This is a genomic window from Streptomyces sp. NPDC005878 (genome assembly GCF_040629815.1).
Classification (GTDB): Bacteria; Actinomycetota; Actinomycetes; order Streptomycetales; family Streptomycetaceae; genus Streptomyces.
This window is the reverse complement of the sequence record NZ_JBEXWK010000017.1, coordinates 112,201-169,137: the sequence shown is the minus strand read 5'-3', so window position 1 is coordinate 169,137 and position 56,937 is coordinate 112,201. Positions and strand designations below refer to the sequence as shown.

General features: G+C 73.4%; 49 protein-coding genes (2 of these 49 cut by a window edge). 14 read left to right on the top strand and 35 right to left on the bottom strand.

The features are described from left to right. Positions 1–428, top strand: partial view of a hypothetical protein gene (locus ABZ404_RS24285; protein ID WP_358834540.1) — the 3' portion only. The gene continues 61 nt to the left of window position 1, outside the view; only the last 428 of its 489 coding nucleotides appear in the window; the start codon falls outside the window, past its left edge; its stop codon occupies positions 426–428. A gap of 34 nt (positions 429–462) precedes the next feature. Here ABZ404_RS24285 and ABZ404_RS24280 read toward each other — a convergent pair whose 3' ends face one another. Continuing rightward, on the bottom strand, positions 463–684 hold the full coding sequence (locus ABZ404_RS24280) for a dodecin (RefSeq protein WP_358834541.1): 222 nt from the start codon (positions 682–684) through the stop codon (positions 463–465). 192 nt (positions 685–876) lie between these two features. Between ABZ404_RS24280 and ABZ404_RS24275 the strand changes: the two genes are divergently transcribed. Next, positions 877–2,178 (top strand): extracellular solute-binding protein, encoded by a 1,302-nt coding sequence (locus tag ABZ404_RS24275; RefSeq protein WP_358834542.1) that lies wholly within the window; start codon positions 877–879, stop codon positions 2,176–2,178. Here the strand turns inward: ABZ404_RS24275 and egtD are convergent. The 4 genes from egtD to egtA are packed head-to-tail and all read right to left on the bottom strand — an operon-like array spanning position 2,156 to position 6,487. Continuing rightward, on the bottom strand, positions 2,156–3,154 hold the full coding sequence (egtD, locus tag ABZ404_RS24270) for an L-histidine N(alpha)-methyltransferase (protein WP_358834543.1): 999 nt from the start codon (positions 3,152–3,154) through the stop codon (positions 2,156–2,158). The two genes, ABZ404_RS24275 and egtD, sit on opposite strands and share 23 nt — an antisense overlap. Next, positions 3,127–3,906 carry an ergothioneine biosynthesis protein EgtC gene (gene egtC / locus ABZ404_RS24265; RefSeq protein ID WP_358834544.1) on the bottom strand — a complete coding sequence of 260 codons (780 nt, stop codon included), beginning with the start codon at positions 3,904–3,906 and terminating at the stop codon, positions 3,127–3,129. Before egtC ends, egtD begins: the two co-directional genes overlap by 28 nt. Then, positions 3,906–5,237, bottom strand: a complete 1,332-nt coding sequence (gene egtB, locus ABZ404_RS24260; protein WP_358834545.1) for an ergothioneine biosynthesis protein EgtB — start codon at positions 5,235–5,237, stop codon at positions 3,906–3,908. The genes egtC and egtB overlap by 1 nt, the downstream gene beginning before the upstream one ends. Further along, positions 5,234–6,487 carry an ergothioneine biosynthesis glutamate--cysteine ligase EgtA gene (egtA, locus tag ABZ404_RS24255; protein WP_358834546.1) on the bottom strand — a complete coding sequence of 418 codons (1,254 nt, stop codon included), beginning with the start codon at positions 6,485–6,487 and terminating at the stop codon, positions 5,234–5,236. The genes egtB and egtA overlap by 4 nt, the downstream gene beginning before the upstream one ends. Before the next feature lie 134 nt (positions 6,488–6,621). On the opposite strand from egtA, the gene ABZ404_RS24250 reads away from it, so the two are divergent. Together ABZ404_RS24250 and ABZ404_RS24245 are read left to right on the top strand one after the other, a co-directional pair. Continuing rightward, positions 6,622–7,446, top strand: a complete 825-nt coding sequence (locus ABZ404_RS24250) for a TIGR02452 family protein (RefSeq protein WP_358834547.1) — start codon at positions 6,622–6,624, stop codon at positions 7,444–7,446. Between the two features lie 102 nt (positions 7,447–7,548). Further along, the gene (locus ABZ404_RS24245; protein WP_358990855.1) at positions 7,549–8,589 is read left to right on the top strand and encodes a glycosyl hydrolase family 18 protein; all 1,041 of its coding nucleotides are present in this window, start codon (positions 7,549–7,551) and stop codon (positions 8,587–8,589) included. Between the two features lie 43 nt (positions 8,590–8,632). Here the strand turns inward: ABZ404_RS24245 and ABZ404_RS24240 are convergent, their stop codons facing one another. Further along, complete coding sequence (locus ABZ404_RS24240; RefSeq protein WP_358831310.1) at positions 8,633–11,320, bottom strand: sugar-binding domain-containing protein; 2,688 nt, start codon at positions 11,318–11,320, stop codon at positions 8,633–8,635. An 87-nt stretch (positions 11,321–11,407) separates the two neighbouring features. After that, a complete protein-coding gene (locus ABZ404_RS24235) occupies positions 11,408–12,595 on the bottom strand; it encodes an ROK family protein (RefSeq protein ID WP_358831309.1) in 1,188 nt (395 codons plus the stop codon). 185 nt (positions 12,596–12,780) lie between these two features. Here ABZ404_RS24235 and ABZ404_RS24230 point away from each other — a divergent pair, with 185 nt between their 5' ends. The 5 genes from ABZ404_RS24230 to ABZ404_RS24210 all read left to right on the top strand — a co-directional run bounded on the left by ABZ404_RS24230 (position 12,781) and on the right by ABZ404_RS24210 (position 18,707). Then, positions 12,781–14,229, top strand: a complete 1,449-nt coding sequence (locus tag ABZ404_RS24230) for an APC family permease (protein ID WP_358831308.1) — start codon at positions 12,781–12,783, stop codon at positions 14,227–14,229. Between the two features lie 182 nt (positions 14,230–14,411). After that, positions 14,412–14,666 carry a hypothetical protein gene (locus ABZ404_RS24225; protein WP_358831307.1) on the top strand — a complete coding sequence of 85 codons (255 nt, stop codon included), beginning with the start codon at positions 14,412–14,414 and terminating at the stop codon, positions 14,664–14,666. Positions 14,667–14,854: 188 nt separating this feature from the next. Then, positions 14,855–16,039 (top strand): thiolase family protein, encoded by a 1,185-nt coding sequence (locus ABZ404_RS24220; protein ID WP_358831306.1) that lies wholly within the window; start codon positions 14,855–14,857, stop codon positions 16,037–16,039. 192 nt (positions 16,040–16,231) lie between these two features. Next, complete coding sequence (locus ABZ404_RS24215; RefSeq protein WP_358831305.1) at positions 16,232–17,668, top strand: benzaldehyde dehydrogenase; 1,437 nt, start codon at positions 16,232–16,234, stop codon at positions 17,666–17,668. Positions 17,669–17,783: 115 nt separating this feature from the next. Continuing rightward, positions 17,784–18,707, top strand: a complete 924-nt coding sequence (locus ABZ404_RS24210) for an AEC family transporter (RefSeq protein ID WP_358831304.1) — start codon at positions 17,784–17,786, stop codon at positions 18,705–18,707. 22 nt (positions 18,708–18,729) lie between these two features. On the opposite strand, the gene trxA is transcribed toward ABZ404_RS24210, so the two are convergent. Next, positions 18,730–19,098 (bottom strand): thioredoxin, encoded by a 369-nt coding sequence (trxA, locus tag ABZ404_RS24205; protein ID WP_358831303.1) that lies wholly within the window; start codon positions 19,096–19,098, stop codon positions 18,730–18,732. Positions 19,099–19,236: 138 nt separating this feature from the next. On the opposite strand from trxA, the gene ABZ404_RS24200 reads away from it, so the two are divergent. Further along, positions 19,237–20,670 (top strand): NAD(P)/FAD-dependent oxidoreductase, encoded by a 1,434-nt coding sequence (locus tag ABZ404_RS24200; RefSeq protein WP_358831302.1) that lies wholly within the window; start codon positions 19,237–19,239, stop codon positions 20,668–20,670. Positions 20,671–20,691: 21 nt separating this feature from the next. Here ABZ404_RS24200 and ABZ404_RS24195 read toward each other — a convergent pair whose 3' ends face one another. Continuing rightward, a complete protein-coding gene (locus tag ABZ404_RS24195) occupies positions 20,692–21,552 on the bottom strand; it encodes a nuclease (protein ID WP_358831315.1) in 861 nt (286 codons plus the stop codon). 193 nt (positions 21,553–21,745) lie between these two features. On the opposite strand from ABZ404_RS24195, the gene ABZ404_RS24190 reads away from it, so the two are divergent. Then, positions 21,746–22,228, top strand: a complete 483-nt coding sequence (locus tag ABZ404_RS24190) for a GNAT family N-acetyltransferase (RefSeq protein WP_358831301.1) — start codon at positions 21,746–21,748, stop codon at positions 22,226–22,228. A 122-nt stretch (positions 22,229–22,350) separates the two neighbouring features. Here the strand turns inward: ABZ404_RS24190 and ABZ404_RS24185 are convergent, their stop codons facing one another. The 3 genes from ABZ404_RS24185 to ABZ404_RS24175 form a co-directional block, all read right to left on the bottom strand. After that, positions 22,351–23,400, bottom strand: a complete 1,050-nt coding sequence (locus ABZ404_RS24185) for a M4 family metallopeptidase (RefSeq protein WP_358831300.1) — start codon at positions 23,398–23,400, stop codon at positions 22,351–22,353. A gap of 126 nt (positions 23,401–23,526) precedes the next feature. Further along, the gene (corA, locus tag ABZ404_RS24180) at positions 23,527–24,609 is read right to left on the bottom strand and encodes a magnesium/cobalt transporter CorA (RefSeq protein ID WP_358831314.1); all 1,083 of its coding nucleotides are present in this window, start codon (positions 24,607–24,609) and stop codon (positions 23,527–23,529) included. Positions 24,610–24,695: 86 nt separating this feature from the next. Beyond that, positions 24,696–25,046 carry a tetratricopeptide repeat protein gene (locus ABZ404_RS24175; protein ID WP_358831299.1) on the bottom strand — a complete coding sequence of 117 codons (351 nt, stop codon included), beginning with the start codon at positions 25,044–25,046 and terminating at the stop codon, positions 24,696–24,698. A 150-nt stretch (positions 25,047–25,196) separates the two neighbouring features. Here ABZ404_RS24175 and ABZ404_RS24170 point away from each other — a divergent pair, with 150 nt between their 5' ends. Both ABZ404_RS24170 and ABZ404_RS24165 read left to right on the top strand, forming a co-directional pair. Continuing rightward, positions 25,197–26,162: a pirin family protein gene (locus tag ABZ404_RS24170; protein WP_358831298.1), complete on the top strand. Its 966-nt coding sequence runs from the start codon at positions 25,197–25,199 to the stop codon at positions 26,160–26,162. Between the two features lie 149 nt (positions 26,163–26,311). Then, positions 26,312–27,028: a phosphatase PAP2 family protein gene (locus tag ABZ404_RS24165; protein WP_358831297.1), complete on the top strand. Its 717-nt coding sequence runs from the start codon at positions 26,312–26,314 to the stop codon at positions 27,026–27,028. Positions 27,029–27,035: 7 nt separating this feature from the next. Here ABZ404_RS24165 and ABZ404_RS24160 read toward each other — a convergent pair whose 3' ends face one another. The 22 genes from ABZ404_RS24160 to ABZ404_RS24055 all read right to left on the bottom strand — a co-directional run bounded on the left by ABZ404_RS24160 (position 27,036) and on the right by ABZ404_RS24055 (position 55,993). Next, positions 27,036–28,379 (bottom strand): glutamate-1-semialdehyde 2,1-aminomutase, encoded by a 1,344-nt coding sequence (locus ABZ404_RS24160; RefSeq protein ID WP_358831296.1) that lies wholly within the window; start codon positions 28,377–28,379, stop codon positions 27,036–27,038. A gap of 6 nt (positions 28,380–28,385) precedes the next feature. Beyond that, a complete protein-coding gene (gene rfbC, locus ABZ404_RS24155; RefSeq protein WP_358831295.1) occupies positions 28,386–28,937 on the bottom strand; it encodes a dTDP-4-dehydrorhamnose 3,5-epimerase in 552 nt (183 codons plus the stop codon). Next, complete coding sequence (locus ABZ404_RS24150) at positions 28,934–30,157, bottom strand: polysaccharide pyruvyl transferase family protein (protein WP_358831294.1); 1,224 nt, start codon at positions 30,155–30,157, stop codon at positions 28,934–28,936. The genes rfbC and ABZ404_RS24150 overlap by 4 nt, the downstream gene beginning before the upstream one ends. Beyond that, positions 30,154–31,101: a glycosyltransferase family 2 protein gene (locus ABZ404_RS24145; RefSeq protein WP_358831293.1), complete on the bottom strand. Its 948-nt coding sequence runs from the start codon at positions 31,099–31,101 to the stop codon at positions 30,154–30,156. Before ABZ404_RS24145 ends, ABZ404_RS24150 begins: the two co-directional genes overlap by 4 nt. After that, entirely contained in the window at positions 31,098–32,396 is a 1,299-nt protein-coding gene (locus ABZ404_RS24140) for a hypothetical protein (RefSeq protein WP_358831292.1), read from the bottom strand. Before ABZ404_RS24140 ends, ABZ404_RS24145 begins: the two co-directional genes overlap by 4 nt. Next, positions 32,393–33,649 carry a DUF4910 domain-containing protein gene (locus ABZ404_RS24135; RefSeq protein WP_358831313.1) on the bottom strand — a complete coding sequence of 419 codons (1,257 nt, stop codon included), beginning with the start codon at positions 33,647–33,649 and terminating at the stop codon, positions 32,393–32,395. Before ABZ404_RS24135 ends, ABZ404_RS24140 begins: the two co-directional genes overlap by 4 nt. A 17-nt stretch (positions 33,650–33,666) precedes the next feature. Then, positions 33,667–34,692, bottom strand: coding sequence for an SDR family oxidoreductase (locus ABZ404_RS24130; protein ID WP_358831291.1), 1,026 nt, complete (start codon positions 34,690–34,692; stop codon positions 33,667–33,669). A 3-nt stretch (positions 34,693–34,695) separates the two neighbouring features. Continuing rightward, a complete protein-coding gene (locus tag ABZ404_RS24125) occupies positions 34,696–35,343 on the bottom strand; it encodes a PIG-L family deacetylase (protein WP_358831290.1) in 648 nt (215 codons plus the stop codon). Continuing rightward, positions 35,340–36,134 (bottom strand): glucose-1-phosphate cytidylyltransferase, encoded by a 795-nt coding sequence (locus tag ABZ404_RS24120; RefSeq protein ID WP_358831289.1) that lies wholly within the window; start codon positions 36,132–36,134, stop codon positions 35,340–35,342. The genes ABZ404_RS24125 and ABZ404_RS24120 overlap by 4 nt, the downstream gene beginning before the upstream one ends. Further along, positions 36,131–37,366: a class I SAM-dependent methyltransferase gene (locus ABZ404_RS24115; protein ID WP_358831288.1), complete on the bottom strand. Its 1,236-nt coding sequence runs from the start codon at positions 37,364–37,366 to the stop codon at positions 36,131–36,133. Before ABZ404_RS24115 ends, ABZ404_RS24120 begins: the two co-directional genes overlap by 4 nt. Then, the gene (locus tag ABZ404_RS24110) at positions 37,363–38,604 is read right to left on the bottom strand and encodes a glycosyltransferase (protein WP_358831287.1); all 1,242 of its coding nucleotides are present in this window, start codon (positions 38,602–38,604) and stop codon (positions 37,363–37,365) included. The genes ABZ404_RS24115 and ABZ404_RS24110 overlap by 4 nt, the downstream gene beginning before the upstream one ends. Positions 38,605–38,612: 8 nt before the next feature. Continuing rightward, the gene (locus ABZ404_RS24105; protein WP_358831286.1) at positions 38,613–39,839 is read right to left on the bottom strand and encodes an O-antigen ligase domain-containing protein; all 1,227 of its coding nucleotides are present in this window, start codon (positions 39,837–39,839) and stop codon (positions 38,613–38,615) included. Position 39,840: 1 nt separating this feature from the next. Continuing rightward, positions 39,841–41,370, bottom strand: a complete 1,530-nt coding sequence (locus ABZ404_RS24100) for a right-handed parallel beta-helix repeat-containing protein (protein WP_358831285.1) — start codon at positions 41,368–41,370, stop codon at positions 39,841–39,843. 8 nt (positions 41,371–41,378) lie between these two features. Then, positions 41,379–43,349, bottom strand: coding sequence for an alginate lyase family protein (locus tag ABZ404_RS24095; RefSeq protein WP_358831284.1), 1,971 nt, complete (start codon positions 43,347–43,349; stop codon positions 41,379–41,381). Continuing rightward, complete coding sequence (locus ABZ404_RS24090; protein ID WP_358831283.1) at positions 43,346–45,547, bottom strand: bi-domain-containing oxidoreductase; 2,202 nt, start codon at positions 45,545–45,547, stop codon at positions 43,346–43,348. The genes ABZ404_RS24095 and ABZ404_RS24090 overlap by 4 nt, the downstream gene beginning before the upstream one ends. A gap of 16 nt (positions 45,548–45,563) precedes the next feature. Next, positions 45,564–47,498, bottom strand: coding sequence for an asparagine synthase (glutamine-hydrolyzing) (gene asnB, locus ABZ404_RS24085; protein ID WP_358831282.1), 1,935 nt, complete (start codon positions 47,496–47,498; stop codon positions 45,564–45,566). A 3-nt stretch (positions 47,499–47,501) separates the two neighbouring features. Next, a complete protein-coding gene (locus ABZ404_RS24080; protein ID WP_358831281.1) occupies positions 47,502–49,061 on the bottom strand; it encodes a Wzz/FepE/Etk N-terminal domain-containing protein in 1,560 nt (519 codons plus the stop codon). Beyond that, positions 49,058–50,422 (bottom strand): Wzz/FepE/Etk N-terminal domain-containing protein, encoded by a 1,365-nt coding sequence (locus ABZ404_RS24075; protein ID WP_358831280.1) that lies wholly within the window; start codon positions 50,420–50,422, stop codon positions 49,058–49,060. The genes ABZ404_RS24080 and ABZ404_RS24075 overlap by 4 nt, the downstream gene beginning before the upstream one ends. Further along, positions 50,419–51,699, bottom strand: a complete 1,281-nt coding sequence (locus tag ABZ404_RS24070) for a glycosyltransferase family 4 protein (RefSeq protein WP_358831279.1) — start codon at positions 51,697–51,699, stop codon at positions 50,419–50,421. Before ABZ404_RS24070 ends, ABZ404_RS24075 begins: the two co-directional genes overlap by 4 nt. Further along, positions 51,689–53,014 carry a nucleotide sugar dehydrogenase gene (locus ABZ404_RS24065; protein WP_358831278.1) on the bottom strand — a complete coding sequence of 442 codons (1,326 nt, stop codon included), beginning with the start codon at positions 53,012–53,014 and terminating at the stop codon, positions 51,689–51,691. The genes ABZ404_RS24070 and ABZ404_RS24065 overlap by 11 nt, the downstream gene beginning before the upstream one ends. Before the next feature lie 73 nt (positions 53,015–53,087). Then, positions 53,088–54,566 carry a sugar transferase gene (locus ABZ404_RS24060; RefSeq protein ID WP_358831277.1) on the bottom strand — a complete coding sequence of 493 codons (1,479 nt, stop codon included), beginning with the start codon at positions 54,564–54,566 and terminating at the stop codon, positions 53,088–53,090. An 851-nt stretch (positions 54,567–55,417) separates the two neighbouring features. Beyond that, positions 55,418–55,993 carry a TetR/AcrR family transcriptional regulator gene (locus ABZ404_RS24055; RefSeq protein ID WP_358831276.1) on the bottom strand — a complete coding sequence of 192 codons (576 nt, stop codon included), beginning with the start codon at positions 55,991–55,993 and terminating at the stop codon, positions 55,418–55,420. 98 nt (positions 55,994–56,091) lie between these two features. Here ABZ404_RS24055 and ABZ404_RS24050 point away from each other — a divergent pair, with 98 nt between their 5' ends. Continuing rightward, complete coding sequence (locus ABZ404_RS24050; RefSeq protein ID WP_358831275.1) at positions 56,092–56,487, top strand: nuclear transport factor 2 family protein; 396 nt, start codon at positions 56,092–56,094, stop codon at positions 56,485–56,487. An 80-nt stretch (positions 56,488–56,567) separates the two neighbouring features. On the opposite strand, the gene ABZ404_RS24045 is transcribed toward ABZ404_RS24050, so the two are convergent. Further along, positions 56,568–56,937 carry the 3' portion of an STAS domain-containing protein gene (locus ABZ404_RS24045; RefSeq protein WP_358831274.1) on the bottom strand. 8 nt of this gene lie beyond the right edge of the window, so 370 of the gene's 378 nt are visible here — the last part of the coding sequence; its start codon lies off the right edge, out of view — the gene reads right to left on this strand; its stop codon occupies positions 56,568–56,570.

The window sequence follows — 56,937 nt, the reverse complement described above, 5'->3', positions numbered from 1 at the left end:
GCCACCGCCAGCACTTCCTGGAGGGCGCCCGGCGCGACTGGAACGCCTTCTTCGCCGCCGCCCCGGCCGATCCGCCGCTGGCCCGGGGCATCGCGCTGTGCCTGGCGGCGGCCGAGGAGTGCGAGGTCGTCTACCTCACCGGCCGGCCCGAGCGCTGCCGCCGGGACACCCGGGCGTGGCTGGCCGCCCAGGGGCTGCCGGACGGGACGCTCCACATGCGGCCCGACGCCGACCGCAGGCCCGCCCGGACCACCAAGCTGGAGCTGCTGCGCCGGCTGGGGGCGGGACGCGAGGTGCGGATGCTGGTGGACGACGACGAGCTGGTGTGCGACGCCGCCGAACGGGCGGGCTTCCCCGTCGTCCGGGCGCGCTGGGCGGTGCCCACCGAGACGCTGAAGGACGCGCAGGAGCGGGAGGGGCGGACCTGAGCGGCCGGGACCGCGCGGCCCGCCCCGGGGCCGGTCAGACCTCCTGGTCGTCGTCCAGCCGGAAGCCGACCTTCAGACCCACCTGGTAGTGCTCGACCCGCCCGTCGGCGATCTGGCCGCGCACCTGGGTGACCTCGAACCAGTCCAGGTTGCGCAAGGTCTGCGCCGCGCGGGCGACGCCGTTGCGGATGGCCTGGTCGACGCCCTCCGGGGAGGTGCCGACGATCTCGGTGACGCGGTACGTGTGGTTGGACATGGAGGTGCACTCCTCTTCGTCGCGTCCCTCCACCGTGCCCCACCTCGCGCCGGTTCGCGAGACGTCGGTTCCGGAGCCGGTTGCGGCACGGGGCTTGACCGGCTCATTGGTACAGACCAAAATCGGCCGCACCCGAACTGGCCAACCGCCCCTTCCCCGGAAGAGCCGTCTGCGCTTCCCCCACGTCGGGTCATGACTGCCCGTGCCGTGACGCAGAAGGTGACCTCCGTGAAGAACCGCTTCCTCCCTGCCCTCCTCCATGCCCCCGTCGTGTTCCTCACGGCCCTCGCCCTCGGCGGCTGCGGCGCGCTGCCGGGCGTCGGCGGGGACTCCACCACCACCGTCACCGTCTGGCTGATGAAGGACAGCGCCTCCGACGAGTTCATCGAGCGGTTCACCGACGCGTACCAGAAGGAGCACCGCTCGGTCCGGCTCGACGTACGGATCCAGGAGTGGACGGGTGTCGGGCAGAAGGTGAGCGCCGCCCTCAAGGCCGGTGAGGCACCCGACGTCATCGAGGTCGGCAACACCCAGGTCTCCCAGTACGCGGCCAGCGGCGGACTGCTCGACCTCACCCTGGAGTCGCTGCGCGACTGGGGCAGCGCCGACTGGCTCCCGGGCCTGGCGGAGCCCGGCCGGGTCGACGGGGCGCAGTACGGCATCCCCTGGTACGCGGCGAACCGCGTCGTGATCTACCACAAGGACCTGTTCCGGGCGGCCGGCATCACCCGGGCCCCCAGGACCCGCGCCGAGTGGCTGAGCGACACCGAGAAGCTCAATACCGGCGCCACCCAGGGCATCTACCTCGCCGGACAGGACTGGTACACCCTCGCCGGGTTCGTCTGGGACGAGGGCGGCGAGCTCGCCCAGGAGAGCGCGGGGGAGTGGACCGGCACCCTCGCCACACCCGCCGCCCTGCGCGGCATGGACTTCTACCGCAGGCTCCAGGCGCTGGGCAACGGCCCCAAGAACGCCGACGAGGCCACGCCCCCGCAGGCCGAGGTCTTCGCCAGGGGCGGTGTCGCCCAGATCATCGCCGTCCCCGGCACCGCCAAGGCCATCCAGAAGGCCAACCCCGCCCTCGTCGGCAAGCTCGGCTACTTCCCCGTCCCCGGCAAGACGGCCGCAGTGCCCGGCGCGGTCTTCACCGGCGGCTCGGACCTGATCGTGCCCAAGCGGTCCGCGCACCGCACCGAGGCCGTGGAGGTCGTCAAGGCGCTCGCCGGGGAGAAGTGGCAGCGGGACCTCGCGGCCACCATGAGCTACGTACCGAACAAGCCCGCGCTCGCGGCCGCCGTGGAGAACCAGGCGGGCGCGGCCGCGATGGCGCGGAGCGCGGCCCGGGGCCGGGCCACGCCCAACTCGCCCCAGTGGGCCGCCGTGGAGGCCGACAACCCCATCAAGCCGTACATGACCGCCGTGCTCACGGGAGCCGACCCCAGGACGGCGGCCAGGACGGCCTCCGCGCGGATCAGCTCGCTGCTGTTCCCGTGACGGCGCCGCCGAGGACGGCGAGCGACAGCGCGAAGCGGCCGTCGGCGTCGGTCCACCAGTGGGTGGCCGTCAGCCCCGCGGCCGCGAGCTCCGCCCGTACCCCCTCGGGGCGGAACTTCGCCGAGATCTCGGTGCGCAGCTCCTCGCCCTCCTCGAAACGGACCACGAGGTCCAGTTCGGGGATCTTCACGGTGAGGTCGGCGCGGGCCCGCAGCCGCATCTCGATCCACTCGCGGTCCGCGTCCCAGCGGGCCACGTGCGCGAAGTCGTCGAGGTCGAAGTCGGCGCCGAGTTCGCGGTCGATGACGGCCAGGACGTTCTTGTTGAACGCGGCCGTCACCCCCTCCCGGTCGTCGTAGGCCCGTACCAGGACCGACTCCTCCTTCACCAGGTCGGTGCCGAGCAGGAAGCTGTCGCCCGGCTCCATCGCCGCGGCGACCGAGGCCAGGAACCGCGCGCGCTCGTCCGGCAGGAGATTGCCGATCGTGCCGCCGAGGAAGACCACCAGCCGCGGCCCGGGCGTCGCGGGCAGGTCGAGCGGCCGGGTGAAGTCGGCGATGAGCGCGTGCACGGCGAGCGCCGGCCGCTCCGCGATCAGCGCCGCGGCGGCGCCGGTCAGCGCGCTCTCGCTGACGTCCACCGGGATGTACGTGAGCGGGTCCGGCAGCGCGTCGAGCAGCAGCCGGGTCTTCTCCGATGAGCCGGAGCCCAGCTCGACCAGGGTGCGGGCCCCGGAGGCCGCCGCGATCTCGGCGGCCCGCTGGTCGAGGATCTCCCGCTCGGCGCGGGTGGGGTAGTAGTCGTCGAGCCGGGTGATCTCCTCGAACAGCTCGCTGCCCCGGGCGTCGTAGAACCACTTGGGCGGCAGGGTCTTGGGGTCCGCCGTCAGCCCGTGCAGCACGTCGGCGCGCAGCGCGGCCCCGGTGGCGTCCTCGGGCAGGGTGCGGGTCAGCTGGAACGGGCGGGACTGGTGCACGAGGAGGGCTCCTTGAGGGGGGTCAGTACAACGTCGGTACGGGTCGCGGCCAGCAGGGTGCGGTCGGGGACCTCGTGCCAGTGCGGATCGTCGTCGTAGGGCTCCGAGGCGACGACCGTGCGCTCGCCCGGCCGGGCCAGGTACCACAGGGTGTCGCCCCAGGCGGTGGCGGCGATGCTCACGCCGTCGGTGAGCAGCAGGTTCAGCCGGGAGTCCGGGGCCGCGGCGGCGACCTCGGCCACCGTCTCGGCGAGCGCGCGGCCCATCTCGTCGCCCGCCCGCAGCCGGTGCAGCAGCAGGGCCCACACCAGCGCCGAGTCGCAGCGGGCCTCCAGGCGCAGCAGCTCCTCGGCGGGCAGGGCGGCGGCCAGGTCCGCGAGCGAGCCGGGCCAGCCCCGTACCGCCCCGTTGTGGCTGAACAGCCAGGGTCCGGCGGCATAGGGCGCGGAGGCGGCCTCGTTGTCCGGGCCCGGCTCGGTGGCGTCCCGTACCGCCGCGAGGAGCGCGCCGGTGCGCACCACACGGGCCAGGTCCGCGAACGAGGGGTCGGCCCAGATCGGCCCCGGCCGGCGGTAGCGCCCCGGTACGGGGTCGCCCTCGGCGTACCAGCCGACGCCGAAGCCGTCGGCGTTGACCGTGCCGTGCCGCTGCCGACGCGGCGCCCAGGACTGCCGGTACAGCGCGTGCGGCGGGCTCACCAGCAGCTCACCGAGCGGAACGGGCGTTCCCAGGAACGCTATATGACGGCACATCAGGCATCCCTCGCGGTCCGGAACCCGGCGAAGATCTGCCGCCGCACCGGAAGGTCCCAGTTGCGGAAGGTGCCCCGGCAGGCCACCTGGTCCACGGCGAACGAACCGCCGCGCAGCACCTTGTGGTCGGGCCCGAAGAACACCTCCGAGTACTCGCGGTAGGGGAAGGCCACGAAGCCCGGGTACGGCATGAAGTCGCTGGACGTCCACTCCCACACGTCCCCGATCAGCTGCCGCACGCCCAGCGGGGACGCGCCCGCCGGATAGGCGCCCGCGGGGGCCGGGCGCAGATGGCGCTGGCCGAGGTTGGCGTGGTCGGAGGTGGGGTCGGCGTCGCCCCACGGGTAGCGGCGGGAGCGGCCGGAGGCCGGGTCGTACCGGGCCGCCTTCTCCCACTCCTCCTCGGTGGGCAGCCGCCGCCCGGCCCAGCGGGCGTACGCGTCCGCCTCGTACCAGCTGACGTGGAGCACCGGCTCGTCCTGCGGTACGGGCTCGGTCACCCCGAACCGGCGGCGCAGCCACTGGCCGCCCTCCCGGTGCCAGAACAGCGGGGCGGTGAGCCCGTGCCGGCGCACCATGGCCCAGCCCTTCGGCTCCCACCAGCGCTCGTCGGTGTAGCCGCCGTCCTCGATGAACCGCAGATAGGCGCCGCAGGTGACCGGGGTGGTGTCGAGGTGGAAGGCGGGGACGATGCGGTGGTGGGCGGGGCGCTCGTTGTCCAGTGCCCAGGGCTCGGCGGAGGTGCCCATGGTGAACGGGCCGCCGGGGACGAGGACTTCCTCCGGCAGGTCCGCGGTGGAGCCGCCCGGCGGCTCGGGCGCGGAGAGCGCGGCCGGACCCCTGCGGAGCTGATGGGTGATCAGCATGGTCTCGTCGTGCTGCTGTTCGTGCTGGGCGACCATTCCGAAGGCGAATCCCGCGTCGACGAGGCGGGGGCCGCCCTCCAGGGGGGTGGACTCCAGGACGTCCAGCGCCCGGCCGCGCACCTCCGCCGCGTACCGGCGCGCCTCGGCCGGGGAGAGCAGCGGCAGCGAGGGGCGGGCGGCGCGCGGGTGCTCGAAGGCGTCGTACAGCGAGTCGATCTCCGGGCGCATCGCGTCCCGCCCGGCGACGGCCCGCAGCAGCCACTGCTCCTCCTGGTTGCCGATGTGCGCCAGGTCCCAGACCAGCGGCGACATCAGGGGGGAGTGCTGGGCGGTGAGGTCGTGGTCGTCGACGCAGGAGGTGAGGGTGGCGGTGCGCGCCCGGGCGGCGGTGAGGGCCGTCAGGGCGCGCCGGCGCAGCGCCTCGGGGTCGGTGGCGTCCGCTCCGGTCGGTTCGGGGGCGGTCATGAGGAGGATTCCTTCCCGGGGGCGGGCGCGGACGGGAGGTCCGCGGGGGAGAGGCCCCGTACGACATGGCGGTCCGTGAAGGCGGCGACCGCCTCGCGGACCTCGGTGGTGGCGCCGAGCCGGGGCAGTGCCTCCAGCGCGGCGGCGAAGCAGGTCCCGGCGGCCTCCCGCAGCTCGGGGTCGGCGAGCCCCGCGCGCGCGGCGTCGGCCCACAGCGGGTTGCGCGGCGCGGGCGCCGAACCGGCCCGCTCCGCCAGGGACTTGACCGCCCGGTAGGCGGTCTCGGCCGCCTCCTGGTCGTCGAAGAGCGCGGTGGTCACGGCGAGCGGGACGATCCAGCCGTCCTCGCCGGGCTGCGCGTCGATCATGCGCAGCTCCAGGTGCCCGCGCGGCCGCACCGGCGGGAAGAGCGTGGTCAGGTGGTAGTCGAGGTCCTCGCGGGTGGCCGGGCGCGGCTGCGCGGTGCGCAGCCACTGGCGGAAGGTGAGCCCCTCGGGCGCCTGCCACGCCTCCCCGTCGGAGCGCACGCACATCACCGGCGCGTCCAGGACGTGCGCGGCCCAGGCCGCCCGGGGCTCGGCGTCCAGCGGCGGCGCGAGCGCCCGTACCGGGTCGATGTCGGTCCACACCGCCTGCCGGGAGGAGCGCCAGCCGGTGGTTCTGCCCTCCTGGCGGGGGGAGTTGGCGAAGGCGGCGACCAGGACCGCGCCGAGGAGGTGGGCCAGGCGCCAGCGGCGTCCGAAGCCGAGCGGGCCCGGCTCCTCGTACCCGGCGTCGAGGCAGACCTGGACGGAGGCGGAGGCGCACATCATGGCCCGTCCCGCCGGTCCCGTCCGGTCGAAGTGGGCTTCCATGGCGTCGTAGCGGGGATCGTGCAGGAAGCGGCGCGGCGACTGCCACGGCTCCTGGCCGAGTCCGGTGAGGGTGAGGTCCCTGGTGCGAAGAGCGGCCCGGACGGCTCGGAGATCGGCCGCCACGGAGTCGACGCACTCCATGAGGGAACCGGCGGGCAGCGAGCTGAGCTCCAGCTGGCCGCCGGGTTCGACGGTGAGTGCCGACCGCAGCGGCAGCGCCCTCAACGAGGCGTAGGCGGCGGCGAGTCGGTCGTGCGGAACGGGCAGACGCGGGTCGTGGAGATCATGGACCAGCCACTCCACTTCGACCCCGACAGCCCGAGGTGGACCGGTCTTGAAACAGATGCATCGAAGCAGATCGTCCGCTTCCGTTTCGGTGAACTGTCTGGTCAGCATGGTCGCTTCCCCCACGCGGGAACGTTTTCGGTGCACTGTCCCACCTAAGCCACTGCCGTCTTCTCGCACAAGAGTGCCCATCCGGACGGAAAGTATGTTGCGGGAGTGTTCTCCTGGCGTCAACGATGCTAAATATGAGTGCACGACTGCGCGACCTCGCGCGCCACACCGTGGAGATCACCGAAGCCGGAGCGTACGAGACGCCCGGCGGGTCCACGGTCGCGATCGCCGCCTGGGTGGCGGCGGCCGTCGAAGGAACCCGCCTCTTCGGCCCCGGCCCGGTGCCCGTGACGCCCGGCACCGACGGTTCCAGCGTATGCGCGGTGACCGGCGAGAGCAGCCTGGAGGCGGCCCGGCGCCTGGTGGGCGAGGGCCCCGGCGAGGTCGCCGTGCTGAACTTCGCCTCCGCGCGCAACCCCGGCGGCGGCTTCCTGAACGGGGCGCAGGCCCAGGAGGAGGCGCTGTGCCGCTCCTCCGCGCTGTACCCGACGCTGCTGCGGGCGCCCGGATTCTACGAGCACCACCGCGCCGACCGCGATGTCCTCTACACCGACCGGGTGATCCACTCGCCCGGGGTGCCGGTCTTCCGCGACGACCGGGGCCGCCTCCTCGACGAGCCGTTCCGGGTCGGCTTCCTGACCTGCCCCGCGCCCAACGCCGGAGTGATCCGCCGGCGGGCCCCGCGGGACGTGGACCGCATCGCCCCGGCCCTCGCCCGGCGCGCGGAGCGCGTCCTGGAGACCGCGGCCCACTGCGGCTACCGGCGGCTGGTGCTCGGCGCCTGGGGCTGCGGCGTCTTCCGCAACGACCCGGCGCAGGTGGCGGGCGCCTTCCACGCCCATCTCACGGGCGGCGGCCGCTTCGCCCGGCACTTCGACGAGGTGGTCTTCGCGGTCCTGGACCGCACGGCCGGCCGCGCGACGCTGCGGGCCTTCGAGGAGGTGTTCGCGGCGGCGTGACGGCCCCGCGCCGACCGCCGGGGGTGAGCGCGGACCCCGCGATTGCGCCGGACGGCGCAGCGGACGCGCGCCTTGGAGACGGACGGCGGCCAGGCTCGGAGCATGATCGTCCGAGCCCTCGCGGCGCTGCTCTGCGCCGTCCTCGCCGTCCTCGCCGCGCCCCCGCCCCGCGCGGCCGCCGAACCCGCGCCGCCGCCCCGGTCCGTCTCCGCCTGGCTGCCGTACTGGGACCAGGAGGGCGCCTATCAGGACGCCCTGCGCCACGCGGCCCAGCTGCACACCGTCAGCCCGTTCTGGTACCAGGCGGTCGGCGCCGAGCGGATCGACGGGCATCCCGGTGCCGGCGCCCAGCGCGTCATCGACGGGCTGCACGCGGCCGGGATCGCGGTGGTGCCCACCGTCATGGAGACGATGAAACCCGGCGTCCTCGCCGCGATCCTCACCGACCCGGACCGCCGGGCCACCCACATCACGGCCCTGCTCACGGTGGTGGGCAGCCGCTCCTACGACGGCCTCGACATCGACTACGAGTCCATCGCCCCGACCGGCGACGCCGACTACCCCGCGGTGCGGGCGGCCTACGCCGCCTTCATCGGCGAGCTCTGCGCCCGTCTGCACGCCCTCGCCAAGAAGTGCGTCAGCACCGTCTCCCCGCAGACCGCGACCACCGGCCGCGTCTGGGACTACGCGGCGCTCGGCCGGGCCGCCGACCGGGTGCGGATCATGGCGTACGACCGGCACTGGTCGGGCGGCAGCCCCGGCCCGCTGGCCGGGGTCGACTGGTACGAGGACATCCTGCGCCGCGCCACCGTGCTGATCCCGCCCGACCGGATCGAGATGGCGCTGCCCGCCTACGGCTGGGACTGGCCCGCCTCGGGCGGTGGCCGGGCCCGGCACGTCACCTGGCGCGAGGCCGAGACCCTGCGCACGGCGAAGGGCGCGCCGTATCAGCTCGACCCCGTCTCGCAGACCCCGCACTTCAGCTACCAGGACGGGGGCACGGCCCGCGAGGTCTGGTACCAGGACGCCCGGGGTGTCGAGGCCGATCTGCCGGTCCTGGCCCGCTACGGCGTCCGCGCCACCTCCCTGTGGGCCCTGAACTTCGAGGACCCGGCCGTGTGGCCGGTGCTGGCGAGGACCTGAGAGCCTCTTCAAGGACAGGCTCTCGGCGTCCACCGGTCCCGGTTCAGCCCCTGACCGTGGCCGTCGGCGTGTTCCAGCCGGAGACGCGCAGCCACGGGGCGGATCCGTGCAGGTCGGCGGTCCGGTAGGTGGCGGTGAGGGTCGTGGTCTCACCGGGCCAGAGCGAGACCTGGTTGTCGGACCAGCGGACGGGCAGGACCGGGGCGCCCCCGGCGTCCACCAGGTGGACGTCGGTGAGCAGCGCCGGGGCCGCGCCCGTTCCCGTGCGGGTGAGGGTGACGGTGGTGGTCGACGTGCCGTCGTCGTGCGCCGTGGTGGCGCCGGTGGCGGTCACCGCCGCCTTCGCCATCGTGCTCAGGCCCTTGAGGTCGGCGTAGGCCGTGGTGGGGGTGTGGTACCAGTCGGTCCTGGCGTAGTCGAGGACGTCCGCCTTGGTGGAGAGCCAGTACACGTTGCGGCTCACCTCCCGCCCGGTGGCGTCGGTGAGCAGCAGCCGGGCGAGGTAGGTGGTGGAGAGGCCGTCGACCTTCGCCGGGACGGTGAGCGCCGTCGTCCGGGCCCCGTCGCCGCCCACGGCCACCCCCGTCGCCGTCCTGTCGTACTTCTGCTTCCCGTCGGTGGTGAAAAGCGTCACCCGCGCGGTGAGACCGGAGGCGGGCGTGTGCCGGTTGTTCACCACGGCGATGGTGCGGTCGTCGTAGGAGTACTGGACGTGCAGCGGTTCGTTGGCCTTCTTGGCGCCGAAGTAGGCGCCGCCCTGGTCGAGGTAGCGGTCCACCAGCTGCCAGTGCAGGGAGGTCCAGCCGCTGTTGAACATCCAGTACACGATCCCGGTCGAGGGCTTGGAGGCGTCCTTGGCGTTGCGGGCGTACGCCTCGAACTGGGCGCGCACGTTCTCGTACTGGGCGAGCTGGGCCTTGCGCACATAGTCGTCCAGGCCGGTCGGGGCGCCGTAGCGGCCGGTCAGGGCCGCGTCGTAGATGCCGAGGGTGGCGAAGACCGACGAGGGGGAGCGGTGGTACTGCTTGGCCGAGGGGTTCTTCCAGAGCGTGTCCAGCTCGGCCGGTGACATCATGCGGCGCAGGGTGTCCAGGGTGGGGACGTCGGGGCCGGCGCTCGTCTCGGAGTTGAAGCCGCTCGCCCCGCCCTCCTGCTTGTCGTACCAGTAGGCGGGCGGCACCCAGTCGTAGGGGCCGCTCATCTTCATGCCCGAACGCCGCGTGATCGGCGCGGAGTTGTCGGAGGCGGCGGCCACCACGGGGGTGGGCCAGTCGGCGGCCCGCAGCGCGTCCACGTAGGCCTTCTCGATCGTGGCGTCCGGGGCGAAGTCGCTGCCGATGAGGAAGGAGATCACGCTGGGGTGGCCGCGCAGCCGGGCCGCCTCGGCGGCCATCGACGCCTTCGCGACCGGGTAGTCCGCCGCGGTCCACTTCTCGCCCGCCTCACCGCCGTTGACCTGCCCCTCCCACTTGTCGCAGCACTCCCAGCCGGGCAGGGTGAGGATGCCGTAGCGGTCCGCCAGGTCGAAGAACTCGTCCGGTTCGATGTGCCCTTCGAGCCGGAGGGTGTTGAGGCCCAGGTCGAGCGCGTACCTGAGCCGGTCCTCCACATACGTGCGGTCCCAGCGCAGATACTCGTCCGGAGACCAGCCGCCGCCCTTGATGAGCAGCGGGCGGCCGTTGACCGAGTACTGGCGGGCCCCGTCCGCGTCGAGCGGCGCCCTCACGTCGCGGATGCCGAACGACTCGTGCGCGGTGTCGGAGAGGTCGCCGGAGACCGAGGCGGACAGGTCCAGCGTGTGGAGCGCCTGCTCGCCCATCCCGGCCGGCCACCACACGCGCGGCTCGGTGAGCCGCAGCCCGGGGTACGCGGCGGGGGAGAAGGTGACCGTCCTGGTCTCGTGCGGGGCGAGGGTGACGTCCTGGCCGAAGGAGACCGCGCCGATCGTGCCGGAGACGGTCGCGGTCACCGTGTCCGCCGAGTCGTTGCGGGCCTGTGCCTTCACGGTCAGGTCGGCGGTCGCCAGCGAGGGCACGGCGAGACTGGTCACCACATGCGCGTCGCGCAGCGCGACCGGGCCGCCCCGGCGCACCAGCACGTCCCGGACGATGCCCATGTTCTCGTCGGGCGGCGGCTGGAGCCAGTCGATCCACCCCATGGTGAGGTGTTCGCGGGGGTTGTTGGGCTGGACGCGGAAGGCGACGGTGTTGGTGCCGGACCTCACGGCGGAGGTGATGTCGAGCTCATGGCGGGTGTAGGCCCCGGCGACCGCGCTCCGGTCCGCGACCCGGCGCCCGTTGACGAACACGTCGGCGGCCGAGACGACCCCGCTGAAGTCGAGGTATGTGCGCGCGGAGGTGTCCGCGACGGTGAAGTCCGAGCGGTACCACCAGGGGACGGTGAAGTCCGCGGCGGGGATCTTCTTCTGGTTGGTGGAGTAGAAGGGGTCGGCGTACGTGCCGGCCGCGAGCAGCGCGGCGAGGACCGTGGACCGGGGGCCCGTTCGGTACCAGCCCGCCGCCGGGTAGCCGGGGCTGGAGACGGCCGCCGCGGAGTCGGTGACCCTGGCGGTGGACTGGATGGCGTACCCGGAGAGTGCCGTCGTGCTGGGGGCGACCGCCGCGCGGGGGGCGGGAGTTGCCTCCTGGGCCCCCGAGAGGAGCGCGAGGGTGAGGGTCAGCGCGGCGGCCGCGGCGGTCCTGCGGCGGACGGGAGGGCGACGGTGGAACACGGTGGGCTCCCGGTATCCAGGTCGGGCATCAAAGTTAGGAATCCTTACTAACTTGCACCCCGAAGGTAGAGACCTGAGGAATCCATGTCAACGACCCGGGTGTCCGGAGCGGGTCCGCCGCTCGAAGGTCACGTCCCGGGCCGTGCCCAGCGCCGTCGCCACCGCGCCGAGCAGCACCGCGTCCTCCCCGAGCGAACTCGGCGCCACCTTCGGGCGCAGCGGGGTCAGAGTGCGCAGGGTCTCCCGGACCGTCCGCAGCAGCAGGTCCGCGCTGTGGCCCACGCCCCCGCCCAGCACCACCAGATCCGGGTCGAGCACCGCGGCGACCGCCGCCACGGTGTGGGCCAGGCGCTCGCCCTCCAGCTCGACCGCCTTGACGGCCGCCGGGTCCCCGGCCCGCGCCGCGTCGAAGACGTCCTTCGCCGTGAGCGGCCCGGCCATGCCGTGCGAACGGGCCGCCGCCACCACCGCGTCCCCGGAGACCGCGTCCTCCAGGGTGTCCGGCTTCTGCCGCCCGGGCCAGGGCAGGAAGCCGATCTCTCCGGCGCCGCCGTGCGCCCCGGTGAAGAGCTGGCCCTCGCTGACCACGCCCATGCCGAGCCCGGTGCCGATCAGGACGTAGACGAAGAGGCGGCTGCCCGCGCCGACGCCGAAGGTGTACTCGCCCAGCGCCGCCAGGTTGGCGTCGTTGTGGACGGCCAGCGGCATCCCCAGCCCGTCCCGCATCCGGTCGAACAGGCCGGGCCGGCCCCAGCCGGGCAGGTGCTGGGCGTAGCGCACCCGCCGCTTCTCCGCGTCGTACACCCCCGGTGTGCCGACCACCGCCTGGGCGATCTTCTCCGTGTCCACGGCCGATCCCTCGACGAGCCGGTGCGCGGTGGAGACCACGAGGTCGGCCATGGTGCCCGAGGTGCGGGCCTGGTTGCGGACCTCCGAGCGGGCCACCACCGTGCCGTCCAGGTCCGCCAGCGCCACCCGCAGCCAGGCCCGCCCGATGTCGATGCCGAGCGCGTACCCGGCGGTCGGGTCCGGGGCGTAGAGCACCGCGGACCGGCCGCGCTCGGGGGTGTGCGTGCCGGCCTCGCGGACCAGGCCGGTGGCGGCGAGCGCGGCCAGCGCGCTGGAGACCGTGGGCTTGGACAGTCCGCTCTCGCGGGCGAGCTGGGCCCGGGACGAGGGGCCGCCCGCGCGCAGCCGGTCGAGCAGCAGCCGCTCGTTGCTGTTGCGCTGACGCTGGGGGTTCCAGGGCTGCTCACCCTCGTCGCTGCTGGTCATCCGCTCATTCTCACGTATCGCTCCCGACGGTTTCCCGGCGACCTCTTGACGTCATAAGTAAAGATACTTAACTTGAGCACGCCCGACGCCGGGGCGCACCTCCGCACGGGTCAAGAGCCGTCGCCCGCAGGGCCGTTCCCCGCGTCCGCCGAGCCCCGCGTCCACCGAGCCCCAGGAGGGTCCCCGTGTCCGGAACACCGCCGCCGACCGGCGGCTTCGTCCGCCGTATCGGACTCTTCCAGGCGACCGCCATCAACATGAGCCAGATGTGCGGCATCGGCCCGTTCGTCACCATCCCGCTGATGGTCGCCGCCTTCGGCGGCCCGCAGGCCGTCCTCGGCTTCGTGGCCGGCGCGGTGCTCGCCCTCGCCGACGGGCTGATCTGGGCCGAACTCGGCGCCTCCATGCCCGGATCCGGGGGCAGTTACGTCTATCTGCGCCAGGCCTTCCAGTACCGCAGCGGACGGCTGCTGCCGTTCCTGTTCGTGTGGACGGCGATGCTCTTCATCCCGCTCATCATGTCCACCGGCGTGGTGGGCTTCGTCCAGTACCTCGGCTATCTGGCACCCGGCCTCGGCGCTACCGGCGGCGACCTGGTCGGGCTCGGCGTGATCGCGCTGGTCGTGCTGCTGCTGTGGCGCGGCATCGAGCACATCGCGCGGATCACCACCGTCATGTGGGCCGTGATGATCGCCTCGGTGACCCTGGTCATCGCGGCCTCGGCCACGCACTTCAGCGCCGACCGCGCCTTCACCTACCCCTCGGGCGCCTTCACGCTCACCAGTGACCACTTCTGGCTCGGCTTCGCCGCGGGTCTCACCATCGGCATCTACGACTACCTCGGCTACAACACCACCGCCTACATGGGCGCCGAGATCAAGGACCCGGGCCGCACCCTGCCGCGCTCCATCGTCTTCTCCATCCTCGGCATCATGGCGATCTACCTGCTGCTCCAGATCGGCACCCTCGGCGTCATCGACTGGCAGCGGATGACCGACCCCGGCGACATCGCCTCCACCTCGGTCGCCTCCGCCGTCCTGGAGAAGACCTGGGGCAAGGGCGCCGCCGACGTCATCACCGTCCTCATCCTCATCACCGCCTTCGCCTCCGTCTTCACCGGACTGCTCGGCGGCTCCCGGGTGCCCTACGACGCCGCCCGCGACCGCGTCTTCTTCCGCCCCTACGCCCGCCTCCACCCCCGCCACCGCTTCCCCACGCTGGGCCTGGCCACGATGGGCGCCGTCACCGCGGTCGGCTTCCTCATCGGCCGCCACACCGACCTCGCCACCCTCATCCAGCTGCTCACCACGGTGATGGTGCTGGTGCAGGCGCTGGCCCAGATCGCCGCCGTCACCGTGCTGCGCCGCCGCCAACCGGGACTGCGCCGCCCGTACCGGATGTGGCTCCACCCGCTGCCCAGCCTGGTCGCGCTGGTCGGCTGGCTCGTCATCTACGGCTACGCCGACAAGAACGCCCCGGGCCGCCACCCCATCGAATGGTCGCTGGCCTGGGTGGCGCTGGGCTGTGTGGCGTTCGTGCTGTGGGCCCGCTTCGAGAAGGTGTGGCCGTTCGGCCCGCGCGAGGTGCGCGAGGAGTACCTGGAGGACCCGGCCAAGGACGAGGTCGGCGCCTGAGACCCTGCCGGGTGGGCGAGTTGGCGCCGGACGTCCCCGGGCGGGGCCGCGCGCGGGCCGCGTCGTCCGGCCGGGCCCCCGGCCTCTGCCGGAGCCGCGCGGACCGCCGGGCAGGGCAAAAATCCGGCCACCGGCGGAGTGGCACCCTCCCCGCGCCGCCCCCGCGCCCCTACCGTCCCCCCATGCACCCCTCGCGCCTGGTCGTCCTCATCGTCCCCTCCCACGTGGAGACCCGCGGCACCGCGTCCGTGGCCGACAGCGCCGTCCGCTCCGCCCTCGTCGAGGCGACGGGCGAGACCGGCGAGACGGGCTACCCGCGCTACGCGGGGCACGGCGTCGTCGCCGACGTGGACCCCGCCACCCGCACCGTCGAGGCGATCCTCGTGGACGGCGCGGAGCTGGACTACGGGCTCACCGCGCTCATCGCCCCGGAGTGACCGGGCACCGCCACCGGGCGGCCCCGGTGCGGCCGGGGCCGTCCTCCGAGGACCGTTGACAGCGCGCCGGGGCGGGCCGAGACTCGGCCTTGATCGTGAACCAGAGTTCACTGGGCCGACCGAGCGTGTCGGACCGAGCGCGCCGGGCGACACCCGGCACGGCCGACCGAGCAGCGGGAGAGAAGCGGATGAGCATCCGGGACGTGTACATCGTCGACGCCGTGCGCACCCCCATCGGCAAGTTCGGGGGAGCGCTCGCCGGGGTGCGGCCCGACGACCTGGCCGCGCACGTGGTGAAGTCGCTCGTCGCCCGCTCCCCCCAGCTCGACCCGGCCCGTATCGACGACGTGTACTTCGGCGACGCCAACGGCGCCGGCGAGGACAACCGCGATGTGGCCAGGATGGCCGTGCTGCTGGCCGGGCTGCCGGTGACGGTCCCCGGCGTCACCGTCAACCGCCTGTGCGGCTCGGGTCTGGAGGCCGTCATCCAGGCCGCCCGCGCCGTGGCGCTCGGTGACGCGCACATCGCGGTCGCGGGCGGGGTGGAGTCGATGTCCCGCGCCCCCTGGGTGATGCAGAAGCCGGAGCGCGCCTTCCCGGCCGGGCACCAGCAGCTCTGGTCGACCACGCTCGGCTGGCGGATGACCAACCCGAGGATGCCCGCCGAGTGGACGGCCGGCCTCGGGGAGGGCGCGGAGCTGATCGCGGACCGGCACGGGCTGACCCGCGAGCAGCAGGACGCGTTCGCCCTCGACAGCCACCGCAAGGCCGCCGAGGCCTGGGCTAAGGGCCTGTACGACGACGAGGTGGTCCCGTACGAGGGCGTCGGGCTCGCCCGCGACGAGTGCGTCCGCGAGTCCTCCACCATGGAGGCGCTCGCCCGCCTCAAGCCCGCCTTCCGCGAAGGCGGTTCGGTGACCGCGGGCAACTCCTCGCCGCTCAACGACGGCGCCGCGGCCCTGCTCCTGGTCGACGAGGAGGGCCTGCGCGCCACCGGCCGCGAGCCGCTGGCCCGGATCCGCACCTCCGCGGTCACCGGGATCGAGCCGCAGCTCTTCGGGCTCGGCCCCGTCGAGGCGGTGCGCACCGCGCTGGCCAAGGCGGGCCGGGGCCTGGGGGACCTGAGCGTCTTCGAGCTCAACGAGGCGTTCGCCGCCCAGGCGCTGGGGTGCCTGGCCGCGTGGCCGGAGCTGGATCCGGCCGTGGTCAACCCGCGCGGCGGCGCCATCGCCATCGGCCACCCGCTCGGCGCCTCGGGCGCCCGCCTCGCCGGGGCGGTCGCCCACCAACTGGCCGCCGCCGGCTCGGGCGTGGGGCTGGCCGCCCTCTGCATCGGCGTCGGCCAGGGGCTGGCGCTGGTCCTGGAGCGCTGAGGCACCGCGGGGCGGGCACGGGAGGCGGACCGCCGCCTTCCGTCCCAACTCCCTTGCGGGCGCGCACGCCTGCCGGTGTGTCAGGTGGGGCGGGCGGGGGACGTTTCCCCGGATGACCGGACTAGGATGCCGCACGGGACTTCCCCGTGATCATGGCCTCCCCTCGTTCCCCCGTGAGTCTGGAGATCCTTCATGACCCTGCTCGACCCCAAGACCTGGCAGGCGCGGACGCTGTCGGGGGGTGAGTACGAGGTCACCGAACCCGCCACCGGAGAAGGTCTCGGCACGCTCACCCTGGCCACCGCCGACGACCTCGCGGCCGCCGTCGCGGCGGGCCGGGCGGCCCAGCCCGGCTGGGCCCGCTCCCCGCACTTCGCCCGCGCGGCCGTCCTGCGCCGGACGGGCGACCTGTTCACGGCGTACGCCGACGAGCTGCGCGAATGGCTCGTACGGGAGTCCGGCTCGATACCCGGCAAGGCGGACTTCGAGCTGCACGTGGCCGCCCAGGAGTGCTACGAGGCGGCGGCGCTCGCCTCCCGGCCGCTCGGTGAGGTGCTGCCGAGCGAGGAGCCCAGACTCAGCTTCACCCGGCGCGTGCCGGTCGGGGTGACCGGGGTCATCGCCCCGTTCAACGCCCCGCTCATCCTCTCCATCCGCTCGGTCGCGCCCGCCCTGGCGCTCGGCAACGCCGTCGTCCTCAAGCCCGATCCGCGCACGGCCGTCTGCGGCGGCCTCGCGCTCGCCGCGGTCTTCGAGGAGGCGGGGCTGCCCGAAGGGCTCCTGCACGTCCTGCCGGGCGGCGCCGAAATGGGGCGGGCCCTGGTCACGGACCCCGGTGTCCCGGTCATCTCCTTCACCGGCTCGACCGCCGCCGGGCGCGCGGTCGGCGAGGCCGCCGGACGCCTGCTCAAGCGCGCCCACCTGGAGCTCGGCGGGAACTCCGCGCTGGTCGTCCTGGAGGACGCCGACATCGAGGGCGCGGTGGCCCAGGCCTCCTGGGGCTCCTTCTTCCACCAGGGCCAGATCTGCATGACCACCGGCCGCCACCTCGTGCACGCCTCGCTCTACGAGGAGTACGTGGAGCGGCTCGCCGCCAGGGCCGAGGCACTGGCCGTGGGCGACCCGTACCGCGATCAGGTCCACCTCGGCCCGCTCATCGACGAGGCCCAGCTCACCAAGGTCCACGACCTGGTGCGGGCCAGCACCGCGCGCGGTGCCCGGCTCGCCGCGGGCGGCACCCACCGCGACCTGTTCTACCGGCCGACCGTCCTCGCGGACGTCGACGACGCCACCCCGGCGTACGCGGAGGAGGTCTTCGGTCCGGTCGCGCCCGTACGGTCCTTCCGCACCCCGGACGAGGCCGCGACGCTGGCCGCCGACAGCCCGTACGGGCTCTCCCTCGGCATCGTCACCCGTGACACCGCGCTCGGCCTGGAACTCGCGGACCGGATCCCGACCGGGATCGCCCACATCAACGACCAGACGGTCAACGACGAGGCGGTCGCGCCCTTCGGCGGAGTCGCGGCGTCCGGAACGGGCGCCCGGTTCGGGGGCGCGGCGAACGTGGAGGCGTTCACGGAGCTGCGGTGGACGACGGTGCGGGGCCGCCCGGAGGGCCACCCGTTCTAGGGCACGTCGTCGGCTGCGGGCCGACGGGGGCTGCTCGCCCAGTTCCCCCGCCCCTGACAGGGGCACGCGGTACCGCCCCGATCAACCCCTCACACCGCACTCCTATGCTTGCGCGGTGCATTCAGTGATCAGCGGCTTCCTGCCCATCTGGGCGCTCACCGCCTGCGGCTGGGGCGCCGGGCGCACCCATGTGCTCGGCGACCAGGCGCAGCACGTACTGGGCCGGTTCGCGTTCACCTTCGCGATGCCGTCGCTGCTGTTCCTGACGATGGCGCGCTCGCACCCGGGCGACCTGGCCCGGCCGGGCGTGGCCGTCTTCGCGGCCAGCCTGGTCACGGTGTTCGCGGCCGGACTGCTGGTCAGCCGCTGGATGTTCCGCCGCAAACGCGGCGAGCAGGCGATAGGCGCGATGGCCGCGTCCTACGTCAACTCCGCCAACCTGGGCATCCCGGTCGCCGTGCACGTCCTGCACGACACCTCGTTCATCGTCGCCGCGGCGCTCTTCCAGATGCTCTTCATCACGCCGCTGATCCTCGTCCTGATCGAGCTGGACGTACGGCGGGCCGGGCGCGAGCGCTGGACGCGGATCCTCCAACTGCCTTTCCGCAACCCGGTGATCGGGGCGTCCGCGCTGGGTCTCGTCATCGCCGGGCTCGGGCTCAAGCTGCCCGCGGAGGTGGTCTCGCCGCTCCAGATCCTCGGCGGCGCCGCCGTCCCGTCGGCCCTGTTCGCCCTCGGGATGTCGCTGAACGCGCGCGCCCGGCCCGACGCCGACGGCCGGACCGAGCGGCTGATCCTGGTGGGGCTGAAGGTCGCGGCGCAGCCCCTGCTCGCCTACGCGCTCGGACGCTGGCTCTTCGCCCTGGACGGGCACGCGCTGTTCGCGGTGGTGCTGTGCGCGGGGCTGCCCACCGCGCAGAACGCGTTCATCTTCGCGTCCGAGTACTCCCTGGACACCCAGCTGCCCAGGGACACCGTGCTGCTCTCGACGCTCCTGTCGATGGTGTCCCTGTCACTGATCGCCTGGCAGCTGGGCTGAGGCGCGGGCGGTCCGGGGCGGCCTACTTCCCCTTGTCGGCCTCCTCGACCGACTTGCGGACCTCGTCCATGTCGAGGGCGCGCGCCTGGCCGATCACGTCCTCGAGGGCGGCCTCGGGCAGCGCGCCGGGCTGCGAGAAGATCGCCACGTTCTCGCGGACGATCATCAGCGTGGGGATCGAACGGATCTCGAAGGCCGCCGCCAGCTCCTGCTGGGCCTCGGTGTCCACCTTGGCGAAGACCAGGTCCTCGTGGCGCTCGGACGCGGCCTCGTAGACCGGGCCGAACTGCCGGCAGGGACCGCACCAGGAGGCCCAGAAGTCGATCAGGACGAAGTCGTTGTCGGACACGACCTGGTCGAAGTTCTCCTTGGTCAGCTCCACAGTCGCCATCACGCACTCCCTCTTCCTGGCCTCACCGTGAAGCCGCCTCGCACAACGGCTGCCGCCGTCGTGGTATTCCGTGGATTCATTCGCTGACCCACCCCTGCCCCTGTGGCTTCGCGGTACTCCTCGCACCAGACTGTCCCCATGACCGAAGCCTTGGAATACGACGTGGTGGTGCTGGGAGCGGGACCGGTGGGCGAGAACGTCGCCGACCGGGTGCGGGCGGCGGGGCTGAGCTGCGCCGTGGTGGAGAGCGAACTGGTCGGGGGCGAGTGCTCGTACTGGGCGTGCATGCCCAGCAAGGCCCTGCTGCGGCCGGTGATCGCGCGCGCGGACGCGCGCAAGGTGCCGGGCCTGCGCGACAGCGTGGCGGGCCCGCTTGACGTGCCCGCCGTGCTCGCCCACCGCGACGAGTACACCTCGCACTGGCAGGACGAGGGGCAGGTGCGGTGGCTGGACGGCATCGGCGCCCACCTCTACCGCGGCCACGGGCGCCTCTACGGCACCCGCAAGGTCAGCGTCACCAGCCCCGAGGGCGAGCACCACGTGCTGACCGCCCGGCACGCCGTGGCCGTCTGCACCGGCAGCCGCGCCCTCCTGCCCGGCCTCCCCGGCATCGCCGACGCCCGGCCCTGGACCAGCCGCGAGGCCACCAGCGCCCAGCAGGTGCCGGGCCGGCTCGTGGTCGTCGGCGGGGGAGTGGTCGGCGTCGAGATGGCGACGGCCTGGCAGGCGTTCGGTGCCCAGGTGACGGTCCTGGTGCGCGGCGAGGGGCTGCTGCCGAAGATGGAGCCGTTCGCGGGCGAGCTGGTCGCCGAGGCACTGAAGGAGGCGGGTGCCTCCGTCCGTACGCAGGTGAACGTCTCCGAGGTCGTCCGCGAGGGCGGCTCCGGCCCCGTCACGGTGGTCCTGGACGACGGCGGGCGCATCGAGGCCGACGAGATCCTCTTCGCCACCGGCCGCGCCCCGCGCACCGACGACATCGGCCTCGACACCATCGGCATGGAGCCCGGCTCCTGGCTGCCGGTCGACGACTCCTGCCGGGTGGCGGGGAGCGACTGGCTGTACGCGGTGGGCGACGTCAACCACCGCGCGCTCCTGACCCACCAGGGCAAGTACCAGGCGAGGATCGCGGGCGCGGCGATCGCCGCGCGGGCGGCGAAGGTCCCCCTCCTGGAGACCGACCCGTGGGGCGCCCACGCGGCCACCGCCGACCGCGCCGCCGTCCCCCAGGTCGTCTTCACCGACCCCGAGGTGGCGTCGGCGGGGCTGACCCTGGCCGAGGCGGAGGCGGCCGGACACCGTGTCCGCGCCGTCGACCAGGACCTCGGCGGGGTCGCGGGCGCGGGTCTGTACGCGGACGGCTACCGGGGCCGCGCCCGGATGGTCGTGGACCTGGACCGTGAGGTCCTGCTCGGCGTCACCTTCGTCGGCCCCGGCGTGGGCGAGCTGATCCACGCGGCCACCGTCGCCATCGCCGCCGAGGTCCCGATCGGACGGCTGTGGCACGCGGTCCCGGCGTACCCGACGATCAGTGAGGTGTGGCTGCGGCTCCTGGAGGCGTACCGGGACCGGTAGCCGCACGGGTGGAGGCCGCCGTCAGCGCTCCTCGAAGACCAGGTTCTCCGGGAGCTCCGTCATCCGGACGGTCTGGTCGGCGACCTCCACGACCGTCGACAAGGTGGTGAACTGCCCCTTGGGGACGATCAGTACGCGGTCGGCGCGCTGGTCGAGGAAGGCCTTGAACCCGGCGAGCGAGGGGTCGCCGTCGCCCAGCACCAGATAGTCCGCCAGACGCCGGAACAGCTTCGGCAGCACGACCGCGGTCCCGGTGAGCGAGCCCAGCCCGTCGATCTTCGCGCCGGTCGCGGTCAGGTCGACCGGCCACAGCCCGCCCGCGGCCGTGCGCGCCTCCCGTACCGCCTCCGTCATCGCGGCGCGCAGACCGACGAACAGCTTGGTGTAGTACGTCGGATAGGCGAGCCCGTCGGCCAGTTGGGCGAGGTTGGCGGTCTGGCGCAGCAGCGCCTCGTCGACGAAGAGCTGACGCCCGCCGGGCCCCGGCGCGGGTCCCCGGCCGGCCAGCGCCACGCAGCGTCCGTGCAGGTCGGCGCCCCGGGTGAGGATGAATCCCGGGGCCTGGGCGGGCTCGGACGCGGTGACCGTGCCGTGGGTGTCGCGCTCCACGCCGAGGAAGCCGAGCCAGGTGGTGAGCGCGCCCGCCGCCCGCTCCGCGAACGGCGGCGGCTGGCTCAGCTCACGGCCGTGCGCCGGGACGTAGTGCGTCTCCAGCGTGTCGATGCCGTCGAGGCGCAGCTGGGCGCCGCCGGAGCGGTTGCGCCGGACGCGGTGCGGCCCCGGCACCAGGTCCCAGTGGGCGGGATCGGCCGGGTGGAAGCGGACGGAGTCGCCGTCCGGGCGGGCACCGGTGATGCGGTACGAACCTTCGATCACGAGCATTCCCACGACGGCCTCCTCCGTGTGCGCACCGCGCACTCCCAGGATCCGCCGCCCGGGCGCCGTGCGCGCCCGTCCCGCGCGACAAGCCGCGATAAGTACGGTCCACCGGGCTCCGGCGCGTACACCGCCGTACGCCGTTGCGCGTACCGCCCCCGGTTCGCCCGCGCGGCTCCGCGTCAGTAATACTCACCCCATGACCTCACGCATTACCGGCGACGCCGAGGAGACCGTGCGGATCCGGCGCGCGGCCGCCCGCGACGCCAAGCGGCTCACCCGGCTCGTACGGTCCTCCCGTGCCTACGAGGGCCCGTACGCCGCGATGGTCGCGGGCTACCGGGTGGGCCCCGACTACATCGAGACGCACGAGGTGTACGTGGCGGTCGGCGCCGACGACCGGCTGCTCGGCTTCTACGCCCTGCTGCTCGCCCCGGCCGAGCTGGACCTGATGTTCGTCGCCGACGACGCCCAGGGGCTCGGCATCGGACGCCGGCTCATCGCGCACATGACCGACCGGGCCCGGGCCGCCGGTCTCGACCGCGTCCGGGTGGTCTCGCACCCGCCCTCCGAAGGCTTCTACCGCAGCGTGGGCGCGCTCAGGACCGGCACGGCCCGCGCCAACCCGCCCGCGGTCCTGTGGGACCGCCCGGAGCTGGAGATCCCGGTCCCGTCGCTCTGAGCGGGCCCCGCGCGGCGCATGGGAAGCCGCCGGGCGGCCGTGGGCCGTGCCGTCGCGCCGCTTCCGTGCGCGAGGGGAGCCCGCTGCCCCGGCCGGACCCCCTCGCGCCTGGCGACGCGCCTTCAGGCGAGCGGCACCCCGACCTGGCTCCACGCCTTGGTGACGGCCTGGAGCTCGTCGCCGTCGCCGAAGAGGCTGCGGGCGGTGGCGACCGTGAGGCGGCCGAAGTCGGAGAACTTGGCGTCGCTCGCCAGCTCCCCGCCGGTCAGCGTGGCGTACCAGATCTTCCCGGCCCGCTCCCAGGCGTAGCCGCCCAGGGCGGTCGCCGCCAGGTAGAACGCGTGGTTGGGGATGCCCGAGTTGATGTGCACCCCGCCGTTGTCCCGGCTGGTGCGCACGAAGTCCTCCATCGTGGCGGGCTGCGGGTCCTTGCCGAGCTGCGGGTCGTCGTACGCCGTGCCCGGCGCCCTCATCGAGCGCAGCGCCTCGCCGTGGATGCCCGGGCCGAGCAGCCCGGCGCCGATGAGCCAGTCGGCCTGGTCGGCGGACTGGCCGAGCGCGTACTGCTTGATGAGCGAGCCGAAGACGTCGGAGAGCGACTCGTTGAGCGCGCCGGACTGCCCGAAGTACTCCAGGTTGGCGGTGTACTGCGTGACGCCGTGGGTGAGTTCGTGGCCGATGACGTCGACCGGGATGGTGAAGTCGAGGAAGAGCTCGCCGTCCCCGTCGCCGAACACCATCTGCTCGCCGTTCCAGAAGGCGTTGTCGTACTTCTCGCCGTAGTGGACGGTCGCGTCGAGCGGCAGCCCGCTGTCGTCGATGGAGTGCCGGCCGTACGCCTTGAGATACAGCTCGAAAGTGGCACCGAGCCCGGCGTGCGCGCGGTTGACGGTCGCGTCCTTCGACGGCGTGTCGCTCTCGGCGTGCACCTTCTTCCCCGGCAGCGTCTCCTGCCCCCGCGCGTCGTAGATCGTGCGGTCGGGATGGTCGGACGGCGTGCCTGTCGACGGGGCCAGGCCACGCACGGTGGTGATCCGGCGCCGGGTGCGCTGGAGCGCGTCGTGCTCCAGGGTGCGGCGGGCTGGCTCGAACGTGGCGGGGTCCTCGGCCTGCGCGAGCTTGTCGAGGACATGGGGCGGGACGATCGTGCAGAACACGGTGTTGGTCTCCATGCCGAGCAATGTGGCACAGCGTGACCGCTTCGGTGATACCTGTAGTCGAGTTGGCTGAAAATAGGTGGCGGAGTCGGAACGCCCGCTTCTACGGAGGGTGACCGCGCCCGCCTGTCAACCGCGCGTCTACAGCCAGCCGTTGCGGCGGAACCCCCGGTGGATGGCGAGGCAGGCCACCGCCATGACCGCCAGGGCGAGGGGGTAGCCGTACTTCCAGTGCAGCTCGGGCATGTGGTCGAAGTTCATGCCGTAGATCCCGCACACCATCGTCGGCACGGCGACGATCGCCGCCCAGGCCGTGATCTTGCGCATGTCCTCGTTCTGGGCCACCGTCACCTGTGCCAGATGGGCCTGGAGGATCGAGTCCAGGAGCGCGTCGAACGAGCCGATCTGCTCGTTCACCCTGGCCAGATGGTCGAAGACGTCACGGAAGTACGGCTGGGTGTCCGGGCCGATGAGCGGCATCGGCTCGGTGGCGAGCGCCTTCAGCGGCCGGTAGAGCGGGGTCACCGCCCGCTTGAACTCCAGCAGTTCGCGCTTGAGCTGGTAGATGCGGCCCGCGTCGCCGCGCCCGGCGGTGTCGCTGAACACGGCGGTCTCCACCGCGTCCACGTCCGCCTGCATGGCGTCGATGACCACGAGGTAGTCGTCGACGACGTGGTCCGCTATCGCGTGCAGCACCGCCGCCGGGCCCTGGGCGAGCTGGTCGGGGGTCTTCTCCAGGGACTCGCGCAGCGGACCGAGCGAACCGTGCCTGCCGTGCCGGACGGTGACCACGAAGTCGGGCCCGGTGAACATCATCAGCTCACCGGTCTCGACGACCTCGCTGGTCGCGGTCAGCTCCTCGTGCTCGACGTAGCAGACGGTCTTGAACACCGCGAACAGCACGTCGTCATAACTCTGCACCTGCGGGCGCTGATGGGCGCGGACCGCGTCCTCCACGGCCAGCGGGTGCAGCCCGAAGAGCTCGGCGATCCCGGCGAACTCCTCGGCGCTCGGCTCGTGCAGCCCGACCCACACGAACCCCTCCCCGGTCCCGCGCACCCGCCGTACGGCCTCCTCCACCGGGCAGTCGCCGGGCTGGCGCACCCCGTCGCGGTAGACCACGCAGTTCACCACGGCGCTGCCGAGCGGCGAGCGGGCCGGGTGGCTGAGGTCCACCGTGCGGCGGTAGGCACGGCGGACCGCCCTGCGGAGGTTGCGGATCATGGGCACGGCTCGGCACTCCTTCGGCGGATCGGCGGCCAGTGTGCCATGTACGGCTCACGGACCGGCCATCGCGCCGAGAGCGCAGGTCACGGCTGTGCGGCGACGTCCCCGTCGAAGGCGGCGGCGAGCCGCAGATAGCGGGCCGCGTCCCCGGGCCGGCCCTGGCGCTCCAGGGTGCGGCCGAGCATGAGCGTCGCGTACCCCTCGACCGGATCGCGCTCCAGGACGGCACGCAGCTCCGCCTCCGCCTTCTTCAGCTGGGCGGAGTGGTAGTAGGCGCGGGCGAGCAGCAGCCGCGGGGCGACCTGCTCGGGCACCTCGTCGACGATGCCGGTGAGGATGCCCACGGCCGTGACGTACTCCTTGGCCGCGAAGAACTGCTGGGCGCGGTCCCAGCGCTCGGCGGTGGTCCCGAACTCGTAGTAGCTGCCGGCCACGACACGTCCTTCCTGGGCTGCCGGGCGGGGCCCGGTCCTGCTGGTACGACGGCGCCAACGCCCCGTGATGGTTGAAAATTCCACCACCCATGGTCCTCCGGTGCGTGGGAGGCTGCCACCGGGTACCCCGACAGGAATAGGTTGACCGGCATGAGCAATCTCGATCGTCAGGCCACGCTCTCCGTGTGCGGCGGGCGCGGCTTCGTCGTCGCCGAGCCGGTGCGCGAGCTGCTGTCGCCGCGCACCGTCCGGCTCGGCGAGTCCACCGAGGTCCGCCGGCTGCTGCCGAACCTCGGCCGCCGCATGGTGGGCGCCTGGGCGTTCGTCGACCACTACGGCCCGGACGACATCGCCGACGAGCCCGGTATGCAGGTGCCGCCGCACCCGCACATGGGGCTCCAGACGGTGAGCTGGCTGCATGAGGGCGAGGTGCTGCACCGCGACAGCCTGGGCAGCCTCCGGACCGTCCGCCCGCGCGAGCTCGGCCTGATGACCTCCGGGCGGGCGATCAGCCACTCCGAGGAGAGCCCCCGCGAGCACGCGCGCCTGCTGCACGGCGCCCAGCTCTGGGTCGCCCTGCCCGACGCCCACCGCCACACCGAACCGCACTTCCAGCACCACGCGGACCTGCCCACGGTCACCGCGCCCGGTCTGCGGGCCACGGTGATCCTGGGCGAGATCGACGGCGCGGCCTCGCCGGGCACGGTCTACTCGCCGCTGGTCGGCGCCGACCTGTCCCTCACCGCGGGCGCGGAGCCGGGTCTGCCACTGGACCCCGACTTCGAGTACGCGGTCCTGTCGATGTCCGGCGAGGCGCGCGTGGACGGCGTCCCGGTCCTGCCCGGCTCGATGCTCTACCTCGGCTGCGGCCGCACCGAACTCCCCCTGCACGCGCTCTCCGACGCCTCCCTGATGCTCCTGGGCGGCGAGCCGTTCGAGGAGGAGATCGTGATGTGGTGGAACTTCATCGGGCGCTCCTCCGAGGAGATCGCCCAAGCGCGCGCCCAGTGGACCGACGGCAGCCGCTTCGGGACGGTCAAGGGCTACGACGGAGCCCCGCTCCCGGCGCCGGAGCTCCCGCCGGGCCCCTTGAAACCGCGGGGACGGGTGCGCTGAACCAGGACGGATCCCCGGCCGGCAGGGGCAGGAACCGGCCGTCCGGGGGCGGTTCGGGTGAACGCGTTGTCGGCCCGGGCGGTGGCGGGGGAGACTGCTCCCGATGCCGTCGGGGGGCGGCACCGGGCAGTTCCGAAGGGTGGGGGACCTTGACGGCGGCGGGTGGCGGGGAGTCGACCGGCCGGACGGCGCCCGAGGCGCTGCCTCCGGCCCTGCGCGCGCGGTTCGCGCTGATCGCGGCCCTCGCCGCGCTGGTGGTCGCCGCGCTCGGAATCCGGTACGCGGGCCACGGCGAGCCCGGCGGCGTGGACCGCCGGCTCGTCGCGCCGACGGCGGACAGCGTCGGACCGCCGTGGCGGCGTGCCGCTCTGGCCCTGGACTTCCTGGGGGAGCCCGCCGGATCGGCCCTGCTGCTCGCGGTCCTCGTCACGGTCTTCCTGCTGCTGCGGCGCCCTCGCGCGGCGGTGCTCGTCGTCGCCGCCGCGGGCGCGACGGTCGCCACGGCGACGCTCCTCAAGCACCTGGTGGGACGCACCATCCACGGCGACGGCAACCTGTCCTACCCCAGCGGGCACACCGCCTTCGCGACCGCCCTCGCCCTCGTGGTGGCGCTGCCCGCGGCCGGCCGCCCAGGACTCGGCAGGACGGCCGCCACGTCCCTCGTGCTCGCCGCCGCGCTGGCCGCCGGCGCCGTGATGGGCTGGGCGCAGGTGGCCCTCGGCGCGCACTACCCGACCGACGTCCTCGGCGGTTGGTGCACCGCACTCGCGGTGGTACCGGCGACCGCGTGGCTGCTCGACCGCGCGGCCGACCGGGGACCGGACGCCGGCCGCAGGACCGACGCCGGGCGGGAGCAAGCTCGCTGACATACGGTCAGGCCAGGCGCCGGAACACCGGTTTCACCGGCCGCCCCGCGAGCCAGGGGTCCGGATCGGCGGCGTCCAGCGCCTTGCGGTACACCGCACACGCCTGCGCCACCACGTCGACGGTACGGTCGATGTCGGCCTCGTCGAGGGCGCTGCTCACCACGAACGACGGGGCCAGCACCCCGCCCGCGAGCAGTTGGCGCAGGAACAGGGTGCGGTACCGCTGCGACGGCTGCCCGTTCTCGTCGAGGGTGGCGAAGACCAGGTTGCTGGCCCGGCCCCGGACGACGACGTGGTCGCCGACGCCCGCACCGGCCGCGGCGGCGCGGACACCGGCGGCCAGCCGCTCGCCGAGGGCGTGCAGCCGCGCGGTGACGCCCTCCTCGGTGTAGGTGCTCTGCACGGCCATCGCGGCGGCCAGCGCGTGCGTCTCCGCGCCGTGCGTGGTCGACAGCAGGAACACCCGCTCGCCGGAGTGCCGCAGCCCGCCGCGCTCCATCAGGTCGCGGCGCCCGGCCAGCGCGGAGACGGCGAACCCGTTGCCCAGCGCCTTGCCGAAGGTGGAGAGGTCGGGGACGACACCGTACAGGCCCTGGGCGCCCGCCTCGGACCAGCGGAAACCGGTGATCATCTCGTCGAAGACCAGGACGCAGCCGTGCCGGTCGGCCAGTGCGCGCAGGCCCGCCAGATACCCGGGCGGCGGCTCGGTGTGGGCGGCGGGTTCGAGGATGAGGCAGGCGACCTCGCCCGGGTAGCGGTCGAGCAGTTCCTCGGTGGCGGCCAGGTCCCCGTAGGGGAACCCGACCGTGAGGTCGGTGGTCACCGCCGGGACACCGGCGGACATCGGCGTGGTGCCGATGAACCAGTCGTCGACGGAGAAGAACGGGTGGTCGGAGCAGAGCGCCACCCGCTGGCGCCCGGTGGCGGCGCGGGCGAGCCGCACCGCCGCGGTGGTGGCGTCGGAGCCGTTCTTGGCGAACTTCACCATCTCGGCGGTGGGCACCGTGGCCAGGAACCGTTCGGCGGCCTCCACCTCCACGATGGACGGCCGGACGAAGTTGCTGCCGCGGTCGAGTTCCCGCCGTACCGCCTCGATCACCCGGGGGTGGGCGTGGCCGAGGCTGACCGAGCGCAGGCCGGACCCGTACTCGATGTAGCGGTTCCCGTCGACGTCCCACACATGGGCGCCCCGGCCGTGGCTGATGACCGGGGCCAGGTTCTCGGGGTACTGGTCGTCGCCCTTGGCGTAGGTGTGCGCGCCGCCGGGGATCATCGCGTGCAGCCGCTCGTTCGCCAGCCGCGAGCGCGGCAGGCGGAACTCTTCCGTGGCTTCGGTGTCTTGGGTTGCCAACCGACCTCACCTCTCGATGGACTTCAGGACCTCCGCCAGGCCCGGCGCCGCCCGGTCCCGCTGGGACATCGACGTGGCCGGCAGGGGCCAGTCAATCGCAAGTTCCGGGTCGTCGAAGGCGATCGTCACGTCTTCGGCCGGATCATGCGGGCGGTCGATCCGATAAGAGGTGTCGGCGGTCTCGGTCAGCGCCTGGAAACCGTGCGCACAGCCCGCCGGGATGTACAGGGTCACCTGGGTCTCCCCGGACAGCTCGAAGGAGGCCTGGTTGCGGTACGTCGGCGAAGTCGGCCGCAGGTCCACGACGACGTCGAAGATCCGCCCGTGGGAACACCGCACCAGCTTGGCCTCGCCCTCTCCCGAGCGCAGGTGCAGACCGCGCAGCACGCCCCGGACCGAGCGGGAGAGGCTGTCCTGGACGAAGGCGTCCGGGTCCAGGCCCACCGAGCGGACCACGTCGGCGTCGAAGGTGCGGCAGAAGAAGCCGCGTTCGTCGGCGTACGGCGTCGGTTCGAAGAGGAACGCGCCCGCGATCTCGGGGACTTCGGTCACCTTCATGGAGCCTCCTGGCGGGCGCGGGGCCGCGCACGGCCGGTCGTCGGGAACAGGGCCGCGGTCAACGCGGCGAACTGGTCGTCGAGTTGGCGGGCGGCGGCACGGTTCCGCTCGGCGAGGGTCCGGCGCAGCTCCGCCGCGTTCTTCTCCAGCTCCCGGAACTGCTCGACCAACCGGTCCGTGTCGACCTCGCGGGCCGGATGGCGGTACGGGCCCAGACCCATCCGGGCCATGAGCGCGTCGCTCTTCGCCGCGTAGCTGAGGGCGAGCGTCGGTGTGCCCGCCTTCAGCGCGCAGATCAGGTTGTGGTAGCGGGTCGCCACCACCGTGTCGGCCGCCGCCGCCTCCTTCATCAGATCGGCGAGCGAGGCCGTCTCGGCGACGGTGACCAGCGGCGAGTCCACCGCCTGGAGGATCGCGGCGACCACCGGCCGGTCGACCTCGTCGCCGGTGAGCAGCCGCACCGGCCTGCCGTCGTCGACCAGCGCCCGGACGAACCCGGTCACCCCGTCGAGGTAGCGCCGGTGGATCTCCTCGGCCCGGTCGCGGTCGTCGTCGCCGCCGTGGAAGGCCATCACACCGACGCAGACCGTGCCCGCCGGTCCCGGGGGCGCGCTCGCCGGTGGCACCGGCAGGGCGAACGCGAGGTCCGGGCAGACCCCGTCGCGCGTGGTGTCCACACCCATCGCCCGCATCGCGTCGCGGGACGGGCCGTCCCGGTACGAGCGGTACGCGGCCAGCCGCGCCGACCAGCGCACCAGCGTCCGCGTCGCCCGGTTGCCGATCGGGGCGGCCCCCACACCGACCAGCGCCACCCGGGTGCCGGAGAGCCGGCCGCTCGCGCAGAGCAGGAACAGCGCGTACGGGAAGCCCCACGGCCGCAGCGGCAGGGTGGCCTCCAGGACACCCATGCCCGGCACCATCACCACGTCGTGCCGGCGCACCCAGGCGGCGGTGCGGAAGACGTCGACGAATTTGCCCAGCCCCTTGCCCGCGACCGCGCCCGCGCGGGACGCGGTCCGGTACTCCCCGCGGTACCAGTGCAGCCGCGTCGCGGGGATCCCGTACCGGGCCGTGACGGCTTCCGGGCCGCCGCACAGCGCGTCCACGGCCGCTTCCGGGTGCTCGGCGCGCAGATACCCGAGCAGTGCCTCCAGCGACCCGTCGTTGCCGAGGTTGCCCGAGCCCAGTAAGCCGAACACCCCGACACGGACGGCGCTCACGCCCCCCTCCCCTCGCGGCCCGGGACCAGGGCGTCCACGGAGACGGTGAGCCGGTCCGGGTCGACCGGCGCGCGGTCCTCCACCCGCTCGCCGGCGCCTGGCCGCGCCCGGCTGGCCATCCACGCGGCGAGATGGCGGTAGCAGGCCCGCCGGTCGGCCGAGGAGAGCGGGGCCCGCCGGATCGCCGCGACGAAGCCGGCGACGTACTCGGCGAGCAGCCGGGGCGTCGGATGCAGCGGGCCCGCCCGGCGCGGGTCGAGGTTGACGCAGCGGGCGCGCTTGGTGGGGTTGGCCCGCTCGGCGCGGGCGGGGTGGTCGCGGCGGAAGTACAGCAGCTCCGGCACCTGGTGGAAGGGCCCGTGCAGGGCGATCTCGGCGACGAACGTGCGGTCCGCGTGGTGGTAGCTGTCGAGCGGCTTCACCCGGCGCAGCACGTCGGCCCGCAGCACCCCGTAGAAGTCGTCGCCGCCGGGCTCGAACAGCAGGCTGCGGAAGCGCTGCGGCGCGTGCGGCGAGTCGGTGGCGAGGGTGTACTCGTACGGGACCTTCACCTGCCCGTCGCCGTCGATGACCGCCTGGCCGGTGTGCGCCAAAATCATCTCCGGCCGCTCGTCCAGCGCCTGGACGCAGCGCAGCAGCAGGTCGCGGGCGTACAGGTCGTCGTGCGAGGCCCACTTGAACAGTTCGCCCCGGGACAGGGCGAACACCCGGTTGTGGTTGGGCGTCGCGCCGATGTTCCGGGGCAGCCGCGTGTACCGGATGCGCGAGTCCTTCGCCGCGTACCGGCGGCAGATGTCCTCGGTCCCGTCCATCGAGGCGTTGTCCGAGACGACCAGCTCGAAGTCCTCGTAACTCTGGCCGAGCAGCGCGTCGAACGACTCGGCCAGGTACTCCTCGCCGTTGTACACGGGCAGGCCGATGCTCAGCCGGGGACGGTCGGTCATGAGGTCCTCACTTCGGGGATGGGGTGGTGAAGGTGCTCGCGCAGGGCGGACCGCAACTGGAGCCACCACACGGCCGAGCTGCAGCCGGTCGCGACGGCGACGCCCCAGGCCGAGCCGACCGTGCCGGCCGCGGCCGCCCCGCCGAGCCCGCCGCCGACGTAGCAGGCGGAGGCGAACAGCTGGCAGCGCAGGCCGCGCCGGGCCGCGGCGAGCGCGCGCAGCCCGGCCGCGGCCCCCGTGCCGAGCCCGGCGCCCGCGACGCCGAGGGTGACCGGCACGATGAGCTGGGAGGAGGAGTGCCAGACGTCGCCGAGGACGAGCCCGCCGAGCCGGTCCGGCATCAGCAGCAGCGCCCCGCCCCACAGCAGCGCGGCGGCGGCCTGCCCGCCGCCCAGCAGGAGGCAGAAGGTGCCCAGGCGGTGCGGGGCCCGCCGCAGCACTCGCGCCGCCTCCGCGACGGTGACCAGCGACAGGCCCATCAGTACGGCGAGGAACGGGCCGAGCAGCAGCTCCGCGCCCCGGACCGCGCCCACCGCGCCGACCCCGACGATCGCGCCGAGCCCGTACGCCCGCAGCTGGTTGGCGCCGCTGAGGCTGACGTTCTCGACCAGGTAGCGGTAGCCGAGGTCGCGCTGCTCGCGCAGCCACCCGCGCGCCTCGCCCAGCCGGGGCCGGATGCCGCACTGGACGCAGCCGTACGCCGCGGCCACCGTGGCGGACGCGCCCCAGGCGAGGACGAAGGCGGCCACGGTGCCCCGGTGGGCCGCCGCGACCATCGCCGGGACGAGCGCGACGCCCCACACGACGTCGTTGACGAACGCCTTGCGCCCGGTGCCCGCGGCGAAGAACGAGTACCGCCAGGCGTCCTGGAGCAGCAGCCCCGGCAGCATGAAGCCGAGACAGGCGAACGCGGGCCCCACCCGGCCGCCGAGGGTGAGGCCGACCGCCGCGCACGCCGTACCGAGGGCGGCGCCGACGGCGAGCGCGGTACCCGAGGACCGGGCCACCGCCCCGCGCCAGGCGGCCTCCGCCACCCCGCTGAAGCGCACCACGAGCGGATCGGTGGCAAGGCCCCGGGAGACGTTGAGCACCACGCCGTAGGTCACCCACGCCAGGCTGAACACACCGAACGCGGTCACCCCCAGCGAGCGCGCCACATAGATCCCCACCGCGAAGTTGCTCACGCTGGAGGCCGCCTGGTCGGCCAGGCCCCAGGACAGCCGGCCGACCAGCGCCCGCCGGGCGGATCCGGCCGGTGCCGCCGCCTTCTCCCCCTCGGTGGTCATCGGAGTCATTCCCCGATCAGCTCGGCGCCGCGCAGCGCGTCGGCCGCGTCGGCGACGGCGTCGAAGGGCAGCCCGGACCGCTCGGCGACGTCCAGCAGGGAGTGCTCGCCGTCGGAGAGGCTCAGCACCCACAGCATCGCCATCTCGGTCTGCTTGGCGTCGCTGCGGCCCCCGAGCGAGTCGTACAGCCCGCGCCGCCCCAACTGCGGCTCGCCGTAGGGGCTGAGGTTGACGTACCGCCGGTCGCGGTCCAGGACGGCGAACGCCTCGCGGCAGACGGCGAGGGTGTCCTCCATCGCGTCCGGGGAGACGAAGTCGGGGTTGTCCGCCGAGGTGTGGTACTCGGGATAGCGCGCGTACGGCGTCCGGCTGAGCGAGCCCACACCGAGGTCGAACCCGGGCGAGCAGTACTGCCGCTCGTCATAGCCGTACGGGGTGAACTCGGTGATCCCGTGCGGCCGTCCGGAAGCGGTCAGCACATGCCGCATCACCCGGTCGATCCCCGCGTCGCCGCGCCTGCTCCGCTTGTACGTCAACGGGCCCCGGTCGCCGGCGCAGGCCAGCACCAGCCCGTGCCTGACCCGTTCCCGCACCCGCTCCGCGTTGCGCGCCAGCCACGTGATGGCGCCGATGGTGCCGGGCGCGAAGATGAACCGGTAGGTGTAATACGGCGTCCGCTCCGCCAGCGCGCGGGCCAGGAACACCGCCACCGCGATGCCGGCCAGGTTGTCGTTGGCCAGCGACGGGTGGCAGACGTGGCAGGAGACGATCACCTCGTCGGCGACCTGTCCGGGCACCACGTGCTCGGCGTAGGTGAGGTGGCCGTCGGCGAGCGTGGAGTCGACGCACACCTCGTACTCACCGTCCGGCAAGGCGTCCAGGGTCTCCTGCGCCAGGCAGAAACCCCAGGCCGGCTTGTAGTAACTGGTGCGGTAGGGCACCCAGGACGGGTGCTCCGGCAGGGTGTGCAGATGGTCGCGCAGCTCGGACAGGGGCATGGTCGCGGACACCGGCACGCTGTAGCCCAGCACGTGCAGGCTGGACGCGGCGAAGTCGACGACCCGGCGGCCGGTGGCGTCGGCGATGTAGGCGTCCCGGATGTTCCACTCCTGCGGCACCGTCCAGTCGAGCACCCGCGTCCCGGTCGGCACCTCGTGCACCTGGAGCGGAACGTACTCGCCGACGATGTCCAGGGTGGCGCGCACCCCGTCGCCGGTGATGCTCCGGCACAGCGGATACAGCCGCTCCACCAGGGCGTGCATCTCCTTGCCCGTCCCGGTCACCCGCGCCGCCGCAGGGTGTCGTCGACCGTGCCCGCCCCGGACGCCGCGCGCAGCACGGCGAGACGGGTGAAGCGCTGCTCGAAGGCCTCCCGGGTCAGCCCGTGCGCACGGTAGGCGTCGGCGAGTTCGAGGGCGCCCCGCTTCACCGTCCACGCGCAGTCGAAGCCGGGGACCGCCGCGCGGAACCGGGAGAAGTCGACCCGGTACGAGCGCGGGTCGGCGCCGTTCTCCCCGGTGATATTCACCTTCGCACCCGGCACCGCCTCGGCGACCTGGTCGGCGATCTCGGCGACCGTGACGTTGTTGACCTCGCTGCCGATGTTGAACGCCCGGTCGTGCACCGCCTCCCGGGGCGCGGCCAGCGCGGCCGTGAAGGCGCGGGCGATGTCGGCCGCGTGCACCAGCGGGCGCCAGGGGGTGCCGTCGGAGAGCACCAGCACCTCGCCGGAGAGCAGCGCGTGGCCCACCAGGTTGTTGAGCACGATGTCGGCGCGCAGCCGGGGCGAGTAGCCGAAGGCGGTGGCGTTGCGCAGGTACACCGGGCTGAAGTCGCCGTCGGCCAGGTCGTGCAGATCGTCCTCGACCCGCACCTTGGACTCCGCGTACGGCGTCACCGGGCGCAGCGGGGCGTCCTCGGCCACCAGGCCGCCGCCACCGGCGGCGCCGTAGACCGAGCAGGTCGAGGCGTACAGGAAGCGCCGCACACCGGCCTCGCGGGCCAGCCGGGCGAGGCGTACGGACGCGTGGTGGTTGATGTCGTAGGTGAGCTGCGGCGCCAGCGCTCCCAGCGGGTCGTTGGAGAGCGCGGCCAGGTGGATCACGGCGTCCACCCCGGCCACATGCTCGGCCGTGACGTCCCGCAGGTCCACCCGGTGCCCGGGCGGGTCCTCGGGCCGCGGGCCCAGCACGCAGTCGGCGAACAGGCCCGCGTCGAGGCCGACGACCTCGTGTCCGGCGGCGGCGAGGACCGGGGCCATCACGGTCCCCAGGTAGCCCTGGTGTCCGGTCAGCAGTACACGCACAGGTCATTCCCCCAGGTCGAGCATGAGTTTGGTGACGGCGAACGCCTCGGCGTAGCGGGCGTGGCATTCGATGCCGCGGATGCGGGCGAGGCCGAGGAAGGCCTCGCGGTCGTACCACGGCCGGTGCCGCTGCGAGGGGTAGTGCTCCTGGAGCAGCCGCACCTTCTGTTCGGCGGTCTCCGGCGACAGCGGCTGGTACGCCGCCATCCGGCCCAGGTCGCCGTCCCACTTGACGATCTCGTAGCCGAGCACGAGGTGGTCGCGGAAGGCGGTGGGTATCAGCCGCGCCAGACCGCGGTGGTCCTGGTGCGCGTCCTCGGTGCGCGGGGCCAGCACGAGATCCGGGTCGGTGCGCCCGCGCAGCTCCTCGACCGCGGCCTTGGCCTCGTCCCAGTGCACGGGCAGCCGGCCGTCGGGGAGTTTCAGCACGGTCAGCCGCAGGTCGGCGCCGGGGCAGAAGGCGGCGAGCGCGGCCCGCTCCTCCCGCTCCCGCTCTCCGCCCCCGCCGGAGAGCACCAGCGCGTCGACGCGGACGCCCGGCCGCGCCCGGCACAGCGTCAGCAGTGTGCCGCCGGCGCCGATGGCGATGTCGTCGCAGTGCGCGCCCACCGCGGCGATCCGGTCCGGGCGCCCGGCGCTGAGCCGGATCACGCCCTCGCCCCCGCGCCGTCCCGCTCCCACACGGCCCACGGGCGCTCGCCCCGGGCGTAGGCGTCGTCGAGCGCGGCCCGCTCCTTGACGGTGTCGGTCGGTTTCCAGAAGCCGCGGTGCCGGTGCGCCACCAGGCGGCCCTGCTTGGCCAGCCGGGCGCAGCCGTCGCCGACCAGGTCTCCGTTCTCCGGTATGTGGTCGAAGATCTCCTGGCGGAGCACGAAGTAGCCGCCGTTCTCCCACAGCGGCAGTTCGCTCACCGCGGTGATGCCCCCCACCAGGCCGTCCTCGCCCAGCTCCACGCAGTGGAAGGAGGACTGCGGCGGCACCACCATCATCGACGCGCCCGCGTCGCGCCGGGAGAACAGGTCGATCATCTCCGGCAGCGGGGCGTCGGTGAGCACGTCGGCGTAGTTGGCGAGGAACATCTCCTCGCCCTCCAGGTGGTGGCGGACCCGGCGCAGCCGCTCCCCGATCGGCGACTCGACACCGGTCTGCACGAACGTGATCGTCCAGGAGGCGATGTCGGTGGACAGCAGCTCGGTCTTCCCGCGCCGCAGCACGAAGTCGTTGGAGGTCGTCTCCTCGTAGTTGAGGAAGAAGTCCTTGATGTGGTGGGCCCCGTACCCCAGGCACAGGATGAACTCGGTGTGCCCGAAGTGCGCGTAGTAGCGCATGACGTGCCAGATCAGCGGCCGCGGGCCGACCATCGCCATCGGCTTGGGCACGTCGTCGGAGGACCCGTTGCGCATCCGCATCCCGTAACCGCCGCAGAACAGGACGACCTTCATGCTGTGACCTCGACAATGCTCAGTTCCGGTATGGGGAAGACCAGCCGGCCGCCCCAGTCGTGCACGAAGGACAACTGCTCGGTCAGCTCGGCCCGCAGGTTCCACGGCAGGACGAGGACGTAGTCCGGCCGGTCGGCGGCGATCCGCTCGGGCGGCAGGATCGGGATCCGGGTGCCCGGTGTGAACCTGCCGTGCTTGTACGGGTTGCGGTCGACGGTGTACGCGAGCAGGTCGGGCCGGATGCCGCAGTGGTTGAGCAGGGTGTTGCCCTTGCCCGGGGCGCCGTAGCCGACGACCGTCTCACCGCGCTCGGCCGCCTCGATCAAAAACCTGAGCAGATCCCGGCGCACCTTGGCCACCCGGGCGGAGAACTCGGCGTACCCCGACGGCTCCTGGAGCCCGGCCGCCCGCTCCCGCTCCAGCACCTCGGCCACCGTACGGCTCGGCTCGCCCGCCGCCTCGGCGGGCCGCGCCCACAGCCGGATGGACCCGCCGTGGGTGGGCAGCAGCTCGACGTCCACCAGCGCGAGCCCGCCACTGGCCAGCGCCCGGATCGCGGACGCGACCGTGTAGTACTGGAAGTGCTCGTGGTAGATCGTGTCGTACTGGTTCTCCTCGATCAGGGTCAGCAGGTGCTGCACCTCGATGGAGACCCAGCCGTCGTCGGCGACCAGGGCGCGCAGCCCCCGGGTGAAGCCGACCACGTCGGGGATGTGGGCGTACACGTTGTTGGCCACGACCAGGTCCGCCGGGCCGTGCTCGGCGCGGACGGCCGAGCCGGTGGCCGGGTCCAGGAACTCCGTGAGCGTGGGCACGCCCGCGTCCCGCGCCGCCGCGCCGACGTTCACCGACGGCTCGATGCCCAGGCAGCGGATCCCCCGCTCCACCACGTGCTTCAGCAGATACCCGTCGTTGCTGGCGACCTCCACCACGAAGGCGTCCGGCCCCAGCCCCACCCGCCGCACGGCGTCCTCGACGTACCCGCGCGCGTGCTCCACCCAGGACGTCGAGTACGAGGAGAAGTACGCGTACTCCTTGAACGTCTCCTCCGGCGTGATCAGCGGAGGGATCTGCGCGAGCCAGCAGTCCGTGCAGACCCGCAGGTGCAGCGGGTACGCCGGCTCCGGCAGGTCCAGTTGGTCCGCGGCGAGGAAGCTCTCGCACGGCGGCGTCGCCCCCAGGTCGACGACGCTCGCCATCGCTTTTGAGCCGCAGAGTCGGCATCGTGTCATCTGCTGTCCCCATCCCCCCGGTCCGCGCGGGTCTCCCCGCCGCGCACCAGCTCCGGCCGCCCCGCGATCGCGGTGCGGTACCCCTCCACCAGGCGCTCCAGCCCGACGGTTGGGCTGAACCCCTGCTCGTAACGGAGCCGGGCCGCCCGGCCCAGCTCCCGGTTGCGGTCCGGCCCGTCCGTGATCCGGCGCAGACAGGACGCGAGCGAGGCGGCCTCGCCCGGCCGGTGCAGCAGACCGGTCACCCCGTCCTCGACGAGTTCGACGAAGGCGCCGTGTCCGGCGGCGACGGCCGGGACCCCGGCCGCCATCGCCTCCACCACCACCAGGCCGAACGCCTCCAGCCACGTCGAGGGCGCCACCACCGCGACCGCCCGCGCGATGGCCCGCCGGCACCGCGCCGGGTCGTAGAGCCCGACGTGGCGCACGTCGTCGCGGCCCGCCGCCCAGGCGGTCACCTCCGGCTCCAGCGGCCCCGCACCGGCGATGACGAGCGGCACCCCCACCCCGCCGTCCGCGGCGAGCGCGTCCCACGCGGCCATGAGCAGCCGTACGCCCTTGGCCTCGGCGAGCCGGCCGAGATAGAGCAGATGCTCACCGGCGCCTGTGCGGCGGACGTCCGGTTCCGGCACGAAGTTGTGTTTCACCGCCAGCCGTTCGGACGGCATGCCGGCCCGCACCAGGACGTCGCGCTGCGCCGCGGAGATGCAGAAGAACCGCTCCACACCGGACCACCAGCGCCGCCGGTTGACCGACAGGCTGACCGCGAGCGGCACCGTGGCGAGCCGGGAACCCCGGTAGCAGCCGTGCCGGACGGCGGGCAGCGGCGTCCCCCCGACGCACTCGGTGCACGGCCGGCCGTCCCGTCGCAGCGTGCCGGGCGGGCACACCTGGGTGTAGTTGTGCAGCGTGGCGACGGCCGGCACCCCGGCGTCGGCGCAGGCGGCGAGGACCGCGGGCGACAGTAGCGGGAAGACGTTGTGGACGTGGACGATGTCCGGCCGCCCGGCGCGGAGCCGGGCGGCGAGCTCGGTGCGGACCGCCGGGTTCCACGGCACGAGCAGGGGCAGCGCGGCCTTGCCCGGCAGGGACCGGGCGGCGATGTCGTCGCTGCGCCGCTCGAAGACCTCGACCCGGTGGCCCGCCGCGCGCAGCAGCTCCACCTCCTGGTCGACGACGTTGTTCTCCCCGCTCGGCTGCGCCGAGGAGTAGCGGTTGTGCACCACGAGCACGTGCATGGGTGGGGTCACCTCCGGTCCCGGGCCCAGCGCGGGACAGGTCGTCGGGGAATCGCGGGCGCCGGGAGGGACGCGGGCGCGGCGGGCGCCGCGAGGAGCGAGGCGGCCAGGGCCAGATGCAGCAGATACGGCGAGGCGTCGCCCAGGCCCGCCTCGGTGTACGAGGCGATCGCGCAGTAGCTGATCAGGAAGATCGCGCAGGCCCGCTGCAACGACGGCGGTCGCAGCAGCGCGACGCCGCCGAGCACGATGATGACGGCCGCGACGAGGGTGATGCCGATCAGCCCCTGCTCGTTGTAGACGGCCAGCCAGCTGTTGTCGATCGGCAGCCCGCCGAACGACTTGTCGCCCAGGCCCACGCCGAACACCTTCTCCGACGTCGACCGGGGCGCCGACAGGAGCGCGTCCCACACCTTGGCCCGGCCGGTGAGGCTGGAGAAGTTCTCCTTGCTCTGGCCGCGCAGGAACCACGCCTGGAGCGCCGGGCCGAGCGCCGCCGCGGCCACCACGGCGCACAGCACCGCCCAGGTGAAGAACCGGCGGGCCGCGGCGCTGGTCAGCACGAGTGAGCCGATCGCCAGCGTCAGCCCGATGAACAGGCCGAGCGTGGCCGTCCGCGTGTGGGTCAGCGCCAGCAGGACCAGGGACGGCACGATGACGACCGCCGCGCTGGTCCGGTCGGTCCGGCGGCCCATCAGGAGCAGCACGGTGAGCCCGATGATCACCGCGGCGTACTGGCCGATCTGCGGCGGGGTGAGCGGCCACACCGCGCCGACCAGGCGTCCGCCGTAGAGGCCGGGCAGGGCCGCGCCGGGGGAGACGACCAGACCGGCGGCGACCGACCCGAGCACCGCGAAGTACATCCGGATGTGGTGCCGTACGAACGTCACACCCCCGTCCCACCAGCGGCCGAGCAGCCACAGCGTGGCGACGAAGAGCGCCAGCCGGGCGCACCGGAACAGCGCGCCGAACCCGGACTCCAGATGCGCGCTGGAGATCACGCTCGGCACCAGCAGCAGGGTGAGCAGGGACAGGAAGGCGCTGGGCCGGACGCGCAGTCGGAGGTTGAGGGCGAGCGCCAGCGCGAACGCGGCGACCAGCGCGCCCATGGTGACCAGCTGGATGAGGGAGCGCGGCAGCGGGACGATGGTCTTCGCGCCCGCGGAGCCGAGCGTGTTGAGGATCAGCAGCCCCCAGACCGTGCCGACGAGCTTCGGCGTGTGGTCGGTCTCCATCTCAACCACCGTCCGGCATACGGAAGGTGCTGCCCGCGTCCTGCTGGTACGGCGGGGCCTGCCACTGCCCGGTGTCCAGCACCCGGCTCGGGTCGTGGGCGACGAACTTCCACGGTCCGACGTAGACGTTGTCGTGCCAGCGGTTGCGCTGCTTGAGAGTGATCGCCTCGGCCACCTGCTCGCCCTGGTAGGGCGACCAGTCCGGGTAGGTGCCGTAGTTGGCCAGGACCGCCATGCGGTCGCACTTCACCGTGCACTCGACGACCGAGGTGTCCAGCAGGAAGCGGTTGTTGTGGATGTCCACCCGCTGGGTCTTCCACCGGCAGTCGGCGTACAGCGGCGCGTCGGCGATCGCCGGGCGCGCACAGCGGTCGGAGTGCGCCACCAGCAGCGTGCAGTCGCCGGAGGAGGTGTTGGCGGGGCTGTTGCAGAACCGGTCGGCGTTCTCCCACAGGGTGATCCCGGACCAGTTGTTCTCCAGGACGTTCCCGGCGATCTCGATCTTGTCCGTACGGGCGTGGATCCGCGGTTCGCCGCCCGACTCGGACAGGTAGACCGTCGCGAACGGGAAGGTGTCGCCGCGCTCGACGTACTTGCGGCCCTCCACCCAGTTGTTCCGCAGGAACGAGTTGTTCCGGATGACCGCGTTGTAGCTGGTCTCATAGATCAGCGCGGCACCGTCGTTGGCCTCCAGGACGTTGCCCTCGATGCGGAAGTCGTTGTTGTTGGTGTCCGCCCACAGCCCGGTCCCGCGGTTGTCGTGCACCCAGTTGCCGCGCACGTCGGCGCCGTTGACGGCCCAGAACTTCACGCCTCCCGTGCAGCCGCAGCCCGGCCGGCGCCGCTCCCAGTCGTCGGTGTTGTTGCCCGCGATCTCGTTGCCCTCGACCACCAGACCGCCGAGCGGGGCGCCGTCCTTGTACGCGTTCATTCCGTACTGGCCGTTGCCGCGCAGACAACTGGCGCGCACCTGCTGGCGCGCACCGGCCATCAGCCCGGCGCCCGAGTTGTGCTGGATGGTCGTGTGCTCCACCACCCACCCGTCGGCCGAGTCGTGGTTGACCACGCCCTCGTTCTGCGGCGCGACGAACCCCTCGACGGTCAGATGACGCAGGGAGACGTCCCGGGCGGGACCGCCGAAGGCGTACTGGTTGGTCTTGCGGCCGTCGAGCACCGCGCCGGGCGCGCCGAGGTAGTGGTCGCCCTCCTTGGGGAGCACCTGGGCGTAGCGGTCCGGTTCGAGCCGGTGCCGGCCCGGCCGCAGCCAGAACGTGGTGCCCGGGGGGCTGTCGCGGGTCTTCGCCGCCAGGTCACCGACGACCGCGGGGTCGACCGTCACCGCGCCCGCGGGCGCGGTCGCCGGACCGGCCGGGGGCGCGGCGCACACCCGGGCCACGGACCGGGCCGCCGACGTGGCGGACCGGCCCGTCGGCTCCGGCGCCGGTCCGCCCGGCTTGCTCACACAGCCCGTCACCAGCAGGGCCGCCGCCGACGCCGCCACCCACACCCCGTACCGCCTCGTGGATCCCACGCTGCCCCCTAGCCGTGGAACCTGAGTACGGTGGTGAACCCGCGCGCGGCGTCGGCGGAGCCCGTGCCGACCAGCGTGGTGGCGGGTTCCTTGCGCCCGAAGCCGGGGGAGTACCAGCCCAGCGGCGGATCGCTCTCGCCGCGGTGCGCCCGCCAGGACAGCTCCCCGGGCAGGTCGAGCACGGCCGAGCGGTCCTCGCCGTCCCGGGTCCAGGTGAGCCGGGCGCGGTCGCCCACCAGCTCCGCGGTGATGGCCGGGCCGAGGTGGAAGGCCAGCCGCACGTCCCGGCGGGGGCCGCCGCGCACCTCGTCCACCACCCGCAGTTCTCCGCTCGCGGCCGTCAGCTCCACCCGGCGCCGGTGCGTGGAGGGCAGGTAGCCGTCGTGCTCGGCGCACCAGCGGGCCACACCCCCCTCGGAGGTGTCCGCGGCCAGGACGCGGCCACGGGCGTGCCGGGTCCACAGGAACGGGCCGCCGGAGACGGACTGGTCGCCGCCGTCCAGGCCCAGGGTGTTGTGGCCGAGGGTGGAGCGGAAGTACCGCCGCCACTCGGGCTGCCCGTGGTAGCAGTACGTCCCCGGGTCGGCCAGCACGTCGACCCCGTCGTGCCGGACCTCCACGGACAGCGCGTCCGCGTGGGCGTGCGCGGCGATGGACAGGAAGCCGTGCGGGCCGCCGTCGCAGCGGCACCAAATCTCCCCGGGGCCGCGCAGGATGGTGAGTCCCGCGTCGGCGAAGTGGCCCGGCCTGCTCGCCGGGCGGGACACGGCCGGTGCGCTCGCCACCTTCGCGTACGGCCGGATGAGCGCGGCCAGCAGCGGGGTGCGCACATCGCCTCCGGTCACCTCCGGCCACCAGGCGAGCCGGCCGAACACGGCGTCCCCGGTGGCCAGGAGCGAAGCCCAGCGGTGGGTGCCCGCGCCGTCCAGGACCAGGCCGTGGCCGTCGTCCGCGTCCCCCTGGCGCGGCGGACGCAGCCGGTTGTCCACGACGGCCGCGAGCGCGTCGGTCATGCGCAGCAGCACCACCCGGACCGTCGCGGGGACCGGCACGTCCGCGGCGTCCGCCTCGGCCACCGCGGCCAGCCCGAGCTCCAGCACCAGCCCGTGGTACTCGGTGGCCAGCTCGCGGTTGAGACCGGAGAGGAAGGTGTTGGCGCGCAGCTGCCGCTCCAGGAGCCGCAGCGCCTCGGCCCGCCAGCGCGCCGAGGCGGGGAACCACCCGAACGCGCAGGCCGCCGCGAACTGCCCGGCCGCCTCGGCGACGACGTGGTTGTTCGCCGAGGAGCCCCGGCTGGGGAAGGCGGCCAGCCAGCGCTGGTGGTGCCAGATCTGTTCGCGCGCCACCGGGTTGGACTCGAAGAGCGCGGCCGCGCCCGCCCAGCCGTCGAGCAGCCGCCGCACCCACACCCACGACAGCAGCCGGATGCCCAGCTCGATGCCGCTGGTCCAGTGCACCGAGCGCAGCGGCGGGTTGGCCTCCCACCAGGACCGCAGATGCGCGGCCACGCGCTCGGCGTACCGCTCGTCCCCGGTGATCGCGTAGGCGGCGGCCAGCACCGTCAGGTACTGGTGCCGCGACAGCTCCCAGATCTGCTTGATGTCCCCGACCGCGTCCTCGTCGCGGTACGGCACGTCGAAGGCGTAGCCGCCGGGGGCCCGGCGCCCGGTCCTGGGGTCGTGGGACCAGTCCGGGTCGGTCAGGTCGTCGCGTTCCACCCCGAAGTACGTGACGTACCCGGCCATCAGCCGGTCCGCCTCGGCGACGAGCCGTCGCGCGGCGTCCGGCGGCACCGCGGCGAGCGCCCCCGCCGGCAGCACCGCGGTGAACCGGGCACCGGACACGGCCGGGCAGGAGGGCGGCGCCGACCGCCACCGCCGTCTGCGCACCGTGTCGCCCACCCGGCCGCCGACCTCACGCGGCCCCATCCGGGACAGCCGCCGCAGATACCAGCCGGCACTTCCCGAGCGCACCGTCATCGCGCCCCCGTCAGGGTCACCGGCGTACCGGCGGCCAGGCCGGACCGTACGGCGAGGGTGGCCGCCGTGGTGGCGGCCAGCGACTCCAGGGACACCGGCATGGGCCCGCCGGTCCGCACCGCCCTTACGAACGCGGCCAGTTGTGCGGACTGGCCCTTGTCCCGTGCCTTCGGCAGCCGCGAACTGACCCACCGCCTGCGGCGGCCGTCGTACACGGAGGCGCGCACGAAGTCGTCGAGCCGCAGCACCTTGCCGTCCGCCACCAGGTCCAGCGTCTCCTTGGGGAAGTCGGGCGCGCCGGAGGTGACGTAGCTGAGGGTGGCGGTGGACCCGTCCGGGTAGCGGAGCACGACCTGGAGGTCCTCGTTGCCGGACGTGGCGACCGCGTACACCGACACCGGGTCGGCCCCCAGCAGCCAGCTCGCGGTGTCGATGAAGTGCCCGCCCTCGCCCGCGAACCGCGAGCCCTCGGCGCCCTGCTGGAGGTACCAACTGCCCTGCTGCAACCGGCCCGCGTTGACCAGGTAACGCAGGTTCGCGGGCCCGGTGCGGGCGCCGAACCGCTTCCCGGCCTCCTGGAGCAGCGGTGCGAAGCGGCGGTTGAAGCCCACTTGGAGCCGGTCGTTCCCGGACTCCTCCACCGCCGCCAGCACCCCGGCCAGCTCCTCGTCGGTGAGCGCCAGGGGTTTCTCCACGAACACGCTCTTGCCGGCCAGCAGCGCCTTCCGGGTCAGTTCGGCGTGCGAGCTGTGCCGGGTGACGACGAACACCGCGTCGACGGACTTGTCACCGAGCACGGCGTCCAGATCCGTGGTCGCCGCGGCGAAACCGAACTTCCGCCGCGCGTTGGCCGCGGAGAGCGCCGTCGTGGTGACGACGGCCGACAACTCGACGCCCTCGCGCCCCGCCAGGTGCGGCAGCAGCATCGACGTGGCGTAGTTGCCCGCGCCGACGAACGCCAGCCGCACCGGCGTCCCCGCGCCCCGGGACGGGGAGGACGACCCGCCGCCGGACCGCTTCACCACGGGCACCGGCACGGACACCGCCGGGGCCTGCGCCCGCGCCTCCGCCGGCCGCCCGGGGTACCGGAACAGCACCGCCACGGCCTTCAGATCGCCGTCCTTCAGGCGCTGATACGTCTCGACGGCGTCGTCGAAGGCGGCGACGTGCGAGACCAGGGGCTCCACGTCGACGCGGCCGCGGGCGGCGAGGTCGAGGAAGCACGCCAGGTTGCGGCGCTCGGTCCAGCGCACATACCCGATGGGGTAGTCCCGGCCCTCCAGCTCGTACTCCGGGTCGTAGCGCCCGGGGCCGTAACTCCGGGAGAACCGGACGTCCAGCTCCTTCTCGTAGTACGCGTTCCACGGCAGGTCCAGACGGCACTTGCCGATGTCGACGACCCGCCCCCGGTCCCGGCAGAGCCGGGCGGCCAGCTCGACGGGCTGGTTGCTGCCCCCGCCCGCCGCCAGGTACACCTGGTCCACGCCGTACCCGCCGGTGAGTTCGGCGACGGCGCTCTCCACGGCCGCGGACGCGGGATCGCCGCAGGCCGCGGCGCCCAGGCGCTCGGCCAGCTCGCAGCGCGCCGGGTCGGGGTCGGCCCCCACGACACGGACTCCGGAGGCGGTCAGGAGCTGCGCGACCAGCTGCCCGATCAGGCCGAGGCCGATCACCAGCGCCACCTCGCCGAGCTGCGGCTCACCGCGGCGCACGCCCTGCAACGCGATCGACCCGACGGTGCCGAAGGCCGCGTGCCGCGGCGCGAGACCGTCCGGCACCCGCGCGTAGAGGTTCTTCGGCACCCAGTTCAGCTCGGCGTGCAGCGCGTGCTCGTTGCCCGCGCAGGCCACCACGTCACCGACCGCCACGTCGTCGGTCCCGGCGCCGACCTGCTCGACCACCCCGCACAGCGAGTAGCCCAGCGGTGTGTACGAGTCCAGCTTGCCCATCACCTTGCGGTAGGTGGCGGGCACCCCGTTGGTGGCCACGCTCTGCATGACCTTGGCCACCTGGTCCGGCCGGGAGCGGGCCTTGCCCAGCATCGACATACCGGCCTCGGACACCTTCATGAGCTCGGTCCCGGTGGATATCAGCGAGTAGGCGCTGCGGACCAGCACCCCGCCCGGCTTGCACCCCGGCACCGGCACGTCGAGCACCGCCAGCTCGCCGCTCTTGTAGTTCTGCACAACCTGTTTCACCGAAGTCCCCTTGCTTCTACGCCGACAGGCGCGTGTTCTCGCCGGACCCGGAGGTCGCGCCGCGATACCAGTACTCGAGGGTCAGCACATGCCAGAGATGTTTGGAGAAGTCCCGCTGCCCGGCGGCGTCCTCGGCGACCATCCGCGCCAGCGCGTCACGGCGCAGGAACCCGGAGCGGACCAGCTCGCCGTCGTTGACCACCTCGCGCACCAGCGGTGCCAGGTCCCGGCTCATCCAGGCCCGCAGCGGGGCGCTGAACAGGCCCTTGGGCCGGTAGACGATCTCCCGGGGCAGGACCGAGAGGGCGGCCTCCTTCAGGACGGCCTTGCCCTGCCGTCCGGTGATCTTGCGGTCGCCGGGCACCGCGAACGCCGCCCTGACCACCTCCACGTCCACGTACGGCACCCGCACCTCGGTCGACGCGGCCATGCTGGAGCGGTCCGTGTACGCGAGGTTGAGGCCCGGCAGGAACATCCGGGCGTCGCCCAGGCACATGCGGTTGACGAAGTCGTCGAGGTCGTTGTCCTGGTAGACATCGGCGTGCTCGGTCAGGACGTCGTCGACCGTCCCGGCCAGATCCGGGTCGACCAGAGCGAGCAGCTCCTCCTGGTCGTACATGGTGTAGCTGCGCCGGAACGCGGTCTCCTCCGGCAGCTCCGCGAAGGAGAGGAACCGCTTGGCGAACCGCACGGAGCGGTAGCCCCGGCGGGCCGTGGCGACGGGCAGCCGGTCCACGGCCGCGGACACCCCGCGCCGCAGGGGGCGCGGAACGCGCTGGTAGCGCAGCGCGAGCAGGTTGGCCAGGTGCTTGCGGTACCCGGCGAACAGCTCGTCGGCGCCCATCCCCGAGAGCATCACCTTCACCCCGGCCTCCCGGGCCGCCGAGCAGATCAGGAAGGTGTTGATCGCGGCGGGGTCGCCGATCGGCTCGTCCAGGTGGTACGTCATCTGCGGCAGCAGGTCGAGCACGTTCGGCGCGATCTCGATCTCGTGCAGGTCGACGCCGAACCGCCCGGCCACCTGACGGGCGTAGCGCAGGTCGTCCGGCATCGCCTCGAACCTGGCGTCCTCGGCGCGGAACCCGATCGTGTAGGCGGAGATCCCGGGCCGGTGGCGGGCGGCCAGCGCGGTGAGATAGCTGGAGTCGAGCCCGCCGGAGAGGAAGGTCGCCACGGGCACGTCGGAGAGCAGGTGCCGGCGCGTCGACTCCTCGACGACGGCGGCCAGATCGGGCCGCTCACCGGCGCGCGCCCGCTCCCGGCCCTCGGCGGCGACGTCTTTCAGGCTCCAGAACGTGCCCCGGTCCACCCGGCCGTCGGCACGGCACCGCAGCCAGCTTCCCGGCGGCAGCTTCTCCGCCCCGCGCAGCGCGCAGCGCGAGTCGGGCACCCAGTAGTACAGCAGCGAGGCCACCAGCGCCGCGTGGTCCACCTCCAGTGATCCGCCGGTCACCGCGGCGAGCGCCTTGAGTTCGGAGGCGAACACCAGGCCCGTACCGCGCCGGAGCAGGAACAGCGGTTTGACGCCGAGCTGGTCGCGGGCGAGCACCAGCTCACCTGTGCGCTCGTCGAAGACCGCGAAGGCGAACATGCCGCGCAGCCGGGGCAGGCAGTCCGTGCCCCAGCGCCGCCAGGCCTCCAGCAGGACCTCGGTGTCGGAGGTGCCGCGGAAGCGCACCCCGGCGGCGGCCAGTTCGGTACGGAGTTCGGGCGCGTTGTACAGCTCGCCGTTGTACGTCAGGGCCAGGCCGTCCGAGACCATCGGCTGGGCGCCGGTCCCGGACAGGTCGATGATGGCCAGCCGGCGGTGCCCCAGCTGCACGTCGCCGTCGCCCAGGGGATGGCCGTAGCGGCCCGCCCCGTCCGGGCCCCGGTGGGCGAGGACGTCGGTGAGCCGGTCGGTGACGGCCTTCCCGTCCGGCCACCGGTATGTGCCTGCGATGCCACACATGTCCTACCGCGCCTCCTGGTCGCTGTCCGGGACCCGCGCCGCCCACATCGGCAGCCGCTCCGTCCCCCGCCGGCCTTCCCCCACTGCCTGAACGGCGTGGGAGGTGCCCCCACCGTTCCGCCGGGCCGGCCGTTCGTTCTGACCGCGCAGCGCGGTGTGCAGCCCGTCCCACAGCGTGCCGTCGGTCCGGTCGCGCGGATCGGGGTCGATCAGCACCACACCGATGACCGCGATCCGCTGGTCCGCGAGCTGCCGGGCCACGGTGTGCAGCCACGCGGCGCTGCCGTGCCCGGCCCGTACGACGAGCACGGTCCGCGTGCCGAGGTACTGGAGGTCGGTCCACGCCGTGCCGGGCGCCACCGAGCCGACGCCGAGCCGGTGTCCGTGGTGCGGCACGGCCACGGCGTCCTCGCCGCCGACCACGCTCGGATCGCCCGGCTCCCGGCGGCCGTTGGCCAGCTCCTGGCCCGGCAGGCCGTCGACGACGACCACGGGCTCGTCGGCCGCCAGCGCCCGGGCGACGTCCAGGGCGATCGCGCCCGTGGTGCGCGCACAGCCCAGTTCCAGCAGCGACACCGGTTCCGCGCAGCCGCGCACGGTACGGGCCAGGGTCGCGGCGAGCCGCCGGTGTGCCGCCCGGCGCCTGCCGCGCCGCCACAGCCACACCGGCCCCCGGGGGGTGCGGTGCAGCTCCGCGACGACCGAGGCCCCCAGGTTCGCCGCGATCTCCCGGCGCAGCACGGGGCGGTCCGCCACCACCGAGCCGACCGCGGCCACCGCGATCCCGAGGACGAGCCCCAGGACGAGGCCGACCACGCCGTTGGTGACAGCGGCCTTCGGCAGGGAGTGCCGCACCGCGCGCGGCCCGTCCACGATCTGCGTGCCCGCGACGAGCCGGGGTGCGCCGGTGCGCGCCTCGGCGGCGCGCTGGTCGAAGTCGGCGATCCGCGAGTTCAGCTCGGCCCGGCGGGCGTAGAGCGTCTCGATACTGGCCGACGCCTTCGCCCCGCCCGACTGCGCCCGGTCCCCGATCGCCTTGTTGACCTGGGCGAGTTCGTCCCGCATCCGGTCACGCTGGTCGAGGAGCGCCTTGGCCTCGGCCTTCGCCGCCTCCTGCATCCGCCGGACGTGGTCCGCCACGAACGCGTCGGCCAGCGCCCTGGCCCGGGACACCGCCTCCGTGTGGCTGGACGCGGTCACGTCGATCTGCATCAGGTTGTTGGTGAGGCCGGTGCCCCGGTAGTCCCGCATGAAGTCCTCGGGCTTCTCGGGGGACTTGAGGGACTGGAGGGCCTTGCCGGCGATCCGGGTGGTCCCCAGGAGCGCGACATCGGTACGCATCAGCGTTCCGGTGTCGTTGGGCTGGTCGGCCTGGTGGGTGACCAGTACCTTCGCCACGGCGGCCGGGGGCGGCGGCCTCAGGACGGCCATCATCGCGCCGGCCAGCAGCCCCAGCAGCGCCAGGGACGTCCAGAGGCGGCGGCGTCTGCGGACCGCCGCCACCAGCGACTGGAGGTCGAAGAGCGGGGTGGCGTCCGGCGCCTGCGAAGTCCTGCTCGTCACACCGAACCCCGCTTCGCGTCGTCGCCCACGGGGATCACCGGGGCGGTGGGCCGTGGCGGAGGAGTAGTGGTCCGCACCGGACGGGCCCGGACCGGGCGGGCGACGACGACGCCGACCACCTCGTGCTCGGCGTCCGCGCACGCCTCGGCGACACCGGCGAGGTCCTCCGCGGTCCAACCGCCCGCGCCGACCACGACCAGGGCGCCGGACTCGGTGCCGCGGTCCGGCACCAACGGCTGGGACACCGAGACGGCCACCACCCGCAGCAGCGGACCGCTCTCGGCCTCGGCGACGAGCTCCCCGGCCGCCAGGCGGGCGGTCTCGTCGCCGTCCGGGACGACGACCAGCAGCCGCCGCGGCGCCGGCAGCCGGTCCCGCAGGCGGACGCACACCCGCCGGTAGCGGATCCGTCTGCCCACCTCGTCGTCGGACATCGGCGGATCCGGCATGTCCCACCGGCCGTCGAGGCCGAGGAGCCGGCGGATCCAGGTCCGCGGGCCACGGCGCCGAGTCGGCGGCGCGGCCCGTTCGCGCGGTACGTCGACGGCGCCCAGCAGCGTCGAGCCGAGGGCCGCGGCGATCTCCCCCTCGGTGCGCAGCCGGCGGTTCACCCGGGCGGCGGCGAGATGGCCGACGACCGCGAGCACGAGGAACAGCAGCGCCCCGGCGACGGTGAGCTGGGTCCTCGTCGGCGGTGCCTCGCCGGTGGGGCGGGCCGCCGGGCCCATCACGACCAGGCCGGCCTTGCTGGTCGCCGGGTCGGCCTGGTCCAGCTTCTTCATGGCCTCCTGGAGCGCGGTGCGCAGCTTCTCCAGTTCGGTGCGGACCTGCACGCTCTCCACGGTCTGCCCCGGGTCGGCGGCGTTGGCCAGCTCGCTGATGCGGCGGTTGGTCTTCTCCACCTTCTGCCGCAGCGCCTCGGGCCCGGCCGCCGCGTCGGGGTCGCTGTCGTCGCCCGCGATCCGCGCCGCGAACGCGACGAACTGCTGGGCCAGTTGGTCGGCGAGCCGCTGCGCGCCCTCCGGGGTGTCGGCCGTCCCCGAGATCTTGATGATGTTCCCGTCGGTGACCTTGGCGCTCACCCGGTCCCGCAGCCCGGTGCCGCCGCCCCGCCAGCGGAGCGTGGTGGCCGCGCGGTCGACCACCGCCGAACTGGTCGCGATCTCCGCCTGGGTCAGCAGCTCGCGCTCCTCCCACTGCCCGGGCAGCAGCACCGACGCCGACGCCGTGTACCGCGGGGGGAAGAACACCGCGCTGCCGTAGCCGACGAGCGCGCCCACCACCGCGAGGACGGCGAGCAGCTGCCAGCGCCTGCGGAACATCCGCCCGATCGTGACCAGGCGTATCGTGTCATCGCTCAATGGCGCGGCCTCCTCGCCGTTCGTACGGGGCCGTCCACCGACGCCGGAGTGCGCCGGCCGCAGGCGACGGCGTAGGCGGCGAGCAGCGAGGCCTGCGAGTTCCGCCAGGAAAGCTCCCCGCCGATCCGCTCCTGGCCGGTCCTGCCCATCCGGGCGCGCCGGTCGGGGTCGTCCAGCAGCAGCGCGATGAGCCCGGCGAACGCGGCCTCGTCGTTGGCGGGCGCGTAGAGAGCGGCGTCACCGGCGGAGACCCGCGCCTCCTTCAGGTCGAAGGAGACGATCGGGCGGCCCATCGCCATGTACTCCAGGACCTTGTTCATGGTCGACACGTCGTTGAGCGGGTTGCGCGGGTCGGGCGAGAGGCACACGTCCGCGGTGGACAGGTAGCGCACCAGATCGGCGTCCGGCACCCGCCCGGTGAACTGCACCTGGTCAAAGAGCCCGAGCCGCCGGGACAGCTCCACCATCGCGTCGAAGGCGTCGCCGGATCCGACGAACACCGCGTGCCAGTCGGTCCGTCCGAGCTCGTCGCGCAGTTTGGCCAGGGCCCGCAGGGCGTAGTCGACGCCGTCCTGGGGGCCCATGACCCCGAGGTAGCACAGCAGATGGGGCTTGCCGCGCTTCAGCTCCGGTTCGGGCGGCACCGGCTGGAACCGGTCGGTCTGGGGTGCGCTGCGCACCACGAACACGTCCGCGGGCCGCCGGCCGCCGCGGCGCACCGCGACGTCCCGGTAGCTCTCGTTGGTGGCGAGCACCACGTCGGCGGCCCGGTACGTCCACCGCTCCAGGGCGCACACCCCCCGGTAGAGCAGGTCCTCGCCGCGGTCGAACCGGGAGAGGTACAGCTCGGGCACCAGGTCGTGCTGGTCGAAGACGAACCGCGCGCCGCGCCGCTTCAGCCACAGCGCCGGCAGGAACAGCAGGTCCGGCGGGTTGCAGGCGTGGACCACGTCGACCGGGCCGACCTTGCGGGCCAGCCGGACCGTGTGCCACAGCGCGGTCGCGTACTCCCGCAGATAGCCGGCCGGTCCTCCGGTCGCCGCGCGCAGCGGGTAGCGGTGGATCCGCACGCCGTCGATCTCCGCCTCCGCCTCCGTGTCGCGTCTGCTTCCCCGGGGGCAGATGACGTGCACCTCCCACCCCGCGTCGCGCAGCGTCGTGCACTCCTGCCACACCCGCCGGTCGAACGGCACCGACAGGTTCTCCACCAGGATCAGGGCGCGCCTGGCCGGCCGGTCGCCACCGGCCGTGTCGTCGCGCGAGATGTCACCAGGCAAGGCCCACGTACCCCGGTTCGGCCCGGCGCGCCTCGGCGTCGGGAAGGCGGACGAGGTCGACGATCATCGGGCCGTCGCCGTGGGGCAGCGCCGCGAGCACGGCCGGGTCCCTGGTCCCGACCAGGCACACCTCGGCATGGGCGAGCACCTCCTCGACGGAGTCGGCGAGCAGTTGCGCGAGGTGCGGCAGCCGCGTCTCGATGTACTCGCGGTTGGCGCCCATCAGCCGGGAGAGGCTGACGTTGGCGTCATGGATCTTCAGGTCGTACCCCTTGCCGAAGAGCCGCTCCGCCAGCTCGACGAGCGGGCTCTCGCGCAGGTCGTCGGTGCCGGGTTTGAAGGAGAGCCCGAACAGGCCCACCCGGCGTCTGCCGGTGCGCTCGACCAGGTCCACCGCCCGTTGCAGGTGGTCGGAGTTGGAGGGCAGCACATGGGCGAGGATGGGCACCGAGACGTCGGCCCGCCGCGCCGCGTGGACCAGGCTGCGCAGGTCCTTGGGCAGGCAGGAGCCGCCGAAGGCGAAGCCGGGCCGCAGATAGGCGGGGCTGATGTTCAGCTTGCGGTCGGCCAGGAACACGTCCATCACCTGGTGCGAGTCCACGCCCAGCGCCTGGCACACCGCGCCCAGCTCGTTGGCGAAACCGATCTTGAGGCCGTGGAAGGCGTTGTCCGCGTACTTGATGGCCTCGGCCGTCGGGATCGGCACCCGGAACACCTCGCCGGGCAGGCCCTCGTAGAGCGCCGCCACGGCGTCGCCGCCGGCCGGGTCGAGCTCGCCGATGACGGTCTTGGGCGGGTCGAAGAAGTCCCGCACGCTGGTGCCCTCGCGCAGGAACTCCGGGTTGACCGCGACCCCCACGTCCACCCCCGCCGTGCCGCCGACGTATTTCTCCAGGATCGGCACGAGCAGGTTCAGACAGGTGCCCGGCAGCATCGTGCTGCGGAAGACGACGGTGTGCCGGCCCCCCTGCTTGCCCCCCTCGGCCAGCACGGCGCCGATCTGCTCGGTGACCCGTTCCAAGTAGGTGGTGCACAGGCTGCCGTTGGGCTCCGATGGCGTACCCACGCAGACCAGCGACACCTCGCTGCCCATGACCGCCTCGCGGACGTCGGCGGTGGCGCGCAGCGCTCCGCTGCGCACCACCTCGGCGGTGAGTTCACCGATCCGCTCCTCGACCACCGGGGCCCTGCCGTCGTTGACCAGGTCGACCTTCACCTGGTTGACGTCCACCCCGATGACCTCGTGCCCCAGACTGGCCAGGCACGCGGCCGACACACAGCCCACGTAGCCGAGCCCGAAGACGCTGACTCTCATGCCCCGTCCCTCCCCCCACACGAGCCCCTGCGGCCCGCGGTCGGCGCGCCGGCGTGTCGTACTCCGCCGCGCATCAGTAGGCCCCCTGGCCGTAGAGCACCGCCCGCAGGGTCTTCCACAAGATCACCGTGTCCAGGGCGAGCGACCAGTCCTCCACGTATCGGAGGTCGAGCCGGACCGCCTCCTCCCACGGCAGGTCACTGCGTCCGCTGATCTGCCAGAGGCCCGTGAGCCCCGGTTTGACCAGCAGCCGCCGCCGGATGTCCGGGCCGTACGCGGCGGACTCCTCCGGCAGCGGAGGCCGCGGGCCGACGAGTGACATGGAGCCGGTCAGGACGTTGAAGAGCTGCGGGAGCTCGTCGAGCGAGTACCGGCGCAGCACCGCGCCCACCCGGGTCACCCGGGGGTCGCGGCGGAGCTTGAACAGCAGGCCGGCGCCCTCGTTGCGGTCGGCCAGCGCCGCCCGCGCCCGGTCGGCCCCGGCCACCATGGTGCGGAACTTGAGGATGGTGAACTCGCGGCCGTCCTTGCCGACCCGGCGCTGGCGGTAGAACACCCCGCCGCGGCTGTCCGCGAGCACCAGGACGCCGACGAGCACCATCAGCGGCGCGAACACCAGCAGCAGGAGCGCCGCGCCCAGCCGGTCGACGACTTCCTTGACCGCCCGCCGGCCGCCGGTGAAGGTCGGCATGCTGACCCGCAGCAGCGGTATTCCGAGCACCGCGTCGACGTGCAGCCGAGGTCCGGCCACCTCCATCAGCACGGGGGCCACGACCATCTCGGCGTCGCTGCCCTCCAGGTTCCAGGCGAGGCGCTGCAAGCGGTCCGGTGACCAGTGCGGATCCGGGGTGACCGCGACGACGCGGTAGCCGTCGCGGCGGACATGGCCCGCGACGTCCGCCAGTTCGCCGACGACCGGCACTCCGTCCAACTGGCCGCCGTCGAGGCCGAGTCCGTCCGTGGTGCACACCGCGTCCACCCGCCAGCCGAGGTGGGGGAACTTGCGGGTCCGGGCGATCAGGTCGCGTACGGTGGCGGGGCTCCCGGCCGCGAGCACCGGCCGCAGACACCGCCCTTCCTTGCGCTGCTTGTGCAACCCCAGGCGCAGCAGGTACCGCGCGGTCATGGTGACGATGCCGATCGCGGGAATCGCGACGAAGATCCAGAGCTTGATGTTGCGCGAGGTGAGGGCGATCCCGCCGAGCGACAGGACGACGGCCGCCGTGAACAGCGCGCGCCCGAGCCTGCGGAACTCCTCGGCGCCCTGGCCGAGCACACCGGGAGCCCACGCCCGGCTCACCGCGAGCGCTCCCAGCACCAGCAGTTCGGTGCCGAAGGTGAGGATGCCCCACTTCTCATGCCAGTTGGCCGCGTCCCGGGCCCCGAAGAAGGCGCCGATCGCCGCCACCACGAAGGCGGTGGCGAGGGTGTCGCTGGTGATCACGGTACGGCGGTACCGCTGCTCCCAGTCGGTCGCCGGCCGGCTGACCGCCTCGTCCGCCAGCGGTCTTCGCGCCGGCGGAAACGGTCTGACTAGTCCCCCCTGCCGCACAGGACCCCCCAGGTCAGCAGTGGTTGGACGTGTTCGCCTAACACTGTTCCTCCCCCCGGGAGGCCCCCGCCTCCCGCACTGTGTCTCCCCACGGGAGGCCCACGCCCCCCGCGCATGACATCCCGGCTATTCAGTGCTGGTTGAACGACAAACCCACCCTGCGGCAGCGGACTCGTAGGCCCTGCCGGCTTCTCGACCCTCACCGGAACCCGTCGAAACCCCAGGTGCTCCCCACACCCGGGGCCCCCTCTCGGGGTGCCAGGAATTGATCACCCCCATGTCCGGCACGGGGGCGCGACTGACCGCCGCTGTCCGTTGCGCCGGACCTATTGATCATTATTGGTTGCCTCGTGCCCGAGGGGCTGAAGCACGGACAATCTAGACCATGGGAGCCGGTATGTAGAGGGGATGTGTGTAATTCGTGCTCAACCTTTCCCCGGGCCGGTCGGCCCTTGATCACTTACCGGTGTGCGGGATCGGGTGCCCGGGGCGCACGTGACGACCGGACCGGCCCGCGGAGGCCGGTTCTGCGGTGTTTTCCGGGGGAGTTGGCCCCATCGGGAGACGCGAGGCCGGTATATCTCCCGGGTGGGAAAAAGAGATACGGCCGCGCAACTGTGGCCTGTTTCCGCTGGGATGACGGAGGAAAACGGAACGGCATCTTGACGGCGGGCCGCTCGTCGGTTACCCCTCACGTGGGGGTGGTGCGACCGGCGATGTCCGAAAGGACAATGCCGGTTCGGAAAAAGTCACGCCCGCCGCACTCCGGCGCTGGGCACACCTCGAAGCCAGGACCGTGACAGCGGGGGTTTTTCTCCGCGTGTGCAGGGGTGTGCCGCTCGGCGCGCGGTTCAGCCGCGAGGCGGGGGGCCGATGATGTGCTCGGCGAGTTCCCGGGACGCGGTGACGGCCTGGCTGCCCGGGCGGGTGGCACCGGCGGCGAGCAGTCCGTCGACGACGAGGAGCAGCTGGTCGGCGGCGAACTCCGGCCGCTCGTGCCCGAGTGCGGCGAACTCGTCGGCGAACAGGCGGTGGACCGTGCGCCGGTAGCCCCGGGTCGCCTCGTGTGCGGGGTGCTCCGGGTCGCAGAGCGCGAGGTCGGCGGCGAGGTAGCGGCAGCCGGGGAAACCGGGTTCGGAGGCGGTCCGGCCGAGCCGGTCCACCACCGCGAGGAGCCGGGCGCGCGGGTCCTCGCCCGCCGCGGCCATGGTCGTACGGTACCGCTCCTCGTCCTCGGCAGTGCTGCGGCGCAGCATCTCGGCGATCAGCCCGTCCTTGCCCCCGAAGTGCTCGTAGAGCGAACGCCGGGCGACCCCCGCCGCCTTCAGCAGGGCGTCCACGCCGACGCCGACGCCCTGGCTGTACGTCAACTCCTGGGCGGCGAGCAGCAGTCGCTCGCGGGGGCCGGGCTTGGTGGAGGTGGTCATGACGTGATTGTGGCAGCTCTTGACGCGGTAGAACAACCGGTCTATCTATTGACCCGGGACGCGTAGACCGAACGGTCTACTTCTGCCGAGGAGGACCCATGTCCACACGCACCACCGCCGATGTCATCGCTCGCTTCAACCGCGCCTTCACCCACCGCGAGGCGCACCTCCTGGGCGACTTGATCGCCGACGAGTGCGTCATGGAGAGCGTCCAGCCCGCCCCGCGCGGGGAGCGGGTCGTGGGCCGCGAGGCCTGTACGCGGTGGTGGACCGCGCTCGTCGAGGACCACGGCTCGCGGTTCCGTCCGCAGGAGGTGATCGTGGCGGGCGAGCGCGCCACCATCCTGTGGGACTACCGGTACGGGGACGGCCCCCACGACTGGGTGAGCGGCGTGAACGTCATGCGCGTGCTGGACGGACGCATCGTCGAGGCGCTCGGCTTCAGCAAGACCGCGGGCGAGGTGCCGCCGGCCACGGAGCCCGAGACCGCGTGAACCTCGCACGGCGAGCGCCCGCACCTCTGACCGCCCCGCGCCCGTACCTCGACGGCGGCCTCACGCGTGGCGCGTCCCGGTCAGTCGCGGACCGCCGTGGCCGGGGGCCGGACGGCCTCCTCCAGGGTGGGGACCAGGCGCAGCGCGGGCGCCAGGCCCGAGAGCGCCAGGATCCGCAGGGTGAACGGGTGCGCGCACACCACCGTGAGGCTGCCGTGGCGGGCGCGCACGCGTCGGCGGGCCGAGCTGAGCAGCCGTAGGCCGGAGCAGTCGAAGAAGGTGACCGCGCTCAGGTCGATGACGACCTTCGGCTCGTACGGCGCGGTCACGGCCTCCAGATGTGGGACGACCTCGGCGGCGGTGGCGATGTCGATCTCACCGCAGAGGGCCAGGACGGTGTGCCCGCGCATGCGGTAGACGCGTGACGGTGGAGCGAAGTCCGGTAGGACG

What these genes read in the sequence shown, in the direction of transcription:
- ABZ404_RS24280 (WP_358834541.1), bottom strand. Translation starts at nt 684, where the DNA reads ATGTCCAACCACACGTACCGCGTCACCGAGATCGTCGGCACCTCCCCG.
- ABZ404_RS24275 (WP_358834542.1), top strand. Translation starts at nt 877, where the DNA reads ATGACTGCCCGTGCCGTGACGCAGAAGGTGACCTCCGTGAAGAACCGC.
- egtC (WP_358834544.1), bottom strand. Translation starts at nt 3,906, where the DNA reads ATGTGCCGTCATATAGCGTTCCTGGGAACGCCCGTTCCGCTCGGTGAG.
- egtB (WP_358834545.1), bottom strand. Translation starts at nt 5,237, where the DNA reads ATGACCGCCCCCGAACCGACCGGAGCGGACGCCACCGACCCCGAGGCG.
- egtA (WP_358834546.1), bottom strand. Translation starts at nt 6,487, where the DNA reads ATGCTGACCAGACAGTTCACCGAAACGGAAGCGGACGATCTGCTTCGA.
- ABZ404_RS24250 (WP_358834547.1), top strand. Translation starts at nt 6,622, where the DNA reads ATGAGTGCACGACTGCGCGACCTCGCGCGCCACACCGTGGAGATCACC.
- ABZ404_RS24245 (WP_358990855.1), top strand. Translation starts at nt 7,549, where the DNA reads ATGATCGTCCGAGCCCTCGCGGCGCTGCTCTGCGCCGTCCTCGCCGTC.
- ABZ404_RS24235 (WP_358831309.1), bottom strand. Translation starts at nt 12,595, where the DNA reads ATGACCAGCAGCGACGAGGGTGAGCAGCCCTGGAACCCCCAGCGTCAG.
- ABZ404_RS24225 (WP_358831307.1), top strand. Translation starts at nt 14,412, where the DNA reads ATGCACCCCTCGCGCCTGGTCGTCCTCATCGTCCCCTCCCACGTGGAG.
- ABZ404_RS24220 (WP_358831306.1), top strand. Translation starts at nt 14,855, where the DNA reads ATGAGCATCCGGGACGTGTACATCGTCGACGCCGTGCGCACCCCCATC.
- ABZ404_RS24215 (WP_358831305.1), top strand. Translation starts at nt 16,232, where the DNA reads ATGACCCTGCTCGACCCCAAGACCTGGCAGGCGCGGACGCTGTCGGGG.
- trxA (WP_358831303.1), bottom strand. Translation starts at nt 19,098, where the DNA reads ATGGCGACTGTGGAGCTGACCAAGGAGAACTTCGACCAGGTCGTGTCC.
- ABZ404_RS24200 (WP_358831302.1), top strand. Translation starts at nt 19,237, where the DNA reads ATGACCGAAGCCTTGGAATACGACGTGGTGGTGCTGGGAGCGGGACCG.
- ABZ404_RS24195 (WP_358831315.1), bottom strand. Translation starts at nt 21,552, where the DNA reads ATGCTCGTGATCGAAGGTTCGTACCGCATCACCGGTGCCCGCCCGGAC.
- ABZ404_RS24190 (WP_358831301.1), top strand. Translation starts at nt 21,746, where the DNA reads ATGACCTCACGCATTACCGGCGACGCCGAGGAGACCGTGCGGATCCGG.
- ABZ404_RS24185 (WP_358831300.1), bottom strand. Translation starts at nt 23,400, where the DNA reads ATGGAGACCAACACCGTGTTCTGCACGATCGTCCCGCCCCATGTCCTC.
- corA (WP_358831314.1), bottom strand. Translation starts at nt 24,609, where the DNA reads ATGATCCGCAACCTCCGCAGGGCGGTCCGCCGTGCCTACCGCCGCACG.
- ABZ404_RS24170 (WP_358831298.1), top strand. Translation starts at nt 25,197, where the DNA reads ATGAGCAATCTCGATCGTCAGGCCACGCTCTCCGTGTGCGGCGGGCGC.
- rfbC (WP_358831295.1), bottom strand. Translation starts at nt 28,937, where the DNA reads ATGAAGGTGACCGAAGTCCCCGAGATCGCGGGCGCGTTCCTCTTCGAA.
- ABZ404_RS24145 (WP_358831293.1), bottom strand. Translation starts at nt 31,101, where the DNA reads ATGACCGACCGTCCCCGGCTGAGCATCGGCCTGCCCGTGTACAACGGC.
- ABZ404_RS24140 (WP_358831292.1), bottom strand. Translation starts at nt 32,396, where the DNA reads ATGACTCCGATGACCACCGAGGGGGAGAAGGCGGCGGCACCGGCCGGA.
- ABZ404_RS24135 (WP_358831313.1), bottom strand. Translation starts at nt 33,649, where the DNA reads ATGCACGCCCTGGTGGAGCGGCTGTATCCGCTGTGCCGGAGCATCACC.
- ABZ404_RS24120 (WP_358831289.1), bottom strand. Translation starts at nt 36,134, where the DNA reads ATGAAGGTCGTCCTGTTCTGCGGCGGTTACGGGATGCGGATGCGCAAC.
- ABZ404_RS24115 (WP_358831288.1), bottom strand. Translation starts at nt 37,366, where the DNA reads ATGACACGATGCCGACTCTGCGGCTCAAAAGCGATGGCGAGCGTCGTC.
- ABZ404_RS24110 (WP_358831287.1), bottom strand. Translation starts at nt 38,604, where the DNA reads ATGCACGTGCTCGTGGTGCACAACCGCTACTCCTCGGCGCAGCCGAGC.
- ABZ404_RS24105 (WP_358831286.1), bottom strand. Translation starts at nt 39,839, where the DNA reads ATGGAGACCGACCACACGCCGAAGCTCGTCGGCACGGTCTGGGGGCTG.
- ABZ404_RS24095 (WP_358831284.1), bottom strand. Translation starts at nt 43,349, where the DNA reads ATGACGGTGCGCTCGGGAAGTGCCGGCTGGTATCTGCGGCGGCTGTCC.
- asnB (WP_358831282.1), bottom strand. Translation starts at nt 47,498, where the DNA reads ATGTGTGGCATCGCAGGCACATACCGGTGGCCGGACGGGAAGGCCGTC.
- ABZ404_RS24065 (WP_358831278.1), bottom strand. Translation starts at nt 53,014, where the DNA reads ATGAGAGTCAGCGTCTTCGGGCTCGGCTACGTGGGCTGTGTGTCGGCC.
- ABZ404_RS24055 (WP_358831276.1), bottom strand. Translation starts at nt 55,993, where the DNA reads ATGACCACCTCCACCAAGCCCGGCCCCCGCGAGCGACTGCTGCTCGCC.
- ABZ404_RS24050 (WP_358831275.1), top strand. Translation starts at nt 56,092, where the DNA reads ATGTCCACACGCACCACCGCCGATGTCATCGCTCGCTTCAACCGCGCC.